A 43,182-nucleotide genomic window follows, 5' to 3' on the forward strand; every position below is an offset into this window, starting at 1 on the left:
CCCCGCTGACCCGGCGGCTTGTAATCCGTTGTTCCGTGTCAGTGGAGGCGCATTATAGGGAGTTATTTCAGGCTGACAAGTTAAAAATATAAAAAACTTATCAAGCGATTACTTTTCAATCAATACGTCCATTTCCGCCTGGATTTTAAACAAAAACGAGCCCCGCAGGGCCCGTTTATTGTTGTTTTGTGACTTACTGCACTGCCACTATGCGATCGTCATTCACTTCCAGACGAATCGTTTTGCCCGGAATCAGTTCACCAGACAGAATTTGCTGCGCCAGCGGGTTTTCGATCTGCTGCTGGATAGCACGTTTCAATGGACGCGCGCCATACACCGGATCGTAACCATTCGCGCTCAGCAGTTTAAGCGCCTCGTCAGAAATATGGATTTCATAGCCACGCTCTTCCAGACGTTTGTACAGACGCTGCAACTGGATCTGAGCAATAGAAGCAATATGCTGCTCACCCAGCGGGTGGAACACAACAACCTCATCTATACGGTTGATGAATTCCGGGCGGAAGTTATTGCTCACAACGCCCAGCACCATATCTTTCATATGGCCGTAATCCAGCTCACCGAAGCGTTCCTGGATCAGATCGGAACCCAGGTTTGAGGTCATAATGACAACCGTATTACGGAAGTCGACCGTTCTCCCCTGTCCGTCAGTCAGACGACCATCATCAAGCACCTGCAGCAGAATGTTGAACACATCCGGATGCGCCTTCTCCACTTCATCCAACAAGATGACAGAGTAAGGACGACGACGTACTGCTTCCGTCAGGTAACCACCTTCTTCATAACCGACATATCCCGGAGGTGCCCCGACCAAACGAGACACGGAGTGTTTCTCCATAAACTCGGACATATCGATACGCACCATTGCATCGTCACTGTCGAACATAAAGTTTGCCAGCGCTTTGCACAGTTCGGTTTTACCGACACCGGTTGGACCAAGGAACAGGAATGAACCAATCGGACGATTCGGATCGGACAAGCCCGCACGGCTACGACGGATGGCGTTAGAAACGGCTTCCACCGCTTCGTTCTGACCAATCACGCGGCTGTGCAGCTCCTGCTCCATACGCAATAGTTTTTCCCGTTCGCCTTCCAGCATGCGAGCAACTGGGATCCCGGTCCAGCGCGCCAGCACCTCAGCAATTTCTGCATCCGTGACTTTATTACGCAGCAGACGCATGGTTTTGCCTTCAGACTGGGTAGCTGCTTCCAGCTGTTTTTCCAGTTCAGGAATTTTGCCGTACTGCAGTTCAGACATCCGCGCCAGGTCGCCAACGCGGCGCGCCTGTTCGATGGCGATTTTTGCCTGCTCCAGCTCAGCCTTGATAGTTTGCGTTCCCGAGAGGGAAGCTTTTTCAGCTTTCCACTCTTCCTCTAACTCAGAATACTGGCGTTCTTTGTCGTCCAGCTCTTCGTTGAGCATATCGAGACGTTTTTTACTTGCCTCATCAGACTCTTTCATTAATGCCTGCTGTTCCAGTTTGAGCTGGATAATACGGCGGTCGAGTCTGTCGAGTTCCTCCGGCTTGGAGTCAATCTGCATACGAATGCTGGATGCCGCTTCGTCAATAAGGTCGATAGCTTTATCCGGCAACTGACGATCGGCAATATAGCGGTGAGACAGCGTAGCTGCCGCAACAATCGCCGGGTCAGTAATCTGCACATGATGGTGCAGTTCATAACGTTCTTTCAGGCCACGCAAGATTGCGATGGTGTCCTCCACTGAAGGTTCAGCCACAAACACTTTCTGGAAACGACGTTCCAGCGCCGCATCTTTTTCGATGTACTGGCGATATTCATCAAGCGTTGTTGCGCCTACGCAGTGCAGCTCCCCACGGGCCAACGCAGGTTTCAGCATGTTCCCGGCGTCCATTGCGCCATCGGCTTTACCCGCCCCAACCATGGTATGCAATTCGTCGATAAACAGAATGACGTTGCCTTCCTGTTTCGAGAGATCGTTCAGCACACCTTTTAAACGTTCTTCAAATTCGCCACGATATTTGGCCCCAGCCACCAGCGCGCCCATATCCAGTGCCAGTACACGACGGCCTTTTAAGCCTTCCGGCACTTCACCATTGATGATGCGTTGGGCCAGCCCTTCAACGATGGCGGTTTTACCGACACCGGGTTCACCGATTAACACCGGGTTATTTTTAGTACGACGTTGCAGCACCTGAATGGTACGGCGAATTTCTTCATCACGGCCGATGACCGGATCGAGTTTGCCCTGTTCGGCACGTTCGGTCAGATCAACGGTATATTTTTTCAAGGCCTGACGTTGGTCTTCAGCCCCCTGGTCATTCACGCTTTCACCTCCACGCATTTGTTCAATTGCCTGAGTGATATTGGCGGTCGTCGCGCCTGCTGATTTTAATAAATCGGTCAGCGTACCGCGTGACTCAAGCGCCGCCAGAACGAACAGTTCTGACGAAATAAAGTTGTCCCCACGTTTTTGCGCCAGCTTGTCGCAAAGATTCAGTACACGCACCAGTTCCTGAGAAGGCTGCACATCGCCGCCGGTACCTTCTACCTGTGGCAAACGGCTCAACGCCTGGTCAATGGCTGTACGTAACTGGCCAGCATTAATGCCAGCAGACGTTAATAAAGGACGTACCGATCCCCCTTCCTGATTCAGCAAGGCGCTCATTAGATGAAGTGGTTCGATAAATTGATTGTCGTGCCCCAATGCGAGTGACTGGGCATCGGCAAGAGCAAGCTGGAATTTATTAGTAAGACGATCCAGACGCATAACTCCTCCCATAACAGGTCAAAATTGCTACTGGAGATTAAATGAGGTCATCCCTCAATTATTCAAGGTGAATGACCTGAATTATGTGAAAAGAAAATTACACGTACCGGATCGTCTTGATTCTTTAGGTTATATCAGCCAAATAAAACTTGCCATACGACCCGTGGTATTGTCGCGACGATAAGAGAAGAACGTCTCACTTTCGCTGAAGGTGCAACGGTCGCCACCGTAGAGATTCTCCACGCCGACATTGGCCAGGCGCTGACGGGCAAGCTGGTAGATATCCGCCAGATACTTGTCGCCGCGCGGCACAAATGCAAGGTCCGCTTGCGGATCTTTCGTCATGAACGCCTCGCGGACTTCTGGTCCAACTTCAAACGCGTTTGGACCTATCGCCGGGCCTAGCCAGGCAATAATGTTTTCAGGTTTGTCGGCAAAACACGCCACCGTCTCTTCCAGCACGCCGGCGCATAATCCGCGCCAACCCGCATGGGCAGCAGCAACTTCCGTTCCGGCACGATTGCAAAACAACACCGGCAAACAATCAGCGGTCATCACCGCACACACGGTGCCCGGCGTGTTGCTGTACGACGCATCTGCACGTTTGGAGGCGTAAGGCTCGCCGTTCAGTTTCAGGACATCCTTACCGTGGACCTGCTCCAGCCAGACCGGCTTTGACGGCAGATTGCCCGCAGCAAACAGTCGTTTGCGGTTCTCTTCAACATGCTCCGGGTTATCGCCGCAATGGGCGCCCAGATTCAGCGAATCGTAAGGCGGCATACTGACTCCGCCAATACGGGTAGAACTACACGCCGCGACACCTTGCGGTATAGGCCACTGCGGGACAATTAGCTTACTCATAGCCAGGCAATATCATCCTTGTGTTCTTCGAAATCAGCGCGCATCACTTCAATCAATTGCACCATATCTTGTGGAATCGGCGCATGCCATTCCATTTCGATACCGGAAATCGGGTGATACAAACGCAGCATGGTCGCATGCAGCGCCTGACGGTCGAACTTACGCAGTACGGAGATAAATTCGTCAGAAGCGCCTTTCGGTGGACGTGGACGGCCACCGTAGACCTGATCGCCCACCAGAGGATGAGTGATATGTGCCATGTGCACGCGGATCTGGTGCGTACGTCCGGTTTCCAGACGCAACCGCAGACGCGTGTGCACACGGAAGTGTTCCATAATGCGATAGTGCGTTACCGCCGGTTTCCCCATTGGGTGTACGGCCATGTGCGTACGCTTGGTCGGGTGACGGCTAATCGGTTCCTCAACGGTTCCGCCAGCAGTCATGTGACCAATCGCCACGGCTTCGTACTCACGGGTAATTTCGCGCAGCTGCAACGACTCCACCAAACGTGTTTGCGCCGGAACCGTTTTTGCCACCACCATTAATCCGGTCGTGTCTTTATCCAGACGGTGCACGATACCAGCACGAGGAACATCCGCGATTGGCGGGTAGTAATGCAGTAACGCATTCAATACCGTGCCATCGGGATTCCCGGCGCCCGGATGCACTACAAGGTCACGGGGTTTGTTGATGACAAGAATGTCGTCATCTTCATAAACGATATCCAGTGGGATATCCTGAGGTTCAAAACGAACCTCTTCATCAATTTCTGCGTTGATGGAGACACGCTCTCCACCCAACACTTTTTCTTTCGGTTTATCGCAAAGTTGGTCATTTACCAGTACGCGCTGGTCGAGGATCCATTCTTTTATGCGCGATCGCGAATAATCAGGGAACAATTCGGCCAAAGCCTGATCTAAGCGTTGACCGAGCTGATTTTCGGAGACTGTTGCGGTGAGTTCTACTCGTTGTGCCATAAACTGCTTCTTCGTTTAACGTTGGGTTTTACGGCTTTGCCGTTTAATATAGTGTGCTATTGTAGCTGGTCTTAACCGGGAGCAGGAACAGAGAATCTCCCGTATTACATTTTGAGGAAAGTCAAAACGTCATGACGCGCATGAAATATCTGGTGGCAGCAGCCACGTTGAGCCTGTTTTTGGCGGGTTGCTCTGGTTCAAAGGAAGAGGTGCCCGATAATCCGCCAAATGAAATCTACGCGACTGCTCAGCAAAAGCTGCAGGACGGTAACTGGAAACAGGCAATAACGCAATTGGAAGCGTTGGATAACCGTTATCCATTTGGACCGTATTCTCAGCAGGTGCAATTAGATCTCATCTACGCCTACTACAAAAACGCCGATCTGCCACTTGCTCAGGCTGCTATCGATCGTTTTATCCGTCTTAACCCGACACACCCTAACATTGATTATGTCATGTATATGCGTGGCCTGACCAATATGGCGTTGGATGATAGCGCACTGCAAGGATTCTTTGGTGTTGATCGCAGCGATCGCGATCCACAACATGCCCGAGCTGCGTTTAATGACTTTTCCAAACTGGTGCGTGGGTATCCGAATAGCCAGTACACCACTGACGCCACCAAACGTCTGGTGTTCCTGAAAGACCGGCTGGCGAAGTATGAATACTCCGTTGCGGAATACTACACTGCCCGCGGCGCATGGGTTGCCGTGGTAAACCGTGTGGAAGGCATGCTGCGCGACTACCCGGATACCCAGGCAACACGTAATGCCCTGCCGTTGATGGAAAACGCTTATCGCCAGATGCAGATGAATGCGCAGGCTGAAAAAGTCGCGAAAATCATTGCCGCCAACAGCAGCAATACCTGATTTGCCTCAGAATGCAAAACGGCAGCCCAAGGGCTGCCGTTTTTTTATCCGTTAACGCCACAACTGAAGCGGTTTAGCTCCAACGCATCCCATCAAATATGGCCTGCTTTCAGGTATTCCTCAAGTAAAAAATCGCCTGTTCCTGCGGTGCCTCACAAAAAGGTTTTCTTGACAAAAAGCGACAAAATAATGTGATTTAGATCACACATTTTGACATTGGGAACGGTATGCTGGAATCACCAAGACGGGAAAGACAAGAGGTAAAATTTATGACAATGAACATTACCAGTAAACAAATGGAAATTACTCCGGCAATTCGCCAGCATGTCGCAGACCGTCTCGCCAAACTAGAAAAATGGCAAACTCATCTGATTAATCCACATATCATTCTGTCTAAGGAGCCACAGGGTTTCATTGCTGATGCCACCATCAATACACCGAACGGACATCTGGTCGCCAGCGCAAAACACGAGGATATGTACACCGCAATTAACGATTTGATCAACAAGCTGGAACGGCAGCTCAATAAAGTGCAGCACAAAGGCGAAGCCCGTCGTGCAACAACTTCAGTCAAAGACGCCAACTTCGTCGAAGCAGAAGAAGAGTAGTCCCTTACATTGAGTGTATCGCCAACGCGCCTTCGGGCGCGTTTTTTGTTGACAGGGTGAAAACAGTACGGGTACTTTACTGACGTAGCCAAAGGAAAATTACATGAAACTTGTCCCGTTCTTCTTCGCATTCTTTTTTACCTTCCCCTGAATGGGAGGCGTTTCGTCGTGTGATAAAGAATGCGAAGACGAACAATAAGGCCTCCCACAACGGGGAGGCCTTTTTTATTGATAACAAGAAAGGCAACACTATGACATCGGAAAACCCATTGCTGGCGCTGCGCGATAAGATCAGCACGCTGGATGAAAAATTACTGGCCCTGCTGGCTGAGCGACGTGGACTGGCCGTAGAAGTTGGTAAAGCCAAACTGCTTTCGCATCGTCCGGTTCGTGATATCGACCGTGAACGTGACCTTTTGGACCGACTCATTCAGCTTGGCAAAGCACATCATCTTGATGCTCACTACATTACTCGCCTGTTCCAGCTCATCATCGAAGACTCCGTCCTGACTCAACAGGCACTGCTCCAGCAGCACCTGAACAAAATTAACCCACACTCCGCGCGCGTGGCCTTCCTTGGGCCAAAAGGGTCATATTCTCACCTCGCAGCACGTCAGTACGCTGCCCGCCATTTTGAACAATTTATTGAAAGCGGCTGCGCAAAATTTGCCGATATCTTTAATCAGGTCGAAACCGGACAGGCTGACTATGCTGTAGTTCCGATTGAAAACACCAGCTCCGGTGGGATTAACGACGTTTACGACCTGCTGCAGCACACCAGCCTGGCTATCGTTGGCGAGATGACCATTACAATAGACCACTGTGTACTGGTGTCTGGCACAACGGATCTTGAGACCATTGAAACGGTATATAGTCATCCGCAGCCGTTCCAGCAGTGCAGCAAGTTCCTGAATCGCTACCCGCACTGGAAGATTGAGTACACCGAAAGCACCTCTGCGGCGATGGAAAAAGTTGCGCAGGCTAACTCACCGCGCGTGGCGGCCCTGGGGAGCGAAGCCGGAGGCGTACTGTATGGATTGCAGGTTCTCGAACATATTGAGGCTAACCAGTCGCAAAACATCACCCGTTTCGTGGTGCTGGCACGTAAAGCAATCAATGTATCCGACCAGGTTCCGGCAAAAACCACGCTGCTGATGGCAACAGGACAACAGGCCGGTGCGCTGGTTGAGGCGCTGCTGGTACTGCGTAACCATAATCTGATTATGACTAAACTGGAGTCACGCCCGATTCACGGCAATCCGTGGGAAGAGATGTTTTATCTTGATATCCAGGCCAACCTGGAGTCGCCCCAGATGCAAAAAGCATTGAAAGAGCTGGGTGAGATTACGCGTTCGATGAAAGTACTGGGGTGCTATCCAAGTGAGAACGTGGTGCCAGTCGATCCGAGCTAACGTTTGACAATGCCGGATGGCGCTACGCTTATCCGGCCTACGGTTCATACGATTTTTGAAGGCCGGATAAGGCGAAGCCGCCATCCGGCATCTTAATTAAGGACGGCTATCATTCGCCTGGCGTAACAAAGTACGGCTTTCACTCTGGAAGCGTTTCGCATAATCGCCAAACCAATGCTCCACCTTACGGAAACTGTCGATAAACGCTTGCTTATCGCCCTGCTCCAGTAAACCGATCGCCTCGCCAAAACGTTGGTAGTAGCGTTTAATCAGCGCAAGGTTGCTCTCAGACGACATAATAATATCGGCATAGAGCTGCGGATCCTGGGCAAACAGACGGCCAACCATCGCCAGCTCAAGCCGGTAAATCGGCGAAGAGAGCGCCAGCAGCTGCTCCAGTTGAACGTTCTCTTCCGCTAAATGCAGACCGTAAGCAAAGGTCGCAAAGTGACGCAGTGCCTGAATAAACGCCATGTTCTGGTCATGTTCAACGGCGCTGATCCGATGCAGTCGCGCACCCCATACCTGAATCTGTTCCAGAAACCACTGATAAGCTTCCGGCTGACGTCCGTCACACCAAACGACGACCTGCTTGGCCAGACTGCCGCTGTCCGGACCAAACATTGGGTGTAACCCCACCACCGGGCCATCATGTGCAGCCAGCATCGCCTGTAAAGGACCATTTTTCACCGAAGCCAGATCCACCAGGATGCAGTCAGACGGCAGATGCGGTAGTTTGGCGATCACCTGCTCGGTGACGTGGATCGGCACGCTGACGATCACCATGCCGGCATCAGAGACGATCTCCGGCGCGCGATCCCAGTCCTGCTGTTCCAGGATCCGTACCTGATAACCTGACAGGGTGAGCATTTTTTCGAACAGACGCCCCATCTGACCGCCGCCGCCGACAATCACCACCGGCCGCAGAGAAGGACAAAGCGTTTTAAACCCTTTGTCGTTCTCACTGGAGTAGGACTCACGCATAACGCGGCGTAGCACATCTTCAATCAGGTCCGGCGGCACACCCAGGGCTTCCGCTTCCGCCCGGCGAGAGGCCAGCATAGAGGCTTCCCGTTCCGGCACATAGATCGGCAGCCCAAAGCGGCTTTTTACTTCACCTACTTCGGCAACCAGCTCCAGGCGGCGTGCCAGTAAATCCAGCAGCGCCTTGTCGACTTCATCAATTTGATCGCGTAATGCGGTCAATTCAGCAACCATAACCAACCTCTTATGCTACACGCGCCGACAGCTGACCGTTTAAATCCTGGCTAATTTCACGCAGCAGCGCATCCGTCATTTCCCAGCTAATGCAGGCGTCAGTTACGGATACGCCGTATTTCATTTCGCTGCGCGGCTGTTCAGAAGACTGGTTGCCTTCGTGAATATTACTTTCAATCATCAAGCCAATGATTGAGCGATTGCCATCTTTGATTTGTGCAATCACGGATTCAGCCACGGCAGGCTGACGGCGGTAATCTTTATTGGAATTACCATGACTGCAATCTACCATCAGAGAAGGTCGTAGTCCCGCCTGCTCCATCTCTTTTTCGCACTGGGCGACATCTGCCGGGCTGTAGTTCGGCGCTTTACCTCCGCGCAAGATCACGTGACCGTCCGGATTCCCCTGTGTTTGCAGCAGTGCAACCTGCCCGGCCTGGTTAATACCGACAAAGCGGTGCGACTGCGCGGCCGCGCGCATGGCGTTAATGGCGGTCGCCAGGCTACCGTCGGTACCATTCTTAAAGCCAACCGGCATCGAAAGACCGGAAGCCATTTCACGGTGAGTCTGCGATTCCGTAGTACGGGCACCGATTGCGGACCAGCTAAACAGATCGCCCAGGTATTGCGGGCTATTTGGATCCAGCGCTTCAGTTGCCAGCGGCAGTCCCATATTTACCAGTTCAAGCAGCAGCTGACGCGCAATTTTCAGACCAGCTTCAACATCAAAAGAGCCATCCATATGAGGATCGTTAATTAACCCTTTCCAGCCGACAGTGGTACGGGGTTTTTCAAAATAGACGCGCATCACCAGGTAGAGGCTATCGCTGACCTCTGCGGCAAGGGCTTTAAATCGACGAGCATACTCAATCGCCATTTCAGGATCGTGAATGGAGCATGGGCCACATACGACCAGCAGGCGAGGATCGCGACCAGAGATAATATCTGAGATGGTTTTACGCGACTGGGCGATTTGCGCCTCTTGCTCCTGGCTCAGCGGAAATTCAGCTTTCAGCTGCTCCGGAGTCATCAGAACCTGTTCGTCGGTAATATGTACGTTGTTCAGCGCGTCTTTTTGCATGATGGTGATCCTGTTTAGCTCGTTTGCGATAGTTGATCCTCAGCGAGGAGGAAATAACGATATCACAACAGGTAAAGATTTCAATCCACAATCCGTAAATTTTAATTTACATTATGCTATTTTAAGGCAAAAACAGCCCTTATAAATGTACATTTAAATTTACACCACCGAATTTTCAGATCCACTATGCTTAAAAAAACGAAGGAGCACAGGCAATGAAGCAACTCATCAGCATCTTGTTTCTATTACTTCTTAGCGGATGTCAGATAGACCCCTACACCCATGCCCCTACCTGGACTGGTACCGACTGGTACGACGCCGGGATACAAGATGCCATTTCGGGCTATGCCGTTAAAGATAATGAAACGCTTGCCGACAACTACAATGACCGCAACGTCGATCGTACGGAATACCTTAAGGGTTACGCCGAGGGACAGCGTAAAACCTGCCAGCAGGATTTTGTTTATGCCAGAGGCCTGACCGGGAAAACTTTTCCGCCCAGTTGCGATACTGTCGAAAATGTTGACCAGTTACACAGCGCCTGGCAGCAAGGGGCAAACGAGGGTGCCGCCTCGATAAGATTAAATTAAACAATGGTTTATATTTTATAAACCATTAAGATTTAACTTAAATCACCAATAGCATTATTCCAGGAATAATGACGGCTTAGGAAAATAATGTTATTTTGTTGCAAACAATCTTGAATGTATTTCGACGTTTTACAGCAAACGCTGGTAGGTAACTATTCATGAGCTATTCTTACCGACTCATACTTCTACTGGCACTGCTCCTGACCGGATTACCGCTGTATGCCCAAAGCGTTACGGAAGAAGCAAAATCGGTACGCGCTATGGTTTCCGGCATCGTCAGTTATACACGCTGGCCCGCACTTTCCGGGCCCCCAAAACTGTGTATTTTCTCTTCATCGCGTTTTTCCAGTGTCCTGAAAGATACCAGTGTAGGCGCATTACCCTATCTTCCCGTCATCATCCGTACGGAACAAGAAATATTAGTTTCGCAGTGTGACGGTTTTTATTTTGGAAAAGAATCCCCTACTTATCAGGTGGAATTAAAGAATAAATATCCGACTAAGGCATTGTTATTAATTGCTGAACAGAACCCCGAATGCGTTATTGGCAGCGCCTTTTGTCTCATAATTAAAGACGAAGATGTGAGATTTTCCGTAAATATGGATTCCCTTTCACGCAGCGGCGTAAGGGTCAGTCCAGACGTATTGATGCTTGCACGGAATAATAAGCATGGATAAGGGCCATTCTCCCATAGCACGCCCGACGTTTAAGCGAACATTACGGCGTATCAGCATAATCAGCGTTCTGGTAACCATGATGCTGATCTGGCTGCTGCTCAGCATTTCTTCCGTGCTGGCATTAAGACAGTATGCGCAAAAGAATCTGGATCTGACTGCCGCTACCATGACCCGTACGCTCGAAGCTGCATTAGTCTTTTCTGATAGTGTTGCAGCAACTGAAACGCTGGCGGCACTGGGCCAGCAGGGGCAATTTTCCGTTGCAGAAGTCCGTAATAAAAACCAGAAGGTGATCGCCACCTGGCGCTATAACGCGCAGGATACCACTGAAAAGATCAGCGGGATGATCAGCCACTGGCTGTTCCCACAACCGGTCACTCAGCCGATTTTGCATAATGGCAACGTCATCGGCGAAGTACGATTGACTGCGCGCGATAGCGTTATCAGTCATTTCATCTATTTGTCGCTGGCCGTCCTTACCGGGTGCATTCTGTTGGCATCCGGAATTGCATTAATGCTCACTCGCTATTTACACAATGGCGTTGTGGATGCACTGCAAAACATTACCGAGGTGGTACATGATGTTCGTACCAACCGTAACTTTTCACGGCGCGTATCAGAGGAACGCATTGAAGAGTTTCATCTCTTTGCCCTGGACTTTAATAGTCTGCTGGACGAGATGGAGGAGTGGCAACTTAAACTGCAGGCAAAAAACGCTCAGCTGTTGCGTACTGCACTACATGACCCTCTGACGGGTTTGGCAAATCGCGCAGCATTTCGCAGCAGCATAAATGCCCTAATGAATGATGATGCCGCCCACAGCAGCTCGGCATTGTTATTCCTTGATGGCGACAATTTTAAATTTATTAATGATACCTGGGGCCACGCAGCGGGGGATCGGGTCCTGATTGAAGTCGCAAAAAGGTTATCCGAGTTTGGGGGGAGTCGCCATTACCCATACAGACTTGGCGGCGATGAGTTCGCCATGGTGCTGTACAGCGTTCATTCTGAATATGAGGTTCAGCGGATCTGCGCGGCACTGTCACAAGAGTTTAACCGACCTTTTGACCTGCATAATGGTCATCTGGCAAGCATGACGCTCAGCATTGGGTTTGCGCTGACGTGGGAACATGCCTCTGCCGAAAAATTACAAGAACTTGCCGATCAAAATATGTATCAGGCTAAACATTTGCGTTCTGAACGCATTATTAAAAAATAAGGAATTACACACATGCTAAAACGTTTATTATCCCCGTTTCTTCTGCTTTTACTGATTCTGGCTGGCTGTCAGGCACCTCAGGGGAAATTTACCCCGGAGCAAATTGCAGCCATGAAATCATACGGATTTACTGAAGCATCAGGAGACTGGTCTCTCGGCCTGTCTGATACCATCCTGTTTGACAAAAATGACTATAAACTCCGTCCTGAAAGTGAAAAACAGATCAAGGAAATGGCATCCAAACTAGCAGCTACCGGGCTGAATCATGCTCGCCTGGATGGTCATACTGATAACTACGGCGAAGACAGCTACAACGAAGCTCTGTCACTCAAACGCGCTAATGTCGTTGCCGATGCCTGGGCGCAGGGCGCTAATATTCCTCGCACCAATCTGACTACTCAGGGACTCGGGAAGAAATATCCCATTGCGAGCAACCAGACATCAAAAGGTCGCGCTGAAAACCGCCGCGTGGCGGTCGTGATCACGACACCATAATCATCCCCCAACTGGCTGCGCGCCGCGCAGTCCTTCTATTGCCATAAAGCACAAAAGAGTAAACGTCGGGATAAAAAAAGGGCCAGCCTTTCGGCCAGCCCTTTTCTAACAGGATGTCGCTTGCGCGAATCTTAGTTAAGACGCTCTTTGATACGAGCAGACTTACCAGTGCGCTCACGCAGGTAGTACAGTTTAGCTTTACGAACGGCACCACGACGTTTAACAGCAATGCTGTCAACTACCGGAGAGTGAGTCTGGAAGACACGCTCAACGCCTTCGCCGTTGGAAATTTTACGAACAGTGAATGCAGAGTGCAGACCGCGGTTACGAATAGCGATAACCACGCCCTCGAATGCCTGCAGACGTTTTTTGGAACCTTCAACAACCCATACTTTCACTTCCACGGTATCACCCGGACGGAAGGAAGGTACGTCCTGCTTCATCTGTTCTTGTTCAAGTTGCTTAATAATGTTGCTCATAATTTAATCTCTTATCCTGGGTAAACTGATATTGGGGGCTTACGCCTGCCCATCATGTTTATGTTGCTGTTGTGCGTGTTCCGTTTTGAACTCCGCCAGCAACCTTGCTTGCTCTTCAGTCAGAGCCAGGTTTTCCAGAAGTTCAGGTCTTCTAAGCCAGGTCCGGCCCAGCGACTGCTTCAAACGCCAGCGACGTATCTCAGCGTGGTTCCCCGACAGTAACACTGCCGGTACTTCCATCTGCTCTAACACTTCAGGTCGGGTATAGTGCGGGCAATCCAGCAACCCATCAGCAAAAGAATCTTCGATTGCCGAAGCTTCATGACCCAGAACTCCCGGAATAAACCGAGAAACGGAGTCGATCAGCGTCATTGCCGGTAACTCACCACCGCTGAGTACGTAATCGCCGATTGACCATTCTTCGTCAATTTCGGTTTGAATCACGCGCTCATCTATTCCTTCATAGCGACCACATACCAGAATCAGCTTTTGATTCGTGGCCAGTTCGCTAACGCCCGCTTGATCAAGCTTGCGTCCCTGAGGTGACAGATAAATCACCTTTGCGCCTTCACCAGCCGCAGCTTTTGCTGCATGAATGGCGTCCCGTAAAGGTTGCACCATCATTAACATCCCCGGTCCGCCGCCGTAAGGACGATCGTCCACGGTACGGTGCCGGTCATGAGTAAAGTCACGAGGACTCCAGCTCTGGATGTTCAGCAGGCCATTTTTTACTGCCCGGCCAGTTACCCCGTAATCGGTAATTGCGCGGAACATTTCTGGAAACAGGCTAACGATACCTATAAACACAAGCCAATCCCCATAACGCCGACTTTTACCGTTTATCCGGTGGTTTAAAAACCAGGATCCCAATCTACTTCGATAGTACGAGTAGCGAGATCGACTTTCTTGATAACCTGCCCATCGAGGAACGGCACTAGACGTTCCTTGATACCAAACGCATCTTTCAGGTTTGCCTTGATGACGATGACGTCATTCGAACCGGTTTCCATCATATCGACGACTTTACCGAGATCGTAGCCTTCAGTAGTCACTACCTGGCAGCCCATAAGGTCTTTCCAGTAGTAGGAACCATCTTCCAGCGCTGGCAACTGCGAGGAATCCACGACAATTTCGCAATTAGTCAGTAGATTCGCCGAATCACGATCGTCAACGCCTTTCAGCTTGATGATCAGATCCTGATTGTGGTGCTTCCAGCTTTCCAGCTGTACTTGCTGCCACTGACCCGCCTTCTGGATAAACCAGGGCTGATAGTCAAAAATGCTTTCGGCGTCTTCAGTGGAAGAAAACACTCTGAGCCAACCACGGATACCGTAAGAAGACCCCATTTTCCCCAAAACGATGGGTTCCACAGGAGCCTGTGCGGCGAGTTGCTTGCTCATCATGACCACCGTGACAGATTAAGCTGCTTTGTTTGCTGCTTTGATCAGCGTAGCTACGCGATCAGAAATAGTCGCGCCCTGGCCAACCCAGTGAGCGATGCGATCCAGATCCAGGCGAGTGCCTTCTTCTTTTTCGCTAGCGATTGGGTTAAAGAAGCCAACGCGCTCGATGAAGCGACCGTTGCGTGCATTACGGCTGTCGGTAACAACAACCTGGTAGAACGGACGCTTTTTAGCGCCGTGACGAGCTAAACGAATAGTAACCATAACATCCTCTTGTGTGAATAAAACACCCAGGCCCCATCGAGGAACGGAGCCCGGGTGTCATATTAAAAGCCCGAAAATTTTACTGATTTCTGGGGAAAATGCAATCAGCAGTTGATAACTCTGCTATAAAAGGCCGTTGGCGGTGCCGTCAGTTCGGTGCCGGCGTGCGCGCAGCCACCGGAGCGTACACGCAGTACGTGAGGATGGCGAGCACACCCCGGTGCCGAAATGGCAAACAAGCCAGGCCGATTAGCGGCCTGGGAATCCAGGCGGCATCATCCCCTTCATACCACGCATCATCTTCGCCATTCCGCCCTTCTTCATTTTCTTCATCATGCGCTGCATGTCGTCGAACTGTTTCAGAAGGCGGTTTACGTCCTGAACCTGCATACCGCAACCGGCAGCGATACGGCGTTTACGGGAACCTTTGATAATTTCCGGCTTAGCGCGTTCTTTCATCGTCATCGAGTTGATGATGGCTTCCATACGCACCAGCACTTTATCGTCCATCTGCGATTTCACATTGTCAGGGATCTGACCCATGCCCGGCAGCTTGCCCATCAGGCTTGCCATACCGCCCATGTTTTTCATCTGGTTGAGCTGTTCAAGGAAATCGTTGAGATCGAAGCCATCGCCTTTTTTCAGCTTGCTGGCTAATTTTTCTGCCTGCGCGCGGTCAACCTTGCTTTCGATATCTTCGATCAGCGACAGCACGTCGCCCATGCCGAGAATGCGCGAAGCAATCCTGTCCGGATGGAACGGCTCCAGTGCTTCGGTTTTCTCGCCGACGCCGAGGAATTTAATCGGCTTACCGGTAATATGACGAATAGAGAGCGCCGCACCACCACGGGCATCACCATCAACTTTTGTCAGCACTACGCCGGTTAGCGGCAGCGCTTCGTTAAAGGCTTTTGCGGTATTCGCGGCATCCTGACCGGTCATGGCGTCGACCACAAACAGCGTTTCTACCGGTTTGATAGAAGCGTGGACCTGTTTGATTTCGTCCATCATCGCTTCGTCAACGTGCAGACGACCAGCGGTATCCACCAGCAGCACGTCGTAGAATTTGAGTTTGGCTTCTTTCAGCGCGGCGTTAACGATATCGACCGGCTTCTGGCCGACATCCGACGGGAAAAAGTCCACACCGACCTGCTCGGCCAGCGTTTCCAGCTGTTTAATCGCCGCCGGGCGATAAACGTCCGCAGAGACCACCAGCACTTTCTTCTTATGCTTCTCGCGCAGGAATTTACCCAGCTTACCGACGCTGGTCGTTTTACCCGCACCCTGCAGGCCCGCCATCAGCACCACGGCTGGCGGCTGTGCAGCCAGATTCAGGGTCTGGTTTTCTTCGCCCATTGCCGCAACCAGTTCGTTACGGACAATCTTGACGAACTCCTGACCCGGCGTCAGGCTTTTGTTAACTTCATGACCAACCGCTTTCTCTTTTACGCGATTGATAAACTCACGCACTACCGGCAGCGCTACGTCAGCCTCCAGCAGCGCCATGCGCACTTCGCGCAGCGTCTCTTTAACGTTGTCTTCAGTAAGGCGTCCACGGCCACTGATATTGCGCAGCGTGCGCGACAAACGATCGGTTAAATTATCAAACATTGTCTCTCGCCTGGGGTGGAAACGGTCGGTCGCGACAGCGACACATCAACAGAAATTTGTCGCAGTATAACATGAAGCCGCCTTTGTTGTTATGCAACGGTTGGAGCAGCGGTCACGTAACGCTATACTGCTTTTCTTTATCACTGGCCAACTGTCGACACCTATATGCCCGTTTTTGCTCTGCTCGCCCTTGTCGCCTACTCAGTCAGCCTCGCGCTGATTATTCCCGCACTGCTGCAAAAAAACAGCGGCTGGCGGCGTATGGCTATTCTTTCTGCGGTCGTTGCGCTGGTAAGCCATGCTATTGCCCTGGAAGCGCGTATCCTACCCGGCGGTGAAAGCGGACAAAACCTGAGTCTGTTGAACGTCGGCTCGCTGGTAAGCCTGATGATCTGTACGGTAATGACCATCGTCGCGTCCCGCAATCGTGGCTGGTTATTGCTGCCTATTGTCTACGCCTTTGCGCTGATAAACCTGGCCTTCGCTACGTTTATGCCTAACGAGTTCATCACTCATCTCGAAGCTACGCCGGGCATGATGATTCACATCGGGCTATCGCTGTTCGCTTACGCCACGCTGATTATCGCCGCACTCTATGCGCTACAGCTTGCGTGGATTGACTACCAGCTGAAAAACAAGAAACTGGCCTTCAGCAATGAGATGCCGCCACTGATGAGTATTGAGCGGAAAATGTTTCATATCACCCAAATTGGCGTGGTTCTGCTGACGCTCACCCTGTGCACTGGCCTGTTTTACATGCATAACCTGTTCAGTACCGAGAACATTGATAAAGCCGTTCTCTCTATCGTGGCATGGTTTGTCTATATCGTTCTGTTGTGGGGGCATTACCATGAAGGTTGGCGCGGACGTCGCGTCGTATGGTTTAACGTCGCAGGCGCAGGCATTCTGACGCTGGCCTATTTCGGCAGTCGCATCCTGCAGCAGTTCGTGAGTTAAATCTTTAAGGAATCCTACGTGGAACACATCTCCACCACCACGCTCATTGTCACGCTCCTCATCATGGTGGTCATTTCCGCCTATTTTTCCGGTTCTGAAACCGGAATGATGACCCTGAATCGCTATCGTCTACGTCATCGGGCCAAGCAGGGAAATCGACAGGCGAAACGCGTTGAAAAGTTACTTCGCAAGCCGGATCGCCTGATAAGCCTGGTGCTCATCGGTAATAATCTGGTGAATATTCTGGCCTCCGCGCTCGGCACCATTGTCGGTATGCGCCTGTATGGCGATGCGGGCGTCGCTATTGCCACCGGGGTACTGACGTTTGTGGTGCTGGTTTTTGCCGAAGTGCTGCCAAAGACGATTGCCGCGCTATATCCGGAAAAAGTCGCCTATCCGAGCAGCGTCCTGCTGGCTCCGCTGCAGATTCTGATGATGCCGTTAGTATGGCTACTCAACACCATCACGCGGCTGCTGATGCGCATGATGGGCATCAAAACGGATATCGTAGTGAGCGGTTCGCTGAGTAAAGATGAACTGCGAACGCTGGTGAATGAATCGCGCTCGCAAATCTCACGCCGTAACCAGGATATGCTGCTGTCAGTGCTGGATCTGGAAAAAGTCAGCGTCGATGACATCATGATCCCGCGTAATGAAATCATCGGCATTGATATTAACGATGACTGGAAATCAATCGTGCGTCAGCTTTCGCACTCTCCGCACGGTCGTATTGTGCTGTATCGCGACTCGCTCGACGACGCCATCAGCATGCTACGCGTACGTGAAGCCTGGCGATTGATGGCCGAGAAAAAAGAGTTCACCAAAGAGACCATGTTACGCGCCGCCGACGAAATTTATTACGTTCCGGAAGGCACACCGCTCAGCACCCAGCTCATTAAATTTCAGCGCAATAAGAAGAAAGTGGGCCTGGTCGTCAATGAATATGGCGATATTCAGGGACTGGTTACGGTCGAGGATATCCTGGAAGAGATTGTTGGTGACTTCACGACCTCAATGTCACCGACGCTTGCCGAAGAAGTCACGCCGCAGAATGACGGTTCGGTGATCATTGACGGTAGCGCCAACGTTCGTGAAATCAATAAGGCGTTTAACTGGCATCTGCCGGAAGATGACGCACGTACTGTGAACGGTATTATTCTTGAAGCGCTGGAAGAGATCCCGATTGCTGGCACACGTGTGCGTATTGGGCAGTACGATATCGATATTCTCGACGTGCAGGATAATATGATTAAACAGGTGCAGGTGTTGCCCGTCAAACCGCTGCGGGAAAGCGTATCGGACCAGTGAGAGTAATCCAGACCGGGTAGTGCATCAGCATTACCCGGTCTGAGGCTAATTAGCCTTTGGCTTTCGCCACAGAGACCATCGCCGCACGGATGGTACGTCCGTTCAGGGTATAGCCTTTCTGCATAACCATCAGCACATTACCGGCAGCAACGTCGTCAGACTCTACCATTGCAATCGCCTGGTGCACGTTCGGGTCCATCGGCACGTCGATATCCGCAACCACCTGTACGCCAAACTTCGCCACAACATCCAGCATTGACTTACGGGTCAGCTCAATACCTTCGACCATAGCCGCCATAGCGTCATTGTCTTTGTCCGCAACTTCCAGCGCACGGTCCAGGCTATCCAGCACCGGCAGCAGTTCGTTGACGAATTTTTCCAGTGCAAACTTATGCGCTTTTTCTACGTCCAGTTCGGTACGACGACGCAGGTTTTCCATTTCCGCTTTGATACGCAACACGCTGTCGCGCTCGCGCGTTTCGGCTTCAGCAAGCTGAGCTTCCAGATTCGCAATTTTTTCATCGCGCGGATCCACCTGCTCAGCAGAAGCGTCTGGTTCAACCGCCTCAACTTCTTCGTGCTGATCCATGATAATTTCTTCCGGGGCTTGCCCCTCAGGCGTTTTCTGTTCTTTACTACTCATGAATTTCTCCGCGTTTTTTTCGCATTCATCTCGCTAACTTGGCTTATTATGGGGATCAGATTCAGGGATTCAAGGGAAGTACTCACATTGTCACTAATCTTCGTTACAAGGACCTCGAGAAAATGAACAAACATTTCAAGTGTATTGGCATTGTGGGGCATCCACGTCACCCCACTGCACTGACCACACATGAAATGCTCTACCGTTGGCTGTGCGCCAAAGGTTATGAGGTTATCGTTGAGCAACAAATCGCCCACGAGCTGCAGCTGAAAAATGTGAAAACCGGTACGCTCGCAGAGATTGGCCAGCAGGCAGACCTCGCCGTGGTAGTCGGCGGCGACGGCAATATGCTGGGTGCCGCACGCACCCTGGCACGTTATGACATCAAGGTTATTGGCATTAACCGCGGTAATCTCGGTTTTCTGACCGACCTTGACCCAGACAATGCCCACCAACAGTTAGCTGACGTGCTGGAAGGCCACTACATCAGCGAAAAGCGCTTTTTACTTGAAGCCCAGGTGTGCCAACAGGATTGCCAGAAGCGTATTAGCACGGCGATCAATGAAGTTGTGTTGCACCCCGGAAAAGTGGCGCACATGATTGAATTTGAAGTCTATATCGATGAAATTTTTGCCTTCTCCCAGCGCTCGGACGGCTTGATTATTTCCACACCGACCGGCTCTACCGCCTACTCGCTCTCTGCCGGAGGTCCGATCCTGACGCCTTCGCTGGATGCTATTACGCTGGTCCCGATGTTCCCGCATACGCTTTCCGCGCGACCGCTGGTGATCAACAGTAGCAGCACCATTCGCCTGCGCTTCTCTCATCGCCGTAACGATCTGGAAATCAGTTGCGACAGCCAGATCGCCCTGCCTATACAGGAAGGTGAAGACGTATTAATTCGCCGCTGTGATTATCATCTAAACCTGATACACCCAAAAGATTACAGCTATTTCAACACATTAAGCACTAAACTAGGCTGGTCAAAAAAATTATTCTAATTTAACGCCAACCTCTTTACTGTATAAAAAACCAGTTTATACTGTATGTAATTACAGTTATGGTTTTTCATACAGGAAAACAGCTATGTTGGCACAACTGACCATCAGCAATTTTGCTATCGTTCGTGAACTTGAGATCGATTTCCAGAACGGAATGACCGTTATTACCGGTGAAACCGGTGCGGGTAAGTCCATTGCCATTGATGCTCTCGGTTTGTGCCTGGGCGGACGCGCAGACGCCGACATGGTACGTGCAGGCGCCACGCGAGCCGACCTCTGCGCGCGATTCGCCTTAAAAGACACCCCCGCGGCTCTGCGCTGGCTGGAAGAAAACCAGCTTGAGGAAGGCCGTGAATGTTTGCTGCGTCGTGTTATCAGCAGCGACGGACGTTCACGCGGCTTCATTAACGGCACTGCCGTACCGTTGTCACAGCTGCGCGAGCTGGGCCAGTTGCTTATTCAAATCCACGGTCAGCATGCGCATCAGCTCCTGACAAAATCAGAACACCAAAAGTCTCTGCTGGATAGTTACGCCAATGAAGCGTCCCTGACTCAGGAAATGGCTGCGCGCTACCAGCTGTGGCACCAAAGCTGTCGTGATCTGGCGCATCATCAACAACAAAGTCAGGAACGCGCAGCCCGGGCGGAACTGTTGCAATACCAGTTAAAGGAACTGAACGAATTCAACCCGCAGCCGGGTGAATTTGAGCAAATTGATGAAGAGTACAAGCGTCTGGCTAACAGCGGGCAATTGCTCACCACCAGCCAACAGGCGCTGGCTATCCTGGCGGATGGCGAAGACATCAACCTGCAAAGCCAACTGTACACCGCAAAGCACCTGGTCACTGAACTGGCAGGCATGGACGGCAAACTTTCCGGTATCCTGGATATGCTGGAAGAGGCCACTATCCAGCTCAGCGAAGCCAGCGACGAGCTGCGCCACTATTGCGATCGTCTGGATTTGGACCCTAACCGTTTGTTCGAACTTGAACAGCGTATTTCCAAACAAATCTCATTGGCCCGCAAGCATCATGTTGCCCCTGAAGCGCTGCCACAGTTCTATCAGTCATTGCTGGATGAACAACAGCAGTTAGACGATCAGGCCGACTCGCTCGAAACCTTAACCCTGGCGGTGAATAATCACCACCAGCAGGCTCTGGAAACGGCAAAAATGCTGCACAAACAGCGCCAGCATTATGCTCAGGAACTGGGACAACTGATTACAGAGAGCATGCATACTCTCTCAATGCCGCACGGTGTCTTTTGCATTGATGTGAAATTTGAGGAACATCATTTGAGCGCAGACGGTGCCGATCGCGTAGAGTTTAAAGTGACCACTAACCCAGGCCAGCCGTTGCAGCCGATTGCGAAAGTGGCTTCAGGTGGGGAACTGTCGCGCATTGCGCTGGCTATTCAGGTTATTACCGCACGCAAAATGGAAACACCTGCGCTGATTTTCGATGAAGTGGATGTCGGTATCAGCGGCCCGACTGCTGCGGTAGTGGGAAAAATGCTGCGTCAGTTGGGCGAGTCAACTCAGGTAATGTGTGTTACTCACCTGCCGCAGGTTGCTGGCTGTGGCCATCAACACTTCTACGTCAGCAAAGAAACGGATGGCGCGATGACCGAAACACACATGCAGCCGCTTGATAAACGCGCTCGCCTGCAGGAATTAGCCCGCCTGCTTGGCGGTAGCGAAGTAACGCGCAATACCCTCGCAAATGCAAAAGAACTGCTGGCGGCATAAACTTTTTTACCTTGTTAAGGTCTGAGTTCAACATAAAATCGCCGACCGACCCGACAGCAAAAGGTTTTAAAGTGGTGAAAGGTCTATTATCATCGGCATATTACATATGAGCCGCGTACTGCTCGGGCCCGAAAAGGAATCAAATCACTATGCGCTGTAAAACGCTGACTGCTGCTGCAGCAGTACTACTGATGTTGACTGCAGGCTGTTCCACTCTGGAGCGAGTGGTTTACCGCCCTGACATCAACCAGGGAAATTATCTGACACCTACCGATGTCGCCAAAGTGCGCACGGGTATGACGCAACAGCAGGTTGCTTATGCTCTGGGTACACCAATGATGTCCGATCCTTTTGGCACTAACACCTGGTTTTATGTGTTCCGTCAGCAACCTGGTCATGAAGGCGTAACCCAGCAAACACTGACGCTAACCTTTAACAGCAGCGGCGTTTTGACCAACATTGATAACAAACCTGCTTTGACCGACAACAAGTAGGTTTGATAGATCAAAAAAGGTGCTCAATGAGCACCTTTTTTATTGTCTGCTATTTTTTAGCGGATTTCTCTGCTCGCTGTCTACGCAGCTCTTTCGGATCAGCAATCAGTGGCCGGTAGATTTCCACCCTGTCACCGTCCTGCAGAACATCAGCAAGCTTTACCGGACGGCTGTAAATGCCCACTTTATTTGTGCTGAGATCGATATCGGTACGCAATTCCAGCAGCCCGGAAGCGCGGATAGCCTCTTCCACCGTAGCACCCTGTTGCAGCGTTACACGCTGTAGATACTGTTTCTCGGGCAGCGCATACGCCACTTCAACGACAATTTTAGCTGACGCTGACACTGTAAACCTCTTTCGCGCGAACCGTGAAGGCCTGCACCATGTTTGAAGCCAGCTCTTTAAAGATACGACCAAACGCCAGCTCGATTAATTTATTGGTGAACTCAAAATCGAGATGAAATTCAATGCGGCACGCTTCATGACTCAGTGGCGTAAACTTCCATCCGCCAATGAGTTTCTTGAACGGTCCGTCGACCAGATGCATCAGGATGCTCTGGTTACTGGTCAGTTGATTGCGCGTAGTGAACGTTTTGCTGATCCCTGCTTTCGAGACATCCACCGCCGCTGTCATCTGTCCCGGAGTTGACTCCAGCACACGGCTACCGGTGCAACCCGGTAAAAACTGGGGATAGGATTTAACATCATTCACTAGCTGATACATCTGTTCCGCACTGTAAGGTACTAAAGCGGTCCGGCTAATCTGAGGCATAACAATTTCCATCAATATCAATCACACAAATAATACCATTTATCCCCCGCTAAAAAAAACGCTATAGCCTAACTCGTGCTAAGATAGCGCCTTGCGCCCCGCTGGATGAAATGGGGTGTTTTTCGATTCCAGATTACCTATACTGAGCGGCATTATGACGAAGAAAAAAGCACACAAACCTGGCTCAGCCACAATCGCGCTGAACAAGCGCGCACGACACGAATACTTTATTGAAGAAGAGTTCGAAGCAGGACTCGCTCTGCAAGGTTGGGAAGTCAAATCCCTGCGCGCGGGTAAAGCTAACATCGGCGACAGCTACGTCATCCTTAAAGACGGCGAAGCGTTCCTGTTTGGCGCCAACTTCACACCGATGGCTGTTGCCTCAACGCATGTGGTATGTGATCCCACCCGTACCCGTAAGCTGTTGTTAAACCAGCGTGAACTCGACTCCCTGTATGGTCGTATGAATCGTGACGGTTATACCGTCGTTGCGCTTTCACTGTACTGGAAAAATGCCTGGTGCAAAGTGAAAATTGGCGTCGCAAAAGGTAAGAAACAGCACGACAAGCGCTCCGATGTGAAAGAACGCGAATGGCAGTTAGATAAAGCACGTATTATGAAAAATGCTGGTCGCTAATCGCTACTCCCCTATGACCAGTCTCTCATCCTGAGACTGGTTCTTATTTTTTAGTTATTGAAACCCACCTAATACATTCATCGAGTTTATGGTTTATTTGAGCTGAATCGTTCAGGTATAAAATAAACTTCCCTGGCATTACCGTAGCACTCCATAGTCTAATAAAATAAAACTTCAAGACCATACCACCTGTATTTAAACTTATTTAATAACACTATTATTACTGTTGTTTATTATATCACCACCTCATTTCAGTTAAATCACAAACCCTTTAAATACAATAAATTAACTAAAAAACCAACCATTAAATACGCACCGGAAAGTATCCTTTTCAATAAGCCAAATATATTTTTAATATGGATAAGTTGCAGAATACTTTCTTTCTGACTATATCATCTAATACGAAAGAACTATTCAACCGACAGGTCCCGAACGTATTTGATAAGTAAACGAACATCTGTATGACCTAATCAATGTAATTACATGTCTAAATTCATCTTTATGATGAACGGGACCCCTGTCTGCTCATTTTCCCAGCGCGCTGTTGCGGATTAATACTCCCGACATGCCATCAGGAGTGAACATATGCGTCTACTCGCCGTTGTATCAAAATTAACTGGCGTTTCCACAAATGTTGAATCCTCTGAAGTTACGCTCAGTTCGCCTTCTATCGTGAAACTGTCGGTGTCGCGTGAGGAGGTGAGTCAACTGACACGCGTTAATCAGGATCTGGTTGTCACACTCCGCTCAGGTGAAACCATCACCATTAAGAACTTCTACGTCGGAAAAGGTGATGCGCAAAACCAGCTTGTTCTGGAAGACAGTAATGGTGCGCTGTGGTGGGTTCAGGATACTGATGGGGCATTCCATTTCCAGCATTTGGACGATCTCACTCCACTAATGACTGCCGAGGGAAGCCATGAAGGCGGCGCCGTCTGGCCGTGGGTTCTTGGTGGGATCGCGGTCGCAGGCGGAATTGGCCTCGCCGCAGGTGGCGGCGGCGGCGGCGGTGGGAGTGATAATAACGCCGGAAACGGAAATGGCGGAAATGGCGGAAATGGCGGAAATGGCAACGGTAATAATGGGGATGGCGGCTCACCGCCAACAACAACCCCTAACATGCCTGACGTACCCGCTATCACCAGCATAATCGATAACCAGGAGCTGATTACTGGTCCTGTTAATCAGCAGGAATCCACCAACGATAATACGCCCACTCTCCAGGGCACCGGCCCCGCAAATGCCACATTGCATATTTTTGATAACGGCGTCGAAATCGGCCAGGTCACTATAGATGCCAACGGCAACTGGTCGTTTACGCCATCCTCTCCGCTCGCAGACGGTACCCACAAGTTTACCGTCAGTGCATCAGACGGTACGGGCAGCAGCGACATGTCGGACAGTTGGGAGATTATTGTCGATACGCTTGCCCCCGACGCCCCTGTAGTCACAGAAGTAACTGACGATTCAGGTTCCATTAAAGGCTTGATAGGTAATAACGGCATAACCGACGATGCCACTCCAACACTCACAGGCACTGGTGAGGCGGGCTCTTACATCAGTATTTCTGATAATGGCATTCTGATTGGCATGGTTCAGGTGGATGACAATGGTAACTGGACGTTTACACCGGATACACCGCTTAGCGACGGTGTTCACAATCTGACGCTGACGCAAACTGACGATGCGGGTAACGTGAGCACGGAAACGAGTGTACCGACATTCACCGTTGATACCACCCCGCCTGAAGGCGCGGTCATTTCCTCCGTAAACCTGCAAGGCACCGAGGTAACCGGTAGTGCAGAGGTGGGAAGCCAGGTCATTATCATCGGTAGTAATAATCAGGTTTTGGGTTCAACTACCGTTGATCAAACCGGCAATTTCGTCATCGCGATTTCACCTTCACAGACGCACGGTGAAGCGCTGATCGCGAAGATTCAGGACCAGGCAGGCAACGTCGGGCCAGATACCTCCTTCAATGCCACTAACTCTGGCTACCCGGGCGTACCCGTTATCATCAGCATTGTGGATGATGTTACCCCCTCAACTGGACCATTGAACAATAATCAGGCCACCAACGACCCAACGCCTACGATCTCGGGTACCGCAGACGCCAACAGCACGGTTAACATTTATAACAACGGTGCGCTTGTTGTAAGCGTGCTTGCCGATTCCAGCGGCAACTGGACCTGGACCTCCAACACCAACTTGCAGGACGACTCATACTCCTTCACCACCACAGCAACCAACCACCTGGGCACGGGAGGAACGTCAGCGGCATTCAATATCACTATCGATACTCAGCCACCGTCAGCGCCGGACGATCTGAACGTATCTGCCGACGGCTCTGTCGTCACCGGTACAGCCGAACCAGGAAGTACCGTGACCATCAATAATAACGGTCTTCAGATCGGCAGCGGCGTCGCCGGAACGGATGGCTCATTTACCATTACCATTGACCCGCCACAGACCAATGGTGAAACCATTACCGCTATTGCCACCGATCCCGCCGGGAACCCAAGCCAACCGGAAACCGCGCTCGCGCCAGACATCACAGCACCACAACCGCCAGCTAATCTGGTGATTAATCCTACAGGCGATCAGGTTACCGGCATGGCGGAACCCAACAGTACGGTACATATTCTGGATCCTGGTGGCGCGATAATTGGAACAGCAACCGCCGGCTCGAACGGAGAATTCACCGCCACGCTGGTTCCGCCGCAGACCAACGGAGAACATCTTGTCGCCAACGCGACGGATGCGGCTGGCAATACCAGCGGCAACAGCGCGATTACCGCCCCGGATACCACGGCACCTGACGCGCCTACCGGCGTCATCGTCGCCGGGGACGGTGGTTCTGTAAGCGGACATGCTGAAGCGGGAAGCTCCGTCACCGTAAAAGACAGCAATGGTAATCAGATCGGCACAGGCCAGGCAGACAGCGGCGGCAACTTCACGGTGTCGATTACGCCGTCGAAAATGAACGGCGAAACGGTAAAAGTTACCGCAACGGACAGCAGCAATAACGAGAGTCAGCCAACTTCCGCGGTGGCTCCGGATATTACCGCCCCCGGAACACCCATCATCACCGCCGTGACGGATGACCAGCCCATGTACCAGGGCCCTCTCAAAAACGGCGATGTGACCAACGATAGCAAACCTAAGCTGGAAGGCACCGCCGAAGCAGGTTCTCAGGTCAAAATTTACGATAACGGCACCCTGCTGACGACCGTTGTCGCTGATATCAACGGTAACTGGAACTATACGCCAGTCTCGGCGCTAAGCGAGGGCGCTCACATCTTCACGGTGACAGCCACAGACGCCGCGAATAACACCAGCAGCGCGGCAAGCTGGAAAATAATTGTCGATACCATTGCGCCAACTGTTCCAGTGATAACGTTGGTTAACGATGACGTTGGCAGCATTACGGGCAGCGTTGCAAATAACGGTTGGGTCACCAACGACAATACGCCAACCATCTCGGGTACCGGTGAGCCAGGTTCACTGGTGAACCTGTACGATGGCATTCAGTTATTGACGGTTATTCTTGTCGACAGCTCGGGTACCTGGAGTTATACCGTTCCGGGGAATCAGGTGCTCAGCGATCGCACCCATCAGTTTACGGTATCGGCAACTGATGCCGCCGGTAATGTCATCACCTCACCCACAGTGGTCAGCGTTACCGTAGATACCCAACCGCCAGGCGATCCTGTCATTTTGGCTGCTACCGACGACGTTGGGAATGCACCGATCGATCTGCCTACCGGAAGCCGTTCAAACGATACCTTGCCAGAGCTGAAAGGAACCGGAACAGACGGTTCTAAGATCACTCTCTATGATGGAACTACGCCAATTGGAAGCACGACTGTTTTGCCCGGAGGCACCTGGAGTATTCAACTCGACCAACCGCTCAGTGAAGGCTCACACAATTTATCCGCTATTGCCACGGACGTTGCAGGCAACGCCAGTAATGCCGGGACCTTTACGCTAACGATTGATACCACCCCACCAGCAGCCCCAGTTATCAGCTCCGCAGAAGGTCTGATTGGGACAAATCTACAAACGCTGAGTAACGGCAGCAGTACCAAGAGCTTAAATCCCGAACTCTCCGGAACCGGCGAGCCCGGCGCGAAGATTACGATTTATGATAATGGCGGTTCCATTGGCACCGTCACCGTACAGCCAGACGGCACCTGGACATTTACCCCAACCTCACTCGCCGACGGACCGCACAAATTCACCGCTACAGCGACTGATGTTGCAGGCAACACGGGGATCCCATCAGCCAGCTTTACCCTGACGGTAGACAACACACCTCCCGCACAACCAGCCGCGCCAATCATTACCGACGATGTGGCTCCGGTAACAGGTGTGGTCACTAACGGCAACACCAACGATACCACGCCAACCTTTAGCGGCACGGGAAACGTCGGGGATTTGATTACCATTTATCTGAACGGCACTCCCCCTTTGCAGGGAACGACAACAGTAGGTGCAGACGGAACCTGGAGCTTTACTCCGCCAGCACCGGTTACTCCAGGTACTTACCAGGTAACCCTCACCGCAACCGATCCGGCAGGCAACGTCAGCCAGCCATCAACAGCTATAACACTGAACATCGACACGACGCCGTCTGCGCCGCCGGTGATTATCGCCGCCAATGATAACGTCGGCGATATCATGGGTGACCTTGCGCCCAACGCCGTGACCGATGACACCACGCCAACCATTCGTGGTACAGGTGTCAATGGAGACATCATCACTCTGTATAACGGCGGTACGGTGATCGGCACTGCAACGGTGGCAGGCGGTACCTGGAGTATTACCCCCGGGACTGCGCTGGCAAACGGAAACTACACATTAAGCGCTACCGCAACTGACCCCGCAGGTAACGTCAGCGACAATTCAAACAGCATTTCGTTTACGGTTAACAACACGAAGTTAACGTTGCCGCAGGTCACGGATATCCAGGATAACGTTGGCGTCTTTACCGGTTCGCTAACCAGCGGCAGCGTCACGGACGATACAACGCCAACCATTAGCGGTACCGGCACACCGGGCAGTACGATTTTGATTTTCGATGGTAACAATCCCATCGCCATTGCGACAGCTATCGTTGCTGCTAACGGCAGTTGGAGTGTGGATGTCCCCCTCACGCCCAATGTCACTCACACACTGACTTTCGGCGCCGTGGATGACGCAGGTAACTCACTGACAGCAGATAACCCGCTGACGTTGATTGTCGATACCCTGCCGCCTGCAACGCCTACGGTTACCAGCGTAGACCCGAAAGGTACGCTGGTTAGCGGCTCTGCCGATCCAGGCAGTACCGTCATCATTCGCAGCGGTACCACGATCCTCGGCCAAGGGATCGCAGACGGTTCAGGTAACTTCGCTGTCACAATTTCGCCAGCACAAACAACCGGTCAGGCGCTCAACGCCATCGCTCAGGATCCCGCTGGAAATCAAAGCGATCCGACAACGTTTAACGCTGCAACCTCCAGCGTTCCTCATCCACCAACGCTTGAGATCGTTGATGACATTGCACCCATCATGGGGGTAATTGGCAACGGTAAAACTACCAATGACACATTACCGTTGCTGCAAGGGACGGCCACAGCAGGGGCGACTGTTAATATTTATATAAATGGCACATTGCTCCCCATCACGGTAACTGCCGATGCCGTGTCTGGCGCATGGAGTTATCAGTTACCCGACCCACTGACTAATGGCGTAACCTATAACTTCACTGTGGCGCAAACCGTCAATGGCATACTGAGCGGTCAGTCACCCAACTACGCTATCACCATCGACACGACGGCACCGCAAGCGCCAACGATCACCAGCATTATCGACGATGTTGCCCCCGGAACTGGATCGTTGGATAAAGGGCAAATTACAAATGATTCACGTCCGACGCTCAACGGAACTGGCGAACCCGGGGCAACCATTACCCTCTACGATAACGGTATCGCTTATGCCACAACGACCGTAAACAGTAACGGATTCTGGAGCTTTACCCCGACAGCACCGCTGGGAGAAGGCGATCATCTCTTTACCGCCCGCGCAACGGACGCCGCTGGCAACCAGGGAGATCCATCCAGTGATTTCCGGATCATTGTCGATACCCTGGTACCGAATGCGCCATCTATTGTGACGGTCACGGACAACGTTGGTACGATCCAGCCCCTGACCTCCGGGCAGTTGACCAATGATAATACCCCAACGCTTGCTGGCGTTACCGAGGCGGATTCGGTTGTTACCATCCGCGATAATGGCACGGTAATCGGCACAACCACCAGCGACGAAAATGGCAACTGGAGCTTTACGCCTGTCCCTGCTCTCGGAGAAGGAAGCCACTCGCTGACTGCCAGCGTTACAGATAACGCGGGTAACATTAGCCCGACAACGCCACCATTTGTGGTCGTCGTCGACACGCTGGCGCCAGCCACACCGAGCATTACCTCAGTAATTGACGATCAGCCCGGCAATACCGCGCTGACCAACGGACAGCTTACAAACGATGCGCAGCCTACCCTGAACGGCAAAGGCGAGATTGGCGCCATCATCACGATCCGTGATAACGGCGCTGAAATAGGTACAACTCAGGTGGACGAGTCAGGTAACTGGAGCTTCACTCCGGATGCTCCACTGGGACAGGGGCAACATATTTTCACCGTCGTTGCCACAGATCAGGCGGGGAACACAGGCGGAGTATCATCATCGTTTACTATTGAGCTGGACTCTATTGCCCCGTCTGCACCGGTAATTCTGACCGTTCAGGACAATACCGCGCCGACAACCGGGCCAATCTCCAATGGGCAAATCAGCAACGAAAGTCGCCCGGCGCTCAGCGGTACCGGTGAAATTGGCGCGACGATTACCGTCCTGAGCGATGGTCAGGCCATTGGCACCACCATCGTCGGCGCAGGCGGAAGCTGGAGTTTTACACCCTCCGCGGCATTGGGTAACGGCCAGCATACTCTGACCGTCACGGCTACAGATAGCGCAGGCAATACCAGCCTGCCTTCTGGTGGCTTTACCTACACTGTCGATACTCTGGCACCGACAGCGCCAGTGATTACTCAGGTTGCGGATGATGTCGGCCCACTGATTGGAAATCTGAACAACGGTCAGGCCACGAACGATCCACTCCCGACGCTTAGCGGTACGGCAGAAGCCAATTCCACGGTGAAAATTTACGATAACGGAGCGCTGATCGGATCTGCTCCTGTAGATGGTACGGGCGCCTGGAGCTTCACACCGGGAACCCAACTTAGCAACGGTAACCACGCGCTGACGGTAACAGCCACCGACGCGGCCGGAAACGTCAGCCCGACATCTGCAGGATTTAACATCGTTGTTGATACCGTCGCCCCGCTTGCGCCAACGATTATCCAGGCGTTTGATGACGTGCAGCCGGGAACCGGAACGCTATCGAACGGAGCCTCTACCAACGACACCCGCCCCGTACTCAGCGGCTCAGCGGAAGCCGGTGCCCGGGTAGCCATCTACGATAATGGCGCGCTGCTGGCAACGGTGACTGCGACAATAGACGGCACCTGGGAATATCTGACCACCACACTTGGCAACGGTCAGCATGTGTTTACCGCCATCGCCACCGACGCCGCCGGGAACGTGAGTCCTGTCTCAGGCGGGTTTACGATTAATGTCGACACCATTGCACCATCCGTCCCGTTGCTGGTCTCTGTGGTGGATGATATCGCAGGCGGCGTGTTCAATGCAGCGCTCAGCAACGGACAGCTGACCAACGATGCACGTCCGACGCTGAACGGCACCGCCGAGGCAGGCAGCACTATCAGCATCTATGACGGAAGCACCCTGTTGGGTACCGCGCTGGTGCAAAGCAATAACAGTTGGTCGTTTACCCCAACCACACCGCTGGCAAATGGATCGCACTCCTTCACCGTCACCGCCACCGATGCGGCGGGCAACACAAGCGGCGCGACGGCAGGCTTTAGCGTGGTGGTTGACACCACGGCGCCGACGCAGCCTTCAATCAGCAGCATTATTGACGATGTCGGGCCAAACACCGGGCCGATTGGCAGCAATCAGCCGACCAATGACGCGCGCCCAACGTTAAACGGCATCACGGAAGCCAACGCGCGAGTTGATATTTATGATAACGGCAGCTTTGTCACCAGCGTAACGGCGGACGGCAGCGGCAACTGGAGCTACACCCCGACTACCGCGCTGGCACAAGGTACCCACTCGTTTACCATCACTGCAACGGACAGTGCGGGTAATACCAGTGGCATATCGTCTGCGGCAGCGATCGTGGTCGATACCGTTGCCCCGGGTATCCCAACCGGGCTGGCGGTAAACGCCAACGGCACCGCGCTCACCGGCGTTGCCGAGCCAAACAGCACGGTCATTATTACCTCCAGCGGAGGAACGGTGCTCGGCACGGCAACCGCCAACGCCTCCGGTAATTTCACCTTCACTCTGAACCCACCGCAAATCAGTGGGCAAACTCTGCTGGTCAGCGCACAGGATGCCGCAGGCAACATCAGTACGGCGGGTAACGTGCTGGCACCGTTTACCGGCGTACCACCTGCGCCTGTTATTGCCAGCGTGCTCGATGACGTCGGCACTATCATGGGACCCGTCGCTCCCGGTAAAACCACCAATGACACCCTGCCAACGCTCAGCGGAACGGCGCAGGCTAACGCCGTCATCAATCTGTACAACAACGGCGTGCTAATGGGCTTCACGACCGCAGACGGTAACGGGATCTGGAGCTTTACCCCATCCGGTGCACTCAGCGAAGGTAACCATGCGTTTACCGCCACGGCAACCAACGCCAACGGCGCAAGTGGGTTGTCCGGTTCGTTCAGCGTAATTGTGGACACCACACCACCGACCGCGCCAACGATCCTGATCAGCGCCGATGGCGGTACCGTCAGCGGCGTCGCCGAAGCGGGAAGCACCGTCACCATTTCTCTGCCCGGCGGCACCAGCGTGACGGCAATCGCCAACAGCAGCGGTGTCTACAGTGTCAACCTGCCGGTTCGCCAGATTGAAGGGCAGTCGCTGTCCGCCACGGCGACCGATGCGGCGGGAAATACCTCATCGCCGACAAACGCTCTCGCACCAGTATTGCCGCTGCTGGCTGAAGACAATGTCACCAGCCTGCCGCTACAAACCGATGTCACCGTCAGCACCGAGCATCAAAGCGATTATGGTTTCCTGTTGGTCAATGCGCTGGGAAATGTCGCCAACGTGCTGGGGAACGATACGGCAAGCGTGAATTTCAGCATCGCCTCTGGCGGCAGCGGATCCATTACGATCAATGCCGCTGCAACCGGCGTGGTGCTGTCGCTTTTAAACACGCTTGAAGTCGTCATCCAGCGCTTTGACACCGCGCTGAATACCTGGGTGACAGTGGTGGATACCGGGAAACCAAACTTTGCCAGCCTGCTTACCCTGGGCGCCTCGGGCGTAACGCTCAATTACAGCGGACTGACTGGCGGTGATTACCGCGTGGTCAGCTACAACACCAACCTGCTGGCGACCGGGGCATACACCAGCCTTGATGTCTCAGTGGTAAAAGCCAGCGCAGGGACCATCACCGGCGGTACCACGGAATCCGGGAATATCATCACCGATACCGATCCCGCCAACGGGCAGGATAATGCCCCTTCCGGCACGCTGGTCACCGCCATCACCGACGGTAACGGCAACGTCGTGAACATCCCGGCGGGCGGCATTGATGTGCAGGGGAAATACGGCATCCTGCATATCAATCAGAACGGTAGTTACACCTATACCCTGACCAATACGTCAATCTCGGTGTATGGCCGTTCCGAAAGTTTCACCTACACGCTGACGCATGGCAGCGATCACTCCTCGGCAAAACTGGTGGTAACGCTCGGTCAGGCGCCCACCACCAGTACGGTAACCGCGGCAGACGATGTGGCTGCGCTGACTTACGGGACGCAGGTCATCGCGGTTGATCATGGCACATCACAGCAAACCGGCTTCACCCTCGCCAACGTCGGACTGGGCAATGTGCTGGATGTCAGTCTGGTTAACGGTTTAACCAATCCGATCAAATTTAATGTGGATGATGGCGCAACCCGCACGCTGACCGTCAAGGCCAGCGTTCTCGGCGTCACGGTTGGCGGTTTTGATCTCTATGTTTATCGCTTCAACGAGTCCATTCAGCAGTATGAGCAGTTCCGCGTGAAGCCCAACTGGGTCACGGCGCTGCTAGGAGGTAGCTCAACGGATTACACCATCACCCTGCCTGGCGGTGACTATCTGTTCCTGCTTAACGCCTCCGGCGGTCTGACGCTGCTGACCAGCTATACCCTGAATATCCAGGCCGATCACACCTACGCCGTCGACAGCCTGAGTGCGACAACCAATGGAAACCTGCTGGTCAACGACTCGGCTCCGGCCAATACCGTTATCACCGAAGTTAACGGTGTCACCGTAAACGGAACGGGTACAACCACCATTAACGGGCAGTACGGCACGCTGACTATTGATGCGAAAGGGAACTACACCTACACGCTGAGAAGCGGACTGGGCGCAGACGGTATCAATACGCCGGACAGTTTCGTCTATAAGGTCAAAGCGCCAAACGGCGATACCGGCAGTGCATCGCTGAATATCAAACCAACACCGCAGGCGCTGGATGCAGTAAATGACGTCAGCAGCACGATGGCGGTCACCACCCAGGCGGATACTTCCCGGTCGTTTACCGACGACAGCGTCGGGAACGCCAGCTGGAGTGCCCAACTCCTTTCACCCACCTCAAAAAGTGGTACTGGCGTCATTGAAATCGCTACGGGAACGGCGGTGCAAAACGCCATACTGCATTTTAACGTCGCGTCAGGTCTGACGCTGGGCGGGCTGACCGTCACCTGGGCGCTGTATGACAGCAACAACATCAAGATTGCCGGTAACTCTTTCAATGGCGGATTGCTGGTTGGCGGCAATATCGATATAGCCTTGAGCGGGATCGTACTGCACCCCGGCAACTATCGCCTCGACTATACCGGAAGCGTCGGGGGGCTGGGGCTGGGGAATATCACCATCACCCCCAGCGTGAAAGGCACGATAATCGACCTGCAAAACTTCGAGACTTCCACAGCGAACAGCGTCACCGGCAATATTTATGACGGAGACCATATTGCCAGCGTGCATACCTTGCTGACGGTGAACGGCACGGGCGGCAGTACCGCCACGCTTGATCCGCTGAGTAGCACGACCAGCGCCATCATTAACGGGTTGTACGGCAAACTGACCATTGGCATTGATGGTCATTACACCTATGCCCTCAACAGCGATGTCTCGCTCTCCACCATCGTCACCAAAGAGACATTTACCTACACCCTTAACGACCAGAATGGCCATACCGATACCGCTACGCTGGCCATCAATATGAATCCGCAAGTGGTGAGTACCGTCGATGCCGATCGCCTGACTGGCAGCGCCTACGGCGATACGCTGATTTATCACCTGCTCAACGCCAACGACGCTACCGGCGGCAACATTAGCAATGGTGCTACCGATACCTGGACCAACTTCTCGCTGGCCCAGGGTGACAAAATCGATATCGGCGACCTGCTGGTGGGCTGGAACGGGCAGAACGCTACGCTCGGCAACTACCTCACCGTAACCACCAGCGGTAACAACACGGTGATTGCCATCGACCGCGACGGTACGGGCAACACATATCACTCAACCAATCTCATAACGCTGGAGAACGTACACACCACGCTCGATGAGCTGGTGCAACAAAATCACATCGTACCCTGACGTTAACGCAATGCGTTAAAGCGCCATAACTACAGCCCCGGATGCCATGACGTCCGGGGCAATAACAGTCGTCGCTGCCGTATTTTGTAAGGGATAAACTATGAAAAATGTCGCGCCTGTTGCATTACTTCTGGCATTAACGCTCTGTACCCTGCGGGTGAATGCCGAAGATGAACCGCAAATTATTACGCCGGAAGGACTGGCCACCAGCCAGATGCTTCCCTCGCTGGACGGCGCGGTTGCCGATCTGCCGCTGAGCGCTGCCGCCCCCGGCAACCTGATGCTCAACGACGCGGTAAGTCGTGCCGTGAGCTGGCATCCTTCTATTCGTGAATCGATCGGCAAACTGCTCTCACAAAACGAGCAGATAGACGTGGCGAAATCGAAATATTACCCGCAGGTTTCTGCCGGAATGAATAACGGTTACAGCAATACCTATACCGACCACGGCTTTAGCCCGGCGCTGGTTATTTCGGTGTCACAAATGCTGTACGACTTCGGTAAAGTCGCAAGCCAGGTCCGCGCCGAGACCGCCGGAGCCGCACAACAGCAGGCGAATGTGTTACTCAGTATTGATACCATCGCCCACGCAACCGCCAACGCGATAGTCCAGGTGCAGACGTGGCAACAAATGGTGGATGCCGCCGAAGAACAGCTCACCGCCTTAAACGACATTGGTCGACTGACCCGACAACGCAATGATGAAGGGGCAACCTCGCTGTCCGACGTGGTGCAAACCGATGCGCGTATCGAGTCTGCACGTTCTCAGCTGGCGCAGTATCAGGCCAATCTCGACAGCAGTAAGGCCACATTGATGAGTTACCTCGGCTGGAACTCACTTAACGGCATCAGCAACGAATTCCCGGCCAAACTGGACAGCAGCTGCGATGTGGTCAAACCGGAAGATAAACTGGTTCCCGCGGTTCTGGCGGCCTGGGCACAAGCGAATGTGGCACAGGCAAATCTCGATTACGCCAACGCGCAGATGACGCCCACCATCTCTTTGGAACCGTCGGTTCAGCATTATCTCAACGACAAATACCCCAGCCATGAGGTACTCGACAAAACCCAGTACTCCACGTGGGTAAAAGTTGAGATGCCGCTGTATCAGGGGGGCGGACTCACCGCCAGGCGCAACGCCGCCAGCCATGCGGTAGAGTCTGCACAATACTCCATCCAGCGCACCCGACTCGAAGTACGACAAAAATTACTGGAGTCCCGCAGCCAGGCAATGAGCCTCGCCACCGCCCTGCAGATTCTGCGCCGCCAGCAGCGACTGAGTGAACAAACGCGCGAGCTTTATCAACAGCAGTATCTGGACCTCGGTTCGCGCCCGCTGCTCGACGTGCTTAACGCCGAGCAAGAGGTGTATCAGGCCCGTTTTGCCGAACTCCAGACTCAAAACCAGCTGCACCAGCTCCAGCTGAACTGCCTCTATAACACTGGCTCGCTTCGCCAGGCGTTCGCCTTAAATAATCGCAGCATTCAATCGGTGGAGATCAAGCTATGAGCGACCTCGATTCACATGCAAAAGATGCGATTAGCGAACACGCTCTTAGCCAGTGGGCGCAGGCGATGACGCATATTGCCAATCACTATCGCGTGGCCTGTTCTCCCGGCGCAATCCAGGCCAACGCCCCGTGGTTTGCGGGAAAAAGCCGGGCAACGGCCCTGTCGCAACTGGCGCGTCAGGCGGGCCTGTCATTTCATGCGCTGGATACCGCCACGCAGGCGTTCGGTCAGTGGCATCTGCCGGTGGTGGCGGAACTGCGCGACGGCCAGCTAATGGTGATAGAGCATTTCAACGGCGAAGATGCACTGGATGTGTTTATCATCGCCGAAGAGGGCCAGCGTAACCGGCTCACGGTCGCAGAGCTTCTGCCGGAGATCGTGAGTATTACCGCGCTGCGCCCGCTGTCGGCGCTGAAGGACAGTCGGGTAGACCGCTATATTTCGCGCTTCAAGCCCGACTGGATGCGCGAACTGGTGTTAAAGGACATCCGCCCTTACCTGCCGGTCATGATCGCCGCCTTTCTGATTAACGTTCTGTCGCTCGCCGGGATTATCTTTTCTATGCAGGTTTATGACCGGGTGATCCCCGCTCAGTCTTATCCAACGCTGTATGTTCTCTCCACTGGCGTTCTGGTGGCGGTGCTGTTTGGCTTTTTTCTGCGCGAAGCGCGTACCCACATAATGGACCTGCTCGGCAAACGCGCCGATATGCGTATTTCCGATCGCGTATTCAGCCATGCATTGCGCCTGCGTAACAGCGCCGTCCCTCGCTCGACGGGGAGCTTCATTTCTCAACTGCGCGAGCTGGAACAGGTTCGCGAGATGATCACCTCCTCGACCATGTCGACCATTGTCGATCTGCCGTTTTTCTTTTTGTTTATCGTGGTGCTGGCTTTTATCGCCCCGCCGCTCGCATGGATAGCTCCCGTCGCGGCCCTGCTGATGATCCTGCCCGGTTTGCTGTTACAGAAGAAGCTGGCGGTGCTCGCCAACCAGGCTGCCCATGAATCCACCCTGCGCAACGCGGTGCTGGTCGAAAGCGTCCAGGGGCTGGAAGACATCAAGCTGATGCAGGCTGAAAACCGCTTTTTACAGCAGTGGAACAGCTACATCCGCATTACCGGAGAGTCCGGGCTGCGCACGCGCAGGCTGACTCAGGGGCTGATTGGCTGGGGCATGTCGGTACAAAGTCTGGTCTACGCCGCCATCATTATGTTTGGTGCGCCGATGGTCATTGAAGGCACGGTGACCACCGGGGCCGTGGTGGCCGCCTCGATGCTCGGTTCCAGAATGATTGCCCCAATGGCTAATCTGTGCGGCGTGCTGGCCCGCTGGCAACAGGTCAAGGCGGCGAAGATGGGGTTGGACAGCATCATGCAGCTCCCCACCGAAACGCAGTACGACGAAGACCGGGTACATCAGGAGATTTTTCACGGTCATTATCTGTTTGAGAACGCACACTTTCGCTACCACAGCGACGATCAGCGCGTTCCGCTGCGCATCTCGCGCCTGGAGGTCATGCCCGGCGAGCGCGTGGCAATCCTCGGGCGTAACGGTGCCGGGAAATCAACCCTGCTGCAGGCCATGGCGGGTGGTGTGGAGATTATCCAGGGCGATGTCCGGCTCGACAACCTGAGTCTGGCGCAGATCGATATGGCTGATTTACGCCGCAACATCGGTTTTCTTAGCCAGAACGCGCGGCTGTTTTTTGGCACCCTACGCGAGAACCTGACCCTCGGCGCACCGCATGCCAGCGACGCGCAGATCTTCGAAGCGCTGGAGGTCAGCGGCGCGACAGCTTTCGTTAAACAGCTCGCCAAAGGGCTGGCGCATCCCATTATGGAGGGCGGCAACGGTTTGTCCGGTGGACAACGGCAGTCGATCCTGCTGGCAAGAATGCTGCTGCGATCGCCCAATATCGTGCTGCTCGACGAACCCAGCGCCTCGCTGGATGAACATACCGAGCGGGAGTTTATTCAGCGCCTGAACCAATGGCTAGGCAACCGCACATTGATTGTCGCCACCCATCGCGTACCGGTTCTGGAGCTGGTCGAACGCGTGGTGGTATTAAAAGAAGGCCAACTGGTTATGGATGCCCCGAAAGCGCAGGCATTAAATGCGAGTCGGGCACCCGCCCCAACTCACGGTCGGGAGTGGAAAAATGAAAACCAATCCGCATGATGCCGCCATGGACGACCTCGATATCCGCCGCGAGCACCGTTTTTCCGGGGCCAGCCGCATTATTCTGCTCAGCACGCTGCTGTTTGCCGTCCTGGGTATCTGGGCATATTTCGGCAAGCTGGATGAAGTCTCAACCGGCAGCGGGAAAGTGATCCCCAGCTCGCGAGAGCAAGTCTTGCAGTCGCTGGATGGTGGCATTCTCGCTGAGCTTACGATACGCGAGGGAGATAAAGTGCAGGCCAATCAAATTGTGGCGCGCCTCGACCCTACCCGTTCTGAGTCCAACGTTGGGGAGAGCGCCGCCCGTTATCGCGCCTCACTGGCTTCCAGCGCAAGGCTTAATGCCGAAGTTAACGATCTGCCGCTGGTCTTTCCCGATTCACTGCGCGCCTGGCCGGATCTCATCGCCTCCGAAACTCGCCTGTATAAAAGCCGTCGTGCGCAGCTTGCGGATTCAATGGCGGAACTGCAAGATGCCCTGGTCTCAGTTAATAAAGAACTGGCCATCACCCAACGGCTGGAGAAAAGCGGCGCCGCCAGCCACGTAGAAGTGCTGCGCCTGCAACGACAAAAAAGCGATCTGGGATTAAAAATCACCGACCTGCGCTCGCAATATTTCGTGCAGGCGCGGGAAGCGCTGTCAAAAGCTAACGCCGAAGTGGACATGCTGGCGGCGATTTTAAAAGGACGCGAGGATTCCGTCACCCGCCTGACCGTACGCGCGCCGATGCGCGGTATTGTGAAAAACATCCAGGTCACCACCATCGGCGGCGTTATCCCGCCCAACGGCGAGATGATGGAGATTGTGCCGCTGGACGATCATCTGCTGATAGAAACCCGCTTGTCGCCGCGTGATATCGCGTTCATCCATCCTGGACAACGGGCGCTGGTGAAGATTACCGCCTATGACTACGCCATTTACGGCGGCCTGGAAGGCGTAGTCGAAACCATCTCTCCGGACACCATTCAGGACAAAGTGAAACCGGAAATCTTCTATTACCGCGTGTTTATCCGCACGCATCAGGACTTCTTACAGAACAAACTGGGACGCCATTTCTCCATCGTACCGGGCATGATTGCCACAGTGGATATAAAAACAGGTGAAAAAACCATCGTCGACTATTTAATCAAACCGTTTAATCGCGCAAAAGAAGCGCTGCGCGAGCGCTAAATCCTTGAGGATTAGGGGTTGCGGGGGCTGGTCACGCGTGTCACAAGTCTGTTATACTTGCTCTAACACATTGGGGCTGATTCTGGATTCGACGGGATTCGCGAAACCCAAGGTGCATGCCGAGGGGCGGTTGGCCTCGTAAAAAGCCGCAAAAAAATAGTCGCAAACGACGAAAACTACGCTTTAGCAGCTTAATAACCTGCTCTGAGCCCTCTCTCCCTAGCTTCCGCTCTTAAGACGGGGATCAAAGAGAGGTCAAACCCAAAAGAGATCGCGTGGAGGCCCTGCCTGGGGTTGAAGCGTTAAAACTAATCAGGCTAGTCTGGTAGTGGCGTGTCTGTCCGCAGGTGCCAGGCGAATGTAAAGACTGACTAAGCATGTAGTACCGAGGATGTAGGAATTTCGGACGCGGGTTCAACTCCCGCCAGCTCCACCACTTTTTAGTTGTTTGAAGTACAATGAAGTCTACTAAGCCCGCATAGCACAAGCTCTGCGGGCTTTTTTACGTCCATTGTCGTCTAGTGAGAATTGCTGAGAACCACGAGTTATGGCACCCTGAATGGGACCCAAGGCAAAGGGTCCAAAAATCGAGGGTCCCAAAATGGCAAAGATCGCGAAGAAACTCACCGACACTGAAATCAAAAGCACCAAGCCAGCAGACAAAGAAATCAACTTGTTTGACGGGGATGGTTTGATCCTACGAATCGCTCCTCTCGCAAAAGGAGGGAAGAAGAATTGGTATTTCAGATATGCAGTGCCAGTGAGTAAGAAAAGAACCAAGATGAGCCTTGGGACCTACCCTCACCTTACCCTGGCAAGAGCAAGAGCCTTACGTGATGAATACCTCTCCTTGCTTGCGAATGGCACGGACCCTCAAGTCCATAACAACGATAAAGCTAATGCATTAAAGAATGCCACAGAACACACATTACAAGCCGTGGCGAGAAAATGGTTGGATGAGAAGGTAAAGACCTCTGGCATCTCACAAGACCATGCAGAAGACATCTGGCGGAGCCTTGAACGAAATATTTTCCCCGGTCTGGGTAATGTGCCAATCAATGAGATTCGTCCCAAGCTCTTAAAACAGCATCTTGATCCAATTGAACAACGAGGAGTACTGGAAACTTTGCGGCGGCTAATTTCCAGGTTGAATGAAATCTTCCGTTGGGCGGCTACAGAAGAGCTGATTGAATTTAACCCCGCTGATAATCTAGGCCAACGTTTCAGTAAGCCTAAAAAACAGAATATGCCTGCCTTACCCCCCTCTGAACTCCCTCGTTTTCTGGCAGCACTGAACAATGCTTCTGTCCGTTTAGAAACAAGACTACTGATTGAATGGCAACTTCTCACATGGGTTCGCCCTGGTGAAGCTGTCCGCGCAAGATGGTCTGATATAGATATGGATAACAACATGTGGAACATCCCGGCTGAATTTATGAAGATGAAAAAACCTCATAAGGTCCCATTAAGCAAAGAATCTCTTCGGATACTCAAGTCTATGGAATCAATCAGTGGGCACCGCGAGTGGGTATTTCCCAGCATAAAGACTCCCTTAAATCATATGCATGAACAAACAGCCAATGCAGCAATTATCCGTATGGGCTTTGGAGGTGAACTTGTTGCCCACGGAATGCGTTCTATTGCAAGAACGGCAGCGGAAGAGTCAGGTAAGTTCAGGACAGATGCCCTTGAAGCGGCCCTTGCCCACTCAAAAAAAGACGAAATTATCGCTGCATATAATCGTGCGGAATATATTACCGAACGAGTAGCTCTCATGCAGTGGTGGGGAGATTATGTCCTGGCACAACAGCTTAAAATTTTTGCTGCTTAAATGGACGAAAGGCTACTAATCAGTAGCCTTTCCAGTATCCCCATACATGGGGCAAATAACAAACTGTACATAGTACAGGATACATATCAGCAAAAACACTTGATGACATACATTATTAATAAATCATTTTTAAATAATGTCAACATCTGTGATGTGATTTATTTCTAAAATTAATGTTAGATCTGGCAATGCCATTATACTTTTAAAAAAATAAAATCCATACTATTCCCCCCGTTACTTATAATCAAATGAAAATATAACTCATCGTAATCCTGTCAAATAAAATTAATTTTTCACTTACGAATAATCAGCCTTTAAAAAATAACTAATACAAATTCAATACGCGATAATAATTTCACACCTACATATTTACCATTCACTGTTATAGCCCATTATAATCTTGAGCTGAAGAAATGTATTACCGGGTTTCACTTGCACAATCGAAGATGTATATTAGAAACACTACCTGTGCTGCAAGAGAAACCTTTAAAATCAATACAAGCGAAGCATTTAAACAGCCTTTTCATTTAGGGAAGGTGCGAACAAGTTCCTGATATGAGATCATCATATTCATCCGGAGCGCATCCCAGAGGGACATCATGAGCC

Annotated in this window: 32 protein-coding genes, 1 other RNA gene and 1 other annotated feature; of the genes, 20 read left to right on the forward strand and 13 right to left on the reverse strand. The window is 52.5% G+C overall.

All coding sequences use genetic code 11. The annotated features are described in order from the left end of the window. Positions 1-193 precede the first annotated feature (193 nt). From clpB to rluD, 3 genes are all read right to left on the reverse strand, one after another. The gene (clpB, locus tag OGX94_RS20700) at positions 194-2,767 is read right to left on the reverse strand and encodes an ATP-dependent chaperone ClpB (RefSeq protein ID WP_003826468.1); all 2,574 of its coding nucleotides are present in this window, start codon (positions 2,765-2,767) and stop codon (positions 194-196) included. Positions 2,768-2,896: 129 nt separating this feature from the next. Then, positions 2,897-3,628, reverse strand: a complete 732-nt coding sequence (gene yfiH / locus OGX94_RS20705) for a purine nucleoside phosphorylase YfiH (RefSeq protein ID WP_257661997.1) — start codon at positions 3,626-3,628, stop codon at positions 2,897-2,899. Then, a complete protein-coding gene (rluD, locus tag OGX94_RS20710) occupies positions 3,625-4,605 on the reverse strand; it encodes a 23S rRNA pseudouridine(1911/1915/1917) synthase RluD (protein WP_003826464.1) in 981 nt (326 codons plus the stop codon). The genes yfiH and rluD overlap by 4 nt, the downstream gene beginning before the upstream one ends. 131 nt (positions 4,606-4,736) lie before the next feature. Here rluD and bamD point away from each other — a divergent pair, with 131 nt between their 5' ends. The 4 genes from bamD to pheA all read left to right on the forward strand — a co-directional run bounded on the left by bamD (position 4,737) and on the right by pheA (position 7,494). Then, complete coding sequence (bamD, locus tag OGX94_RS20715) at positions 4,737-5,474, forward strand: outer membrane protein assembly factor BamD (RefSeq protein ID WP_003826460.1); 738 nt, start codon at positions 4,737-4,739, stop codon at positions 5,472-5,474. A gap of 269 nt (positions 5,475-5,743) precedes the next feature. After that, a complete protein-coding gene (gene raiA, locus OGX94_RS20720; RefSeq protein WP_003031244.1) occupies positions 5,744-6,082 on the forward strand; it encodes a ribosome-associated translation inhibitor RaiA in 339 nt (112 codons plus the stop codon). A gap of 102 nt (positions 6,083-6,184) precedes the next feature. Continuing rightward, positions 6,185-6,311, forward strand: a sequence feature (Phe leader region). Further along, positions 6,186-6,233 carry a pheA operon leader peptide PheL gene (gene pheL / locus OGX94_RS20725; RefSeq protein WP_100250063.1) on the forward strand — a complete coding sequence of 16 codons (48 nt, stop codon included), beginning with the start codon at positions 6,186-6,188 and terminating at the stop codon, positions 6,231-6,233. It overlaps the preceding feature by 48 nt. A gap of 22 nt (positions 6,312-6,333) precedes the next feature. Beyond that, positions 6,334-7,494 carry a bifunctional chorismate mutase/prephenate dehydratase gene (pheA, locus tag OGX94_RS20730; RefSeq protein ID WP_149335750.1) on the forward strand — a complete coding sequence of 387 codons (1,161 nt, stop codon included), beginning with the start codon at positions 6,334-6,336 and terminating at the stop codon, positions 7,492-7,494. A 96-nt stretch (positions 7,495-7,590) separates the two neighbouring features. On the opposite strand, the gene tyrA is transcribed toward pheA, so the two are convergent. Both tyrA and aroF read right to left on the reverse strand, forming a co-directional pair. Then, positions 7,591-8,712, reverse strand: a complete 1,122-nt coding sequence (gene tyrA / locus OGX94_RS20735) for a bifunctional chorismate mutase/prephenate dehydrogenase (RefSeq protein ID WP_063941896.1) — start codon at positions 8,710-8,712, stop codon at positions 7,591-7,593. Positions 8,713-8,722: 10 nt separating this feature from the next. Further along, the gene (aroF, locus tag OGX94_RS20740) at positions 8,723-9,793 is read right to left on the reverse strand and encodes a 3-deoxy-7-phosphoheptulonate synthase AroF (RefSeq protein ID WP_003031241.1); all 1,071 of its coding nucleotides are present in this window, start codon (positions 9,791-9,793) and stop codon (positions 8,723-8,725) included. Positions 9,794-10,008: 215 nt separating this feature from the next. On the opposite strand from aroF, the gene OGX94_RS20745 reads away from it, so the two are divergent. The 4 genes from OGX94_RS20745 (at position 10,009) to OGX94_RS20760 (ending at position 12,774) form a co-directional block, all read left to right on the forward strand. Further along, on the forward strand, positions 10,009-10,383 hold the full coding sequence (locus tag OGX94_RS20745; protein ID WP_003826452.1) for a DUF2799 domain-containing protein: 375 nt from the start codon (positions 10,009-10,011) through the stop codon (positions 10,381-10,383). A gap of 158 nt (positions 10,384-10,541) precedes the next feature. Beyond that, entirely contained in the window at positions 10,542-11,060 is a 519-nt protein-coding gene (gene yfiR / locus OGX94_RS20750; RefSeq protein WP_257661998.1) for a regulatory sequestration protein YfiR, read from the forward strand. Further along, the gene (dgcN, locus tag OGX94_RS20755; RefSeq protein WP_003826449.1) at positions 11,053-12,279 is read left to right on the forward strand and encodes a diguanylate cyclase DgcN/YfiN; all 1,227 of its coding nucleotides are present in this window, start codon (positions 11,053-11,055) and stop codon (positions 12,277-12,279) included. The genes yfiR and dgcN overlap by 8 nt, the downstream gene beginning before the upstream one ends. A gap of 12 nt (positions 12,280-12,291) precedes the next feature. Then, entirely contained in the window at positions 12,292-12,774 is a 483-nt protein-coding gene (locus OGX94_RS20760) for an OmpA family protein (RefSeq protein ID WP_003826447.1), read from the forward strand. Positions 12,775-12,905: 131 nt separating this feature from the next. Here OGX94_RS20760 and rplS read toward each other — a convergent pair whose 3' ends face one another. The 5 genes from rplS to ffh all read right to left on the reverse strand — a co-directional run bounded on the left by rplS (position 12,906) and on the right by ffh (position 16,531). Beyond that, the gene (gene rplS / locus OGX94_RS20765; protein WP_002914145.1) at positions 12,906-13,253 is read right to left on the reverse strand and encodes a 50S ribosomal protein L19; all 348 of its coding nucleotides are present in this window, start codon (positions 13,251-13,253) and stop codon (positions 12,906-12,908) included. Positions 13,254-13,292: 39 nt separating this feature from the next. Next, a complete protein-coding gene (gene trmD / locus OGX94_RS20770; RefSeq protein WP_003826417.1) occupies positions 13,293-14,060 on the reverse strand; it encodes a tRNA (guanosine(37)-N1)-methyltransferase TrmD in 768 nt (255 codons plus the stop codon). 44 nt (positions 14,061-14,104) lie between these two features. Further along, positions 14,105-14,653 (reverse strand): ribosome maturation factor RimM, encoded by a 549-nt coding sequence (gene rimM / locus OGX94_RS20775; protein WP_003031230.1) that lies wholly within the window; start codon positions 14,651-14,653, stop codon positions 14,105-14,107. Positions 14,654-14,671: 18 nt separating this feature from the next. Next, entirely contained in the window at positions 14,672-14,920 is a 249-nt protein-coding gene (rpsP, locus tag OGX94_RS20780) for a 30S ribosomal protein S16 (RefSeq protein WP_003031228.1), read from the reverse strand. Between the two features lie 249 nt (positions 14,921-15,169). Further along, positions 15,170-16,531: a signal recognition particle protein gene (ffh, locus tag OGX94_RS20785; RefSeq protein ID WP_003031226.1), complete on the reverse strand. Its 1,362-nt coding sequence runs from the start codon at positions 16,529-16,531 to the stop codon at positions 15,170-15,172. Between the two features lie 165 nt (positions 16,532-16,696). On the opposite strand from ffh, the gene OGX94_RS20790 reads away from it, so the two are divergent. Further along, positions 16,697-17,488, forward strand: a complete 792-nt coding sequence (locus OGX94_RS20790; protein WP_003031224.1) for a cytochrome C assembly family protein — start codon at positions 16,697-16,699, stop codon at positions 17,486-17,488. Between the two features lie 18 nt (positions 17,489-17,506). After that, complete coding sequence (locus tag OGX94_RS20795) at positions 17,507-18,796, forward strand: HlyC/CorC family transporter (RefSeq protein ID WP_003826409.1); 1,290 nt, start codon at positions 17,507-17,509, stop codon at positions 18,794-18,796. A 49-nt stretch (positions 18,797-18,845) separates the two neighbouring features. Here the strand turns inward: OGX94_RS20795 and grpE are convergent, their stop codons facing one another. After that, on the reverse strand, positions 18,846-19,439 hold the full coding sequence (gene grpE, locus OGX94_RS20800; protein WP_003826408.1) for a nucleotide exchange factor GrpE: 594 nt from the start codon (positions 19,437-19,439) through the stop codon (positions 18,846-18,848). Between the two features lie 122 nt (positions 19,440-19,561). Between grpE and nadK the strand changes: the two genes are divergently transcribed. The 3 genes from nadK (at position 19,562) to bamE (ending at position 22,681) form a co-directional block, all read left to right on the forward strand. Beyond that, positions 19,562-20,440, forward strand: a complete 879-nt coding sequence (gene nadK / locus OGX94_RS20805; RefSeq protein ID WP_003826406.1) for an NAD(+) kinase — start codon at positions 19,562-19,564, stop codon at positions 20,438-20,440. 85 nt (positions 20,441-20,525) lie between these two features. After that, positions 20,526-22,187, forward strand: a complete 1,662-nt coding sequence (gene recN, locus OGX94_RS20810) for a DNA repair protein RecN (RefSeq protein ID WP_286569876.1) — start codon at positions 20,526-20,528, stop codon at positions 22,185-22,187. A gap of 149 nt (positions 22,188-22,336) precedes the next feature. Next, complete coding sequence (gene bamE / locus OGX94_RS20815) at positions 22,337-22,681, forward strand: outer membrane protein assembly factor BamE (RefSeq protein ID WP_003826401.1); 345 nt, start codon at positions 22,337-22,339, stop codon at positions 22,679-22,681. 49 nt (positions 22,682-22,730) lie between these two features. Here bamE and OGX94_RS20820 read toward each other — a convergent pair whose 3' ends face one another. Together OGX94_RS20820 and ratA are read right to left on the reverse strand one after the other, a co-directional pair. After that, on the reverse strand, positions 22,731-23,027 hold the full coding sequence (locus OGX94_RS20820) for an RnfH family protein (RefSeq protein ID WP_063941897.1): 297 nt from the start codon (positions 23,025-23,027) through the stop codon (positions 22,731-22,733). Then, a complete protein-coding gene (gene ratA, locus OGX94_RS20825) occupies positions 23,011-23,454 on the reverse strand; it encodes a type II toxin-antitoxin system toxin RatA (RefSeq protein WP_003826396.1) in 444 nt (147 codons plus the stop codon). Before ratA ends, OGX94_RS20820 begins: the two co-directional genes overlap by 17 nt. A gap of 154 nt (positions 23,455-23,608) precedes the next feature. On the opposite strand from ratA, the gene smpB reads away from it, so the two are divergent. The 7 genes from smpB to OGX94_RS20860 all read left to right on the forward strand — a co-directional run bounded on the left by smpB (position 23,609) and on the right by OGX94_RS20860 (position 42,576). Continuing rightward, positions 23,609-24,091: an SsrA-binding protein SmpB gene (smpB, locus tag OGX94_RS20830; protein ID WP_003031211.1), complete on the forward strand. Its 483-nt coding sequence runs from the start codon at positions 23,609-23,611 to the stop codon at positions 24,089-24,091. Positions 24,092-24,676: 585 nt separating this feature from the next. Then, on the forward strand, positions 24,677-35,881 hold the full coding sequence (locus OGX94_RS20835) for a BapA/Bap/LapF family large adhesin (protein ID WP_286569878.1): 11,205 nt from the start codon (positions 24,677-24,679) through the stop codon (positions 35,879-35,881). Between the two features lie 100 nt (positions 35,882-35,981). Then, positions 35,982-37,391, forward strand: a complete 1,410-nt coding sequence (locus tag OGX94_RS20840) for a TolC family outer membrane protein (protein WP_003826391.1) — start codon at positions 35,982-35,984, stop codon at positions 37,389-37,391. Continuing rightward, complete coding sequence (locus OGX94_RS20845) at positions 37,388-39,574, forward strand: type I secretion system permease/ATPase (RefSeq protein ID WP_257662002.1); 2,187 nt, start codon at positions 37,388-37,390, stop codon at positions 39,572-39,574. The genes OGX94_RS20840 and OGX94_RS20845 overlap by 4 nt, the downstream gene beginning before the upstream one ends. A gap of 7 nt (positions 39,575-39,581) precedes the next feature. Further along, positions 39,582-40,745, forward strand: a complete 1,164-nt coding sequence (locus OGX94_RS20850; RefSeq protein WP_122973896.1) for a beta-barrel domain-containing protein — start codon at positions 39,582-39,584, stop codon at positions 40,743-40,745. Positions 40,746-40,817: 72 nt separating this feature from the next. Then, positions 40,818-41,181, forward strand: a transfer-messenger RNA (tmRNA) gene (gene ssrA, locus OGX94_RS20855). Between the two features lie 165 nt (positions 41,182-41,346). Next, the gene (locus OGX94_RS20860; RefSeq protein WP_016246248.1) at positions 41,347-42,576 is read left to right on the forward strand and encodes a phage integrase central domain-containing protein; all 1,230 of its coding nucleotides are present in this window, start codon (positions 41,347-41,349) and stop codon (positions 42,574-42,576) included. Positions 42,577-43,182: the final 606 nt, after the last annotated feature.

Source organism: Citrobacter sp. Cpo037 (genome assembly GCF_030332945.1).
GTDB classification, from domain to species: Bacteria; Pseudomonadota; Gammaproteobacteria; order Enterobacterales; family Enterobacteriaceae; genus Citrobacter; species Citrobacter portucalensis.

Coding starts and splice junctions, on each gene's coding strand:
- clpB (WP_003826468.1), bottom strand. CDS start 2,767: ATGCGTCTGGATCGTCTTACTAATAAATTCCAGCTTGCTCTTGCCGAT.
- yfiH (WP_257661997.1), bottom strand. CDS start 3,628: ATGAGTAAGCTAATTGTCCCGCAGTGGCCTATACCGCAAGGTGTCGCG.
- rluD (WP_003826464.1), bottom strand. CDS start 4,605: ATGGCACAACGAGTAGAACTCACCGCAACAGTCTCCGAAAATCAGCTC.
- bamD (WP_003826460.1), top strand. CDS start 4,737: ATGACGCGCATGAAATATCTGGTGGCAGCAGCCACGTTGAGCCTGTTT.
- raiA (WP_003031244.1), top strand. CDS start 5,744: ATGACAATGAACATTACCAGTAAACAAATGGAAATTACTCCGGCAATT.
- pheA (WP_149335750.1), top strand. CDS start 6,334: ATGACATCGGAAAACCCATTGCTGGCGCTGCGCGATAAGATCAGCACG.
- tyrA (WP_063941896.1), bottom strand. CDS start 8,712: ATGGTTGCTGAATTGACCGCATTACGCGATCAAATTGATGAAGTCGAC.
- aroF (WP_003031241.1), bottom strand. CDS start 9,793: ATGCAAAAAGACGCGCTGAACAACGTACATATTACCGACGAACAGGTT.
- OGX94_RS20745 (WP_003826452.1), top strand. CDS start 10,009: ATGAAGCAACTCATCAGCATCTTGTTTCTATTACTTCTTAGCGGATGT.
- yfiR (WP_257661998.1), top strand. CDS start 10,542: ATGAGCTATTCTTACCGACTCATACTTCTACTGGCACTGCTCCTGACC.
- dgcN (WP_003826449.1), top strand. CDS start 11,053: ATGGATAAGGGCCATTCTCCCATAGCACGCCCGACGTTTAAGCGAACA.
- OGX94_RS20760 (WP_003826447.1), top strand. CDS start 12,292: ATGCTAAAACGTTTATTATCCCCGTTTCTTCTGCTTTTACTGATTCTG.
- rplS (WP_002914145.1), bottom strand. CDS start 13,253: ATGAGCAACATTATTAAGCAACTTGAACAAGAACAGATGAAGCAGGAC.
- rimM (WP_003031230.1), bottom strand. CDS start 14,653: ATGAGCAAGCAACTCGCCGCACAGGCTCCTGTGGAACCCATCGTTTTG.
- rpsP (WP_003031228.1), bottom strand. CDS start 14,920: ATGGTTACTATTCGTTTAGCTCGTCACGGCGCTAAAAAGCGTCCGTTC.
- ffh (WP_003031226.1), bottom strand. CDS start 16,531: ATGTTTGATAATTTAACCGATCGTTTGTCGCGCACGCTGCGCAATATC.
- OGX94_RS20790 (WP_003031224.1), top strand. CDS start 16,697: ATGCCCGTTTTTGCTCTGCTCGCCCTTGTCGCCTACTCAGTCAGCCTC.
- grpE (WP_003826408.1), bottom strand. CDS start 19,439: ATGAGTAGTAAAGAACAGAAAACGCCTGAGGGGCAAGCCCCGGAAGAA.
- nadK (WP_003826406.1), top strand. CDS start 19,562: ATGAACAAACATTTCAAGTGTATTGGCATTGTGGGGCATCCACGTCAC.
- recN (WP_286569876.1), top strand. CDS start 20,526: ATGTTGGCACAACTGACCATCAGCAATTTTGCTATCGTTCGTGAACTT.
- bamE (WP_003826401.1), top strand. CDS start 22,337: ATGCGCTGTAAAACGCTGACTGCTGCTGCAGCAGTACTACTGATGTTG.
- ratA (WP_003826396.1), bottom strand. CDS start 23,454: ATGCCTCAGATTAGCCGGACCGCTTTAGTACCTTACAGTGCGGAACAG.
- smpB (WP_003031211.1), top strand. CDS start 23,609: ATGACGAAGAAAAAAGCACACAAACCTGGCTCAGCCACAATCGCGCTG.
- OGX94_RS20835 (WP_286569878.1), top strand. CDS start 24,677: ATGCGTCTACTCGCCGTTGTATCAAAATTAACTGGCGTTTCCACAAAT.
- OGX94_RS20840 (WP_003826391.1), top strand. CDS start 35,982: ATGAAAAATGTCGCGCCTGTTGCATTACTTCTGGCATTAACGCTCTGT.
- OGX94_RS20845 (WP_257662002.1), top strand. CDS start 37,388: ATGAGCGACCTCGATTCACATGCAAAAGATGCGATTAGCGAACACGCT.
- OGX94_RS20850 (WP_122973896.1), top strand. CDS start 39,582: ATGGACGACCTCGATATCCGCCGCGAGCACCGTTTTTCCGGGGCCAGC.
- OGX94_RS20860 (WP_016246248.1), top strand. CDS start 41,347: ATGGCAAAGATCGCGAAGAAACTCACCGACACTGAAATCAAAAGCACC.